The 55,733-nt window shown below is 65.6% G+C and carries 54 protein-coding genes (1 of these 54 running past the window's edge); 38 read left to right on the forward strand and 16 right to left on the reverse strand.

Going from position 1 to position 55,733, the window contains the following annotated elements; translation table 11 throughout:
- Positions 1 to 131: 131 nt before the first annotated feature.
- The 5 genes from gspK to gspG are packed head-to-tail and all read right to left on the reverse strand — an operon-like array spanning position 132 to position 3,430.
- On the reverse strand, positions 132 to 1,262 hold the full coding sequence (gene gspK, locus G3N61_RS14700; RefSeq protein ID WP_205822838.1) for a type II secretion system minor pseudopilin GspK: 1,131 nt from the start codon (positions 1,260 to 1,262) through the stop codon (positions 132 to 134).
- 2 nt (positions 1,263 to 1,264) lie between these two features.
- The gene (locus tag G3N61_RS14705; RefSeq protein ID WP_205822840.1) at positions 1,265 to 1,954 is read right to left on the reverse strand and encodes a prepilin-type N-terminal cleavage/methylation domain-containing protein; all 690 of its coding nucleotides are present in this window, start codon (positions 1,952 to 1,954) and stop codon (positions 1,265 to 1,267) included.
- A complete protein-coding gene (gene gspI / locus G3N61_RS14710) occupies positions 1,932 to 2,372 on the reverse strand; it encodes a type II secretion system minor pseudopilin GspI (RefSeq protein ID WP_205822842.1) in 441 nt (146 codons plus the stop codon). The genes G3N61_RS14705 and gspI overlap by 23 nt, the downstream gene beginning before the upstream one ends.
- The gene (locus G3N61_RS14715; protein ID WP_205822844.1) at positions 2,369 to 2,938 is read right to left on the reverse strand and encodes a GspH/FimT family pseudopilin; all 570 of its coding nucleotides are present in this window, start codon (positions 2,936 to 2,938) and stop codon (positions 2,369 to 2,371) included. Before G3N61_RS14715 ends, gspI begins: the two co-directional genes overlap by 4 nt.
- A gap of 39 nt (positions 2,939 to 2,977) precedes the next feature.
- The gene (gspG, locus tag G3N61_RS14720) at positions 2,978 to 3,430 is read right to left on the reverse strand and encodes a type II secretion system major pseudopilin GspG (RefSeq protein ID WP_043184832.1); all 453 of its coding nucleotides are present in this window, start codon (positions 3,428 to 3,430) and stop codon (positions 2,978 to 2,980) included.
- Between the two features lie 175 nt (positions 3,431 to 3,605).
- On the opposite strand from gspG, the gene G3N61_RS14725 reads away from it, so the two are divergent.
- A complete protein-coding gene (locus tag G3N61_RS14725; protein WP_043184833.1) occupies positions 3,606 to 4,016 on the forward strand; it encodes a hypothetical protein in 411 nt (136 codons plus the stop codon).
- Positions 4,017 to 4,051: 35 nt separating this feature from the next.
- Here the strand turns inward: G3N61_RS14725 and gspF are convergent, their stop codons facing one another.
- Genes gspF through gspD form a run of 3 tightly spaced genes read right to left on the reverse strand, consistent with a single transcriptional unit; the run spans position 4,052 to position 9,100 of the window.
- Entirely contained in the window at positions 4,052 to 5,269 is a 1,218-nt protein-coding gene (gspF, locus tag G3N61_RS14730) for a type II secretion system inner membrane protein GspF (protein WP_043184834.1), read from the reverse strand.
- A gap of 4 nt (positions 5,270 to 5,273) precedes the next feature.
- A complete protein-coding gene (gene gspE, locus G3N61_RS14735; RefSeq protein WP_089449629.1) occupies positions 5,274 to 6,773 on the reverse strand; it encodes a type II secretion system ATPase GspE in 1,500 nt (499 codons plus the stop codon).
- Complete coding sequence (gene gspD, locus G3N61_RS14740; RefSeq protein ID WP_205822845.1) at positions 6,770 to 9,100, reverse strand: type II secretion system secretin GspD; 2,331 nt, start codon at positions 9,098 to 9,100, stop codon at positions 6,770 to 6,772. Before gspD ends, gspE begins: the two co-directional genes overlap by 4 nt.
- A 367-nt stretch (positions 9,101 to 9,467) precedes the next feature.
- Between gspD and G3N61_RS14745 the strand changes: the two genes are divergently transcribed.
- Both G3N61_RS14745 and G3N61_RS14750 read left to right on the forward strand, forming a co-directional pair.
- Positions 9,468 to 9,917, forward strand: coding sequence for a lytic transglycosylase domain-containing protein (locus tag G3N61_RS14745; protein WP_205822846.1), 450 nt, complete (start codon positions 9,468 to 9,470; stop codon positions 9,915 to 9,917).
- A 158-nt stretch (positions 9,918 to 10,075) separates the two neighbouring features.
- Entirely contained in the window at positions 10,076 to 11,389 is a 1,314-nt protein-coding gene (locus tag G3N61_RS14750) for a GTP-binding protein (protein ID WP_089449631.1), read from the forward strand.
- 118 nt (positions 11,390 to 11,507) lie between these two features.
- Here the strand turns inward: G3N61_RS14750 and G3N61_RS14755 are convergent, their stop codons facing one another.
- On the reverse strand, positions 11,508 to 11,786 hold the full coding sequence (locus G3N61_RS14755; protein ID WP_006401505.1) for an HU family DNA-binding protein: 279 nt from the start codon (positions 11,784 to 11,786) through the stop codon (positions 11,508 to 11,510).
- Between the two features lie 388 nt (positions 11,787 to 12,174).
- Between G3N61_RS14755 and mnmC the strand changes: the two genes are divergently transcribed.
- The 7 genes from mnmC to G3N61_RS14790 all read left to right on the forward strand — a co-directional run bounded on the left by mnmC (position 12,175) and on the right by G3N61_RS14790 (position 21,061).
- Complete coding sequence (mnmC, locus tag G3N61_RS14760) at positions 12,175 to 14,121, forward strand: bifunctional tRNA (5-methylaminomethyl-2-thiouridine)(34)-methyltransferase MnmD/FAD-dependent 5-carboxymethylaminomethyl-2-thiouridine(34) oxidoreductase MnmC (protein ID WP_205822847.1); 1,947 nt, start codon at positions 12,175 to 12,177, stop codon at positions 14,119 to 14,121.
- Between the two features lie 671 nt (positions 14,122 to 14,792).
- Entirely contained in the window at positions 14,793 to 16,007 is a 1,215-nt protein-coding gene (locus G3N61_RS14765; protein WP_043184840.1) for a cation:proton antiporter, read from the forward strand.
- A gap of 14 nt (positions 16,008 to 16,021) precedes the next feature.
- The gene (locus G3N61_RS14770) at positions 16,022 to 17,137 is read left to right on the forward strand and encodes a YbdK family carboxylate-amine ligase (protein ID WP_043184841.1); all 1,116 of its coding nucleotides are present in this window, start codon (positions 16,022 to 16,024) and stop codon (positions 17,135 to 17,137) included.
- Positions 17,138 to 17,645: 508 nt separating this feature from the next.
- Entirely contained in the window at positions 17,646 to 18,284 is a 639-nt protein-coding gene (locus tag G3N61_RS14775) for a MarR family winged helix-turn-helix transcriptional regulator (protein WP_043184842.1), read from the forward strand.
- 28 nt (positions 18,285 to 18,312) lie between these two features.
- Positions 18,313 to 19,023, forward strand: a complete 711-nt coding sequence (locus G3N61_RS14780) for a glutamine amidotransferase (protein ID WP_043185216.1) — start codon at positions 18,313 to 18,315, stop codon at positions 19,021 to 19,023.
- A 215-nt stretch (positions 19,024 to 19,238) separates the two neighbouring features.
- Positions 19,239 to 20,351 carry an NADH:flavin oxidoreductase/NADH oxidase gene (locus G3N61_RS14785; RefSeq protein ID WP_043184843.1) on the forward strand — a complete coding sequence of 371 codons (1,113 nt, stop codon included), beginning with the start codon at positions 19,239 to 19,241 and terminating at the stop codon, positions 20,349 to 20,351.
- Positions 20,352 to 20,530: 179 nt separating this feature from the next.
- Entirely contained in the window at positions 20,531 to 21,061 is a 531-nt protein-coding gene (locus tag G3N61_RS14790) for an SET domain-containing protein-lysine N-methyltransferase (protein WP_089449634.1), read from the forward strand.
- Between the two features lie 128 nt (positions 21,062 to 21,189).
- On the opposite strand, the gene G3N61_RS14795 is transcribed toward G3N61_RS14790, so the two are convergent.
- Together G3N61_RS14795 and G3N61_RS14800 are read right to left on the reverse strand one after the other, a co-directional pair.
- A complete protein-coding gene (locus tag G3N61_RS14795; protein ID WP_205822848.1) occupies positions 21,190 to 22,674 on the reverse strand; it encodes a sensor histidine kinase in 1,485 nt (494 codons plus the stop codon).
- 119 nt (positions 22,675 to 22,793) lie between these two features.
- Positions 22,794 to 23,486 (reverse strand): response regulator transcription factor, encoded by a 693-nt coding sequence (locus G3N61_RS14800; protein WP_006401494.1) that lies wholly within the window; start codon positions 23,484 to 23,486, stop codon positions 22,794 to 22,796.
- 122 nt (positions 23,487 to 23,608) lie between these two features.
- Here G3N61_RS14800 and G3N61_RS14805 point away from each other — a divergent pair, with 122 nt between their 5' ends.
- A complete protein-coding gene (locus tag G3N61_RS14805; protein WP_034183818.1) occupies positions 23,609 to 23,839 on the forward strand; it encodes a DUF3717 domain-containing protein in 231 nt (76 codons plus the stop codon).
- Between the two features lie 92 nt (positions 23,840 to 23,931).
- Here G3N61_RS14805 and G3N61_RS14810 read toward each other — a convergent pair whose 3' ends face one another.
- Both G3N61_RS14810 and phhA read right to left on the reverse strand, forming a co-directional pair.
- Positions 23,932 to 24,240 carry a 4a-hydroxytetrahydrobiopterin dehydratase gene (locus tag G3N61_RS14810; RefSeq protein ID WP_039352208.1) on the reverse strand — a complete coding sequence of 103 codons (309 nt, stop codon included), beginning with the start codon at positions 24,238 to 24,240 and terminating at the stop codon, positions 23,932 to 23,934.
- Between the two features lie 133 nt (positions 24,241 to 24,373).
- Positions 24,374 to 25,267 carry a phenylalanine 4-monooxygenase gene (gene phhA, locus G3N61_RS14815; protein WP_089449744.1) on the reverse strand — a complete coding sequence of 298 codons (894 nt, stop codon included), beginning with the start codon at positions 25,265 to 25,267 and terminating at the stop codon, positions 24,374 to 24,376.
- A gap of 139 nt (positions 25,268 to 25,406) precedes the next feature.
- Here phhA and G3N61_RS14820 point away from each other — a divergent pair, with 139 nt between their 5' ends.
- Entirely contained in the window at positions 25,407 to 25,892 is a 486-nt protein-coding gene (locus G3N61_RS14820; protein ID WP_006408082.1) for an Lrp/AsnC family transcriptional regulator, read from the forward strand.
- A gap of 55 nt (positions 25,893 to 25,947) precedes the next feature.
- Here the strand turns inward: G3N61_RS14820 and G3N61_RS14825 are convergent, their stop codons facing one another.
- Both G3N61_RS14825 and G3N61_RS14830 read right to left on the reverse strand, forming a co-directional pair.
- Entirely contained in the window at positions 25,948 to 26,481 is a 534-nt protein-coding gene (locus G3N61_RS14825; RefSeq protein ID WP_043184855.1) for a class IV adenylate cyclase, read from the reverse strand.
- Positions 26,482 to 26,619: 138 nt separating this feature from the next.
- A complete protein-coding gene (locus G3N61_RS14830) occupies positions 26,620 to 27,519 on the reverse strand; it encodes a LysR family transcriptional regulator (protein ID WP_089449635.1) in 900 nt (299 codons plus the stop codon).
- Positions 27,520 to 27,688: 169 nt separating this feature from the next.
- On the opposite strand from G3N61_RS14830, the gene G3N61_RS14835 reads away from it, so the two are divergent.
- From G3N61_RS14835 to G3N61_RS14860, 6 genes are all read left to right on the forward strand, one after another.
- Positions 27,689 to 29,374, forward strand: coding sequence for a GMC family oxidoreductase N-terminal domain-containing protein (locus tag G3N61_RS14835; RefSeq protein ID WP_205822849.1), 1,686 nt, complete (start codon positions 27,689 to 27,691; stop codon positions 29,372 to 29,374).
- Between the two features lie 457 nt (positions 29,375 to 29,831).
- Positions 29,832 to 30,611 (forward strand): ABC transporter ATP-binding protein, encoded by a 780-nt coding sequence (locus G3N61_RS14840; RefSeq protein WP_021160426.1) that lies wholly within the window; start codon positions 29,832 to 29,834, stop codon positions 30,609 to 30,611.
- Positions 30,608 to 31,363, forward strand: a complete 756-nt coding sequence (locus tag G3N61_RS14845; RefSeq protein ID WP_043184860.1) for an ABC transporter ATP-binding protein — start codon at positions 30,608 to 30,610, stop codon at positions 31,361 to 31,363. Before G3N61_RS14840 ends, G3N61_RS14845 begins: the two co-directional genes overlap by 4 nt.
- A 76-nt stretch (positions 31,364 to 31,439) precedes the next feature.
- Positions 31,440 to 32,639 (forward strand): ABC transporter substrate-binding protein, encoded by a 1,200-nt coding sequence (locus tag G3N61_RS14850; protein WP_043184862.1) that lies wholly within the window; start codon positions 31,440 to 31,442, stop codon positions 32,637 to 32,639.
- A gap of 128 nt (positions 32,640 to 32,767) precedes the next feature.
- Entirely contained in the window at positions 32,768 to 33,652 is an 885-nt protein-coding gene (locus G3N61_RS14855) for a branched-chain amino acid ABC transporter permease (protein WP_043184865.1), read from the forward strand.
- Positions 33,652 to 34,626 carry a branched-chain amino acid ABC transporter permease gene (locus G3N61_RS14860; protein ID WP_043184866.1) on the forward strand — a complete coding sequence of 325 codons (975 nt, stop codon included), beginning with the start codon at positions 33,652 to 33,654 and terminating at the stop codon, positions 34,624 to 34,626. Before G3N61_RS14855 ends, G3N61_RS14860 begins: the two co-directional genes overlap by 1 nt.
- A gap of 807 nt (positions 34,627 to 35,433) precedes the next feature.
- Here G3N61_RS14860 and G3N61_RS14865 read toward each other — a convergent pair.
- On the reverse strand, positions 35,434 to 35,628 hold the full coding sequence (locus G3N61_RS14865) for a hypothetical protein (RefSeq protein ID WP_089449639.1): 195 nt from the start codon (positions 35,626 to 35,628) through the stop codon (positions 35,434 to 35,436).
- Positions 35,629 to 35,746: 118 nt separating this feature from the next.
- Here G3N61_RS14865 and G3N61_RS14870 point away from each other — a divergent pair, with 118 nt between their 5' ends.
- The 20 genes from G3N61_RS14870 to G3N61_RS14965 form a co-directional block, all read left to right on the forward strand.
- Positions 35,747 to 36,904 (forward strand): ABC transporter substrate-binding protein, encoded by a 1,158-nt coding sequence (locus tag G3N61_RS14870; RefSeq protein WP_175023468.1) that lies wholly within the window; start codon positions 35,747 to 35,749, stop codon positions 36,902 to 36,904.
- Positions 36,905 to 37,103: 199 nt separating this feature from the next.
- On the forward strand, positions 37,104 to 38,159 hold the full coding sequence (locus G3N61_RS14875) for a branched-chain amino acid ABC transporter permease (protein ID WP_043184875.1): 1,056 nt from the start codon (positions 37,104 to 37,106) through the stop codon (positions 38,157 to 38,159).
- 4 nt (positions 38,160 to 38,163) lie between these two features.
- The gene (locus G3N61_RS14880; RefSeq protein WP_205822850.1) at positions 38,164 to 39,948 is read left to right on the forward strand and encodes a branched-chain amino acid ABC transporter ATP-binding protein/permease; all 1,785 of its coding nucleotides are present in this window, start codon (positions 38,164 to 38,166) and stop codon (positions 39,946 to 39,948) included.
- On the forward strand, positions 39,948 to 40,703 hold the full coding sequence (locus G3N61_RS14885; RefSeq protein WP_043184876.1) for an ABC transporter ATP-binding protein: 756 nt from the start codon (positions 39,948 to 39,950) through the stop codon (positions 40,701 to 40,703). Before G3N61_RS14880 ends, G3N61_RS14885 begins: the two co-directional genes overlap by 1 nt.
- A gap of 600 nt (positions 40,704 to 41,303) precedes the next feature.
- Entirely contained in the window at positions 41,304 to 43,274 is a 1,971-nt protein-coding gene (gene mnmG, locus G3N61_RS14890) for a tRNA uridine-5-carboxymethylaminomethyl(34) synthesis enzyme MnmG (RefSeq protein ID WP_205822851.1), read from the forward strand.
- A complete protein-coding gene (rsmG, locus tag G3N61_RS14895; protein WP_205822852.1) occupies positions 43,271 to 43,957 on the forward strand; it encodes a 16S rRNA (guanine(527)-N(7))-methyltransferase RsmG in 687 nt (228 codons plus the stop codon). The genes mnmG and rsmG overlap by 4 nt, the downstream gene beginning before the upstream one ends.
- A gap of 56 nt (positions 43,958 to 44,013) precedes the next feature.
- The gene (locus tag G3N61_RS14900) at positions 44,014 to 44,793 is read left to right on the forward strand and encodes a ParA family protein (RefSeq protein ID WP_089449645.1); all 780 of its coding nucleotides are present in this window, start codon (positions 44,014 to 44,016) and stop codon (positions 44,791 to 44,793) included.
- 31 nt (positions 44,794 to 44,824) lie between these two features.
- Entirely contained in the window at positions 44,825 to 45,718 is an 894-nt protein-coding gene (locus tag G3N61_RS14905; protein WP_027788713.1) for a ParB/RepB/Spo0J family partition protein, read from the forward strand.
- Between the two features lie 10 nt (positions 45,719 to 45,728).
- Positions 45,729 to 46,859 carry an SLC13 family permease gene (locus tag G3N61_RS14910; protein WP_089449646.1) on the forward strand — a complete coding sequence of 377 codons (1,131 nt, stop codon included), beginning with the start codon at positions 45,729 to 45,731 and terminating at the stop codon, positions 46,857 to 46,859.
- A 121-nt stretch (positions 46,860 to 46,980) separates the two neighbouring features.
- Entirely contained in the window at positions 46,981 to 47,313 is a 333-nt protein-coding gene (locus tag G3N61_RS14915; RefSeq protein WP_205822858.1) for a hypothetical protein, read from the forward strand.
- Between the two features lie 114 nt (positions 47,314 to 47,427).
- Complete coding sequence (locus G3N61_RS14920; protein ID WP_205822853.1) at positions 47,428 to 47,952, forward strand: ATP synthase subunit I; 525 nt, start codon at positions 47,428 to 47,430, stop codon at positions 47,950 to 47,952.
- Between the two features lie 109 nt (positions 47,953 to 48,061).
- Positions 48,062 to 48,913 carry a F0F1 ATP synthase subunit A gene (atpB, locus tag G3N61_RS14925; RefSeq protein ID WP_043184890.1) on the forward strand — a complete coding sequence of 284 codons (852 nt, stop codon included), beginning with the start codon at positions 48,062 to 48,064 and terminating at the stop codon, positions 48,911 to 48,913.
- A gap of 75 nt (positions 48,914 to 48,988) precedes the next feature.
- Positions 48,989 to 49,261 carry a F0F1 ATP synthase subunit C gene (atpE, locus tag G3N61_RS14930; RefSeq protein WP_021160442.1) on the forward strand — a complete coding sequence of 91 codons (273 nt, stop codon included), beginning with the start codon at positions 48,989 to 48,991 and terminating at the stop codon, positions 49,259 to 49,261.
- Positions 49,262 to 49,390: 129 nt separating this feature from the next.
- The gene (locus G3N61_RS14935) at positions 49,391 to 49,861 is read left to right on the forward strand and encodes a F0F1 ATP synthase subunit B (protein ID WP_011350523.1); all 471 of its coding nucleotides are present in this window, start codon (positions 49,391 to 49,393) and stop codon (positions 49,859 to 49,861) included.
- A gap of 2 nt (positions 49,862 to 49,863) precedes the next feature.
- Positions 49,864 to 50,403, forward strand: coding sequence for a F0F1 ATP synthase subunit delta (locus tag G3N61_RS14940; RefSeq protein WP_043184892.1), 540 nt, complete (start codon positions 49,864 to 49,866; stop codon positions 50,401 to 50,403).
- Positions 50,404 to 50,447: 44 nt separating this feature from the next.
- Positions 50,448 to 51,989 (forward strand): F0F1 ATP synthase subunit alpha, encoded by a 1,542-nt coding sequence (gene atpA, locus G3N61_RS14945; protein ID WP_021160444.1) that lies wholly within the window; start codon positions 50,448 to 50,450, stop codon positions 51,987 to 51,989.
- Between the two features lie 69 nt (positions 51,990 to 52,058).
- Positions 52,059 to 52,934 carry a F0F1 ATP synthase subunit gamma gene (gene atpG, locus G3N61_RS14950; RefSeq protein ID WP_043184895.1) on the forward strand — a complete coding sequence of 292 codons (876 nt, stop codon included), beginning with the start codon at positions 52,059 to 52,061 and terminating at the stop codon, positions 52,932 to 52,934.
- A 66-nt stretch (positions 52,935 to 53,000) separates the two neighbouring features.
- Positions 53,001 to 54,395 carry a F0F1 ATP synthase subunit beta gene (atpD, locus tag G3N61_RS14955; protein WP_043184897.1) on the forward strand — a complete coding sequence of 465 codons (1,395 nt, stop codon included), beginning with the start codon at positions 53,001 to 53,003 and terminating at the stop codon, positions 54,393 to 54,395.
- Positions 54,396 to 54,551: 156 nt separating this feature from the next.
- Positions 54,552 to 54,977, forward strand: a complete 426-nt coding sequence (locus G3N61_RS14960) for a F0F1 ATP synthase subunit epsilon (protein ID WP_006477288.1) — start codon at positions 54,552 to 54,554, stop codon at positions 54,975 to 54,977.
- Between the two features lie 257 nt (positions 54,978 to 55,234).
- Positions 55,235 to 55,733 carry the 5' end (the start) of an AMP-binding protein gene (locus G3N61_RS14965; protein WP_205822855.1) on the forward strand. 1,229 nt of this gene lie beyond the right edge of the window, so only the first 499 of its 1,728 coding nucleotides appear in the window; its start codon is at positions 55,235 to 55,237; the stop codon falls past the right edge of the window.

The raw sequence follows: 55,733 nt of genomic DNA on the forward strand, positions 1-55,733 counted from the left end.
AAAATATGCGTGCGGTGATTCGGTGAGTGAGCGTGGCGGCTGGATCGCAGGCCGGCGTTCGCCCGGACTGAATAATCCGGCATTGTAAACAAGGCCGCGTGTCGCGCTGCGCGAATCTTGCCTTGGCGTCGTTATAGCTGGTCGCGGATGCGCACGACCCGTGTCGAATGCGTGGTCGGATCACGATACACGAGCGAGGTGCGATCGACCTCCGCGCGATCGTGCTGGATCCGGCCATGCACGATGAAATAGCTCGAATTGACGTCGATCTGGCTCTGGTCGAGCGTCACGTTCGGTGCACCGGCGCCGCGCAGCGCGAGCTGCACGTCGGCGACGTTGCGGAAAAACACGGTCTCGCGGCGCGACACGAGCGCCTGCGCGGACGACACGCTCATCCCCGGCATCAGCGCCGCGATCACCTCGGCCGGCGCGGTATTCATGTTCACGGGCGTCGTGGTCGGCAGCACGGTGACGAACGGGCGCAGCCGCGCGACCATCTCGGGCGTCACGCCGTCGACGTCGAGCAGGCTGTCGACACCCGTCATCATCAGCGGCGCGGGCCCGCGATCGCCGCCCGTCATGCCGGGATCGTCGGTGAAGCCGCCACCGCCTTGCTGATCGGTCGTCACCGGTGCGGTGACCGGCGGCGCCGTGCCGCCCCCCGGCAGCGTCGGCATCTGGAAACGCGTCGCCGAATTCAGCAGGCTCGCGCGCACCTGCAGCGCGATGCGCTTCGCGAACGCGCCGTCGTAGCCGAGCGTCGTCAGCAGGCGCTGGAACGCCTGGACTTGCGTGACGTTCAACTGCAGCACGCCGGGCGCCGGCGACGCGACCAAGTTGCGCAGGTTGAACTTCGCCTGCGCGTCCTCGATCGAGCCGGAGATATAGGTGTCTTCGCCACCGGTGTCGTTGGGCGCGCCGATCCGGCCGAGGAAATCCGACAGCTTGGTCTTCGCGATCGGTACGCCCCAGATGCCGCCGAGATATGTGATGCCGGGCGCCGTGTCGCCTTCGGAGCGCAGGATCATCCGCGTCCAGTCGAGCGCGCCGCGTGCGACCCACTGTGCCTGCGCGAGCATGCGCTGATTCTCGATGCGGCGGATCTGCACCTGCTGGCGCCACAGCATCCCCGAGACCAGGATCGCCGACAGCGCGACGACCAGCAGCGCGGTAATGATCGCCGCGCCGCGCTGGCGGCCGCGTGCCGGTGCGGGACCGGCCGCACGGGCGGCACGCAATGAGCGGTGAGGGCGCGCGCGCATCGTCATTCCCCGACGAGGAAGATGCGCGTGACCGGCACGCGCAGCGACGTCGCGCCGATGCTGACCTGCAGCCCCGTCACCGCGCGCGTCGGCGGCGCGTTGCCGATCTGCGGCACCTTGAGCGCATCGTTGTTCTGCGCGAGCGCGTCGTTGGCCGTCTGCAGGTTGGTGGTCCAGCCCACGCGCGGCACGTACAGCTTCGCGTCGATCGCGCCGACGCCGCCCATCAGCGCGACCCAGCTCCAACCTTCGACGCTGCTGTCCTTCAGCACGCTGCGCAGCCGGTTCGCGTCGTCGATCGGCGGCGACGCATAGCGCACGACGCGCCCGCCGGCGATCCGGTAGCGGATCACCTGCAGCCGCGGCGCGGCGCCCGGCACTTCGAGTTCGCGGACGATCTGCAGCGTATTGCCGGCGACGCCGATCGCCGGCTGGCCGGCCTCGTCGTCGGTCGCGGCGAGCCGCGCGTCGATGCGCATCTGGTCGAACATCTGCGCGAACACGCGCTCGTCTTCCATCGCGGCCGCGACCTTGTCGCGCCCGCGCATGATCTGGTCGAGCCCGCGCCACGCGAGGATCGCGACCACCGCAAGGATCGCGATCGCGATCATCAGCTCGATCAGCGTAAAGCCGCGGGCAGGGCGGGCGAGCGGGCGGCGCATCGGCGCGTCAGAGCGGACGGCTGGTTTCATTCGCGACCACCGTCACCATCTGCGCGAGCACGCCGGTGCGCCCCGGCATGCTCACCGAAATCCGGACGCGCCGGAACACCGGGTTGGGCGTGGTGCTCACGCGCTGCGTGCAGACGAGCTGCACGTTGCCTTGCGAGCAGTCGAAACTCTGCTCGCCGATCTCCGGCCACGCATGCGTGAGGCGCATCTGCGCGAGCGCGTTGTCGGCGCTCCAGCCGGCCAGCAGCCGGCGATGCAGATCGGAGGCATTGGTCGCCATCGTGCCGACCGCGCGGATCGACGCGGCGAGCGCGACGGCGATGATCGCGAGCGCGACCAGCACCTCGATCATCGTGAAACCGCGGCTCGAAGGAAGCCCCTTCGAGGCATGGCGGCGAGACGAAGCAACGGGGAAGGGCAGGCGACGACGCATCGTCATTGCACCTCGTAGCGGCCGTTGCCGGTGCCGACGATCGTCGCGCTGCCGGCGGCCGAATGCAGCGTCACGCGCACCGGCGTGTCGATGCTCTCGGTGCCGAACACGACACGATTCGCATGCGTGTCGGACCCCGGATAGTCGATGTCGGCGCCCGTGACGCCACCGTCCCAGTCACGCGGGCGCAGCAGGTCGTCACGCAGCGTGCGCCAGCCGTCGGGCGAGCTGACGTCGAACCGGAAGCCGTGCGCGGTCGGCTGCCACGCGATCGGCCGGGCACGCACCTGCGCTTCGTCGCCGGCGGTCTCGAACAGCAGCGCGATGCGCTGCGCTTCCTCGCGCAGATCGGTGCGCGGATTGCGCGTGAGCGACAGCGACGCGAGCGACACGAGCAGCCCCGCGATCACGAGCACGACCAGCATTTCGAGCAGCGTGAAGCCGCGTGCGTGATGACGCCGCGCACCGTGCCACGCCTGCCCGCCGTCGGCATGCGCCGGCACGGACGCAGCCGCGCCGCGACGCGCACGGCAATCGCGGCCGCAGCGGGAGGTCGTGCGAATGGCGAGCATGAAGAACGGGAACGAAGCGTCGGGCCGGTCAGTGAAGCCTTATTGCCACGAACCGATGTCGGAATCGTTGCCTTCGCCGCCTTCCTTGCCGTCGGCGCCGTAGCTGAACACGTCGATCTCGCCGTGCACGCCCGGGTTCAGGTACTTGTAGCCGTTGCCCCACGGATCGTTCGGCAGGCGCTCGAGATAGCCGCCGTCCTTCCAGTTGTTCGGGATCGGATCGGTGGTCGGCTTCTGGATCAGCGCGTTCAGGCCCTGCTCCTGGGTCGGGTAGCGGCCGTTGTCGAGACGGTACAGCTTGAGCCCCTGCATGATCGTGCCGATGTCCTGCTTGGCGGCGATGCGGCGCGCTTCGTCCGGGCGGCTCATGATCTTCGGCACGATCAGTGCCGCCAGGATCCCGAGGATCGCGACCACCACCATGATCTCGATCAGCGTGAAACCGCGCTGACGACGCACGGCCGCGTTGCGGCGAGTGATCCACGTTTGCATGACTGACTACCTCTTTCCAAAAAATGTCGTTGGTTGAGTGACGCACCCGGCGCACCGGACGATTGCCTGACGGCAAGCTTCCGAACCCGCGGGCGCGGAGCACGCATTGTAAGGCGCGCATTGCCGAGGGCTTTCACCCAACGCAAATTTCATATACATCCGTACAATAGCGCGCATGAACGCGCTCTCGATCCGGATCCTTTCCCTCGCCCTCTTCGCGGGTTTGTGCGCGACGGCCACCTACTGGGTCGTCACGCTGTCGGCTCGCGAAGCGCCGCTGCCCGCCGCCGCCGCGCGGCTGCCGATCCGCACCGAGGACGCCGCGGCGCTCTTCGGCGGTCAGCTCGACAAGAATCCCGTGCAGGACATCCACCTGTTCGGCATCCTCGCGCTCGACCACGGTGGCGCCGCGATCGTCGGCGTCGGCGGCGAACCGCCGCGTGCCGTGTCGCTCGGCGCGGACGTCACGTCCGGCGCGAAGCTCGCCGAAGTCCGCCCCCGCTCGATCATCGTCGAGCGCAACGGCGCCCGCACCGAAGTCCAGCTTCCCGCCAACACGCCGTCCCCGGCGATCTACATGCGCTGAAGCCGAAGGTGACGGCCTGACCCACGGTCAGCCCGTCACTGCACCATGTTGTTCAGCTCGATGATCGGCAGCATCACGGCCAGCACGATCACGAGCACGATGCCGCCCATCGCCAGGATCAGCAGCGGCTCCAGCAGGCTCGTCAGGAACATCGTGCGACGCTCGAGCTCGCGCGCTTCGCCTTCGGCCGCGCGATCCAGCATCGTCGTCACGTCGCCCGTCGCTTCACCGGAACGAATCAGGTGCACGAGCACCGGCGGAAACGTCTTCACGTTGTTCAGTGCGCGCGACAGCGCGGAGCCTTCGCGCACGCGCACGATCGCGTCGTCGATGTTCGCGCGCATCGCGCGGTTCGACAGTGTCTCGCCGGCCGCCTGCAGCGCGCGCAGGATCGGCACGCCCGCCGCGGTGAGAATGCCGAGCGTGCTCGCGAAGCGCACGGTGTTGTAGCCGCGCACGAGCTTGCCCGCGAGCGGCGCGGTCAGCACCCAGCGGTCGAAGCGCAACCGGGGCCCGTCGCGCGACAGCGTCGCCTTCACGAACCACGCGACGAGCGCGACCGCGATCAGGATCGCCCACCACCAGTGCCGCACGAAATCCGACAGTGCCATCATCACGATCGTCAGCATGGGCAGCTGCTGTTTCGTGCTCGCGAACACGTTGACGACCTGCGGCACGACGTAGCTCAGCAGGAACGTGACGATGCCGAATGCGATCAGCGTGACGATGCCCGGATACGTGAACGCCAGCAGGATCTTCTGCTTCAGCGCGTTGCTCTGCTCGATGTAGTCGGCGAGGCGCGACAGCACGATGCCGAGCTTGCCGGTGTGCTCGCCCGCCGCGACGAGCGCGCGGTAGATTTCCGGGAAATCACGCGGATGCTGGCCCAGCGCATTCGCGAGCGAATGACCGCCGAGCACCTCGGCGCGGATCGCGGCCATCAGTTCGCGGATGTAGTCGCGCTCGGCCTGCTCGGTCAGCACGCCGAGCGCCTCGTCGAGCGGCAGCCCCGCGATCAGCAGGCTCGCGAGCTGGCGCGTGAGGATCGCCTGTTCGCGCTGCGACAGCTTGCGGCCGAACGCGAGCCGCTGCGACCGCGCCCCGCGCGTCGCGCTGGCGGCCGGTTCGACGACGAGCGGCGTCAGCCCCTGCGTGCGCAGCTGGCCGCGCGCGGCACGCGCGCTGTCGGCATCGATGACGCCTTTCTGCGCGCGTCCCGCCGAATCGATTGCTTCGAAACGGAATGCCGGCATCGCGCTATGCGCCTCCCGTCACGCGCAGCACTTCCTCGAGCGACGTCGCGCCCGACGCGAGCCAACGCTCGGCGTCGTCGCGCAGCGTACGCATCCCTTCCGCACGGCCGGCGGCGAGAATCTCGGCATCGGCCGCATTGCGGTGGATCAGCGAGCGGATCGACTCGTCGACCAGCAGCAGTTCGTATACGCCACGCCGGCCCGAATAACCCGAATGCCCGCACTTGTCACAACCGACCGGATGCCACACGGTGCGGCCTTCTTCCTGGCGTTCTTCCTTGCAGACGGGGCAGAGCTGCCGCACGAGCCGCTGCGCGAGCACGCCGAGCAGCGACGAGGCGAGCAGGTAGGGCTCGACGCCCATGTCGGTCAGACGCGTGACGGCCGATGCCGCATCGTTGGTGTGCAGCGTCGCGAGCACGAGGTGGCCCGTCAGCGACGCCTGCACCGCGATCTGCGCGGTTTCGAGGTCGCGGATTTCGCCGATCATGATCACGTCCGGATCCTGGCGCAGGATCGAGCGCAGCGCGCGGGCAAAAGTCATCCCGATCCGCTCGTTCACCTGCGTCTGGCCGATGCCGCCGAGATCGTATTCGATCGGATCCTCGACGGTCATGATGTTGGTCGTCGCGGTTTCGAGCCGCGACATCGACGCATACAGCGTGGTCGTCTTGCCCGAACCCGTCGGGCCCGTGACGAGCACGATGCCGTGCGGGCGCGCGATCAGCTTGTCGAACTGGCCGAGCGTGTCGCGACCCATCCCGAGCGCTTCGAGGTTCAGCCGCGCCGCATCCTTTTCGAGCAGACGCAGCACCGCGCGCTCGCCGTGTCCGGTCGGCAGCGTCGATACGCGCACGTCGACCGGCCGGCCGCCGACGCGCAGCGTGATGCGGCCGTCCTGCGGCAAACGCTTCTCCGCGATGTCGAGCTGCGCCATGATCTTGATCCGCGAGATCAGCGCACCGTGCAGCGCCTTCTTCGGCCGCACGACGTCGCGCAGCGTGCCGTCGACGCGAAAGCGCACGACCGATGCGTTCTCGAACGGCTCGATGTGGATGTCCGATGCCTGTTCGCGCGCCGCTTGCGTGAGCAGCGCGTTGATCATCCGGATGATCGGCGCGTCGTCTTCCGATTCGAGCAGATCCTCGACTTCGGGGATGTCCTGCATCAGTCGCGACAGGTCGACTTCGCCTTCGACCTCGCCGACCACCTGCGCGGCACTGCCGTCCTGGCGCGCATACGCGTGGTTGATCGCCTGCGCGAGCTCGTCGGCCGGCACGCGATGCACGGAAATCGAGCCGAAGTTGCGCGCGATCTCCGCGAGCGCGGCGTCGCTCGTGCGCTCGCTGATCCACACCTCGAGCGTGTCGTCGAGCTGGTGCGCGATCAGCACCTGGCCGCTCTTCGCGAAGCCGTACGGCAACAGTCGCGCGGCGAGCGGCGACGGCGGCTGCCGTTCGCCCGGCGCGCCGTCGTGGGAAGGGGACGCGAGCACGTCGCTCACTGCGACGCTCCCGGCGTGGCCGTCAGCGGCTGTTGCGGCACCGCCTGCTGCGGCACGCTCTGCGGCTGCGCGGGCGTCGCTTCCGGCAACGGCTGGGCCGGCACCGGCGCCACCTGGCGCTGCATCTGCTGGCGGCGCATCTTGTCGAGATCGAACAGGTTGCCCGCCGGCGTGCCACCCTGGCTCGGACCCAGCGGCATCGGCGGGACGACCGGATCGTCCTTGTCGCGCATCACGTTGTTGTCCGACTTGTACGCGCCCGTCACGCCCTGAATGTAGTCGTAGCGGTTAGCCGTGACTTGCTGCGCGACATTGCGATCGTTGATGATCACCGGGCGCAGGAACACCATCAGGTTGGTCTTCTGGCGGTTCTTGTTCTCCGAGCGGAACAGCTGGCCGATCCACGGGATGTCGCCCAGCAGCGGCACCTTGCTGTTCGACACGGCGTAGTTGTCCTGCATCAGGCCGCCGAGCACGATGATTTCGCCGTTGTCCGCGAGGATCGTCGACTGGATCGAGCGCTTGGTGAAGGTCGGGCCGTTGACTGCGGTCGCAGTGGAGGTCACGACCGCCGAATCCTCGGTGTAGAGCTGCAGCTTCAGAATGCCGCCGTCGGTGATCTGCGGCTTCACGTGCAGCGTGAGACCGACGTCGCGGCGATCGTAGGTATTGAATGCGTTGTTCGTATTGCCGCTCGTCAGGTTCGAATACGAACCCGTCGGAATCGGCACGTTCTGGCCGACGACGATTTTCGCCTCTTCGTTGTCGAGCGTGATGAGGTTCGGCGTCGACAGCACGTTCGCGTCACTCACGCCCGCGAAGTAATTGAGCAGCGCGCCGAGGCCCTGCACGCCGAACATGTTGTGCAGCCAACCGACGTTGAGGCCCGGCAGGAGCGTCTGCCCCAACGCGCCGAGACCCGTCGCACCGCCGGCTGCAACCGCGCCCGACACCCCGAGGATGTTGCCGGTGGGCGTACCGGGGGAATTGAAGTTCGTGCCGCCGAGAAACTGGCCCTGCGCGATCTGCCACTGAATGCCGAGGTTGCCGGACGTGTTCGAGTTCAGTTCGACGATCAGCGCTTCGATATAGACCTGCGCACGCCGTGCGTCGAGCTGGTCGATCACCGAGCGCAGGTTCCGGTAGACCGGATCCGACGCGGTGATGATCAGCGAGTTGGTCGCCGCATCCGCCTGGATCATCCCGCCGGGCTGGTTGTCGTCGCCCTTGTCCTTGTCGCCACCGAGCAGGCCGCCGCTGCCGAGCCCGCCACCGCTGGACGAGCCGCCGTACGACGACGATGAGGACGACGAGCCGCCGAGGCCGCCCGACGGCAGCGGCGGGGTGCCGGACGTGCCGGTCGAGAAGTTGCCGCTCGACGACGAGCCGCCGTTCTGGTTGAAGCTGTTCGCATCGTTGGACGACGCCGACGAGCCGCTGTCGTTGCCGCTGCCCTTGCCGAGCATGCCGCGCAGCGTCTTCGCGAGCTTCACCGCATCGGCGTTGCGCAGCGGCACCACGTGCATGTTGCCCGGCACGCCGCTCGGCGCGTCGAGCTGCTGCACGAGCCGCTTGGCGGCCGCGAGGCGCGATGCGCTCGAGGCGCGCAGCATCAGCGAGTTGGTGCGCGGGTCGGCCGTGACCGACACCTTCAGCGTGGCATCGCTGTTGCCGATCGCGCCCGGGTCGAGCATTTTCTGCAGTTGCGCGGCGAGGTCGATCGCATTCGCGTTGCGCAGCGGAATGACCTGCACCTGCGCGCCCGCGGCGCTATCCACGCCCGCGATGATCTGCGCGATGCGCCGCACGTTGTCCGCGTAGTCGGTCACGACGATCGTGTTGTTCGCCGGGTAGGCCGTCACCGTGTTGTTCGGCGAGATCAGCGGCCGCAGCACGGGCAACAGGTTGTTCGCCGATTCGTTGTGCAGCTCGAACACCTGCGTGATCACCTGGTCGCCGCGCGCCTGCGGCGCATTGCCGACGTAAGTCGGCACGCCCTGCAGCTTCGCGTCGGCCTCGGGCACGACCTTCAGCACGCCGTGATCCTGCACGAGCGCGAAGCCCTGCATGCGCAGCGCCGACTGCAGCGTCTTCAGTGCCTGGTCTTCCGGCACCGGACGTTCGGCCACGAGGTTGAGCTGCCCCTTCACACGAGGGTCGACGATGATGGTCTTGCCGGTTGCGGCGCCGATCGCCTTGGCGACCTGGTCGATGTCCGCGTTCACGAAGTTGAGCGTGACCTGAGCGTAGGCGGCCTGCGAGACGATGAGGCCGGCGACGATCAAGGTCGTGGCGACACGCCGCATAACGAAGCGATTTCTTGTCATGGATGAATGGGTCGATGCCGGCTCAGGCCACTTCCGGCGGTAGTGCTGGGATCCAAGTCCGAAAGAGGCGACATTAGCAGTTTTTCATGTCCGAAATATCACATTGATCCGAGGACTGTCTCACATACGACATGTATCCGGCGATCCGTATGCAATATGTAAGATTCGACACTGTTCTCGGCATGCCGGCCATCGTCCCCGTTGCACGATGAACCGACACGCAAATGCGGTATAACCGGGCTGCCGTATTCCTGTATGTCGCAAGCTGACGGACTGTCGGTATGATACGGGCGGCACGTTTCTCGTCGCACGAATAACAGGCACGGGTTTTCCCGACCCGCACGCAATTTCTTGTCGATTCCGCACCATGAACAGACGGTTCGTTTCGATCGCGTTGATCGCCGCCGGCGCGTGTTTCGCCAGCGCGAACGCTCGCGCGGACTGTTTCGACGAAGCGGCCAGATATCAGCAGGTCAATCCGCTGATCCTGCGCGCGATCGCGTGGCAGGAATCGCGCAACCGGCCCAACGCGCTGAACAAGAACACGAACGGCTCGGTCGACTACGGCCTGATGCAGATCAATTCGATCCACCTGTCGACGCTGTCGCGCTACGGAATCGGCCGCGACACGCTGATGGAACCGTGCAAGAACGTCTACATCGCCGCGTGGCATCTCAAGCAGAAGATGAACCGCTACGGCAACACGTGGCAGGCCGTCGGCGCCTATCATTCCGAAACACCGTCGCTGCGCGACAAATATGCGCGGCAGATCGCCGGCATCCTCGCGCAATGGAAGCTGCTGCCGCCCGTGCAGTGACATCGCGCCGCGCCGTGGCCCGACGCCGTACCGGCCGGCCGGCGCGCGTTTGATGCACAATGCGGGCTCACGCCGCCATTTCGCCCGTTCGCGGGCCGATCGTGCCCCGGAAGGGCGCCGCGGCCGCTTTTTCAATTTTTCCGTTGGTGCATATCGCTATGAATCCGGCAATGAACCAGCCGTTGCCCGTCACCGTGCTGTCCGGCTTCCTCGGCGCCGGCAAGACCACGCTGCTCAACCACGTCCTGTCGAACCGCGCGGGCCTGAAAGTCGCCGTGATCGTCAACGATCTCGCGGCGGTCAACATCGACGCCTCGCTCGTGCGCGACGCGCAGGCGCTGTCGCACGTCGAGGAACGCCTCGTCGAGATGTCGAACGGCTGCATCTGCTGCACGCTGCGCGACGACCTGCTCGTCGAGATCCGCACGCTCGCGTCCGAAGGCCGCTTCGACGCGATCATGATCGAATCGACCGGTATCGCGGAGCCGATGCCGATCGCCGAAACCTTCACGTTCGTCGACGACGACGGCACGTCGCTGTCGGCCGTCGCACGGCTCGACACGCTCGTCACCGTGGTCGACGCGTACAACTTCCTGCGCGACTACGGCTCGGATGACGCGCTCGCGACGCGCGGCATCGCCGCGTCGGAAGAGGACGACCGCACGCTCGTCGAGCTGCTGATCGAACAGATCGAGTTCTGCGACGTGCTGGTGATCAACAAGGCCGACCTCGTCGACGCCGACGCACTCGCACACCTGCAGCACATCTTCGCGCGACTCAATCCGCGCGCGCACCAGGTCGTGTCGACGTTCGGCAACGTGCCGCTCGACGAAGTGCTGAACACGGGCCGCTTCGATTTCGACGAGGCCGCGAATGCGCCGGGCTGGCTTGCGTCGCTCGACGACGATCGCACGCATTGCGACGACCCGGACTGCCATGACGAACATCATGCGCACGTGCACGGCGAAGCCGACGAATTCGGGATCGGCAATTTTGTTTACCGTGCGCGCCGGCCGTTTCATCCGGCACGACTCTGGGCGCTGCTGCACCAGGAGTGGCCGGGCGTGCTGCGCAGCAAGGGCTTCTTCTGGCTCGCGACGCGCAACGACATCGCGGGTTCGCTGTCGCAGGCGGGCGGCGTATGCCGGCATGGCCCGGCGGGTCTCTGGTGGGCTGCGCAGGATCGCGCGGAATGGCCGGACGACGACGAGCTGCTCGCTGAAATCCGCGCCGAATGGCACGGCGATCTCGACGATCGCACGGTGGGCGATCGCCGGCAGGAACTCGTGATGATCGGCATCGCGCTCGACGCGGATGCATGGCGCGCGAAGCTCGATGCGTGCCTGCTCACCGACGCGGAATTCGCGCTCGGCGCGGCGGGATGGCACGCGTTCGACGATCCGTTCCCGGTGTGGGATATCGATTCGCACGACGACGACGATCACGGCAACACGCAGATCGTGCACGCGTAACGCGTCGTAAAAACAACCGTTAAATCTTGCAAGAGGGTCGCGGACTGTGGCAAAAATGCCGCGCGCACCCAACAAAAAACCCGCCGAAAGGCGGGTTTTTCTTGGAACAGGCGCTGGATTAACGCTTGTTGACGGCGTCCTTGAACGCCTTGCCAGCCGTGAACTTGACCGTCTTGGCTGCCGGGATCTTGATGGTTTCGCCGGTCTTCGGGTTGCGGCCCGTACGTGCTGCGCGCTTGCCCGAACCGAAGCTGCCGAAGCCGATCAGCTGAACCGCATCACCCTTCGACACGGCCTTCTTGATAACTTCGAGCAGCGTGTCCAGCGTTTCGCCGGTTTGAGCCTTGCTGGCGCCCGTTTGGGCGGCGACGGCGTCGATCAGTTCCTGTTTGTTCATTAAGGTTCCTTTATCAGGTTAGGTTGACACGAACAGCGCGAACGCGCCGATTATACGTGCGCGAACCGTGCCGTCGAGAGTCAGACTCCGACGACACAGCGCCGAATCCTGGCCCGCGCGACGCGCCCTCCGGTTAGCCGGTGGCCACCCCGCGGTACGGCGTTGCTATGATAGCGCAGCGCAAACCCAATAACGACAAGGGTTTCAAAGATTTTCATCGGTATTTCGCCGAATGAATCATCGACTGCCCGTTTTTTGACCAGCGCCAACCGGACAGGATACGCAGCGCGGTCCGCCCGTGCGCCGCCCCGTTGGCATTTTCCAACGACCGGTCGGACGGCTCCGCGCAATCCCTTGCCAGGCTTGGCTGCCACGTTTTTTGTTTCGCATGACCGACCGACTTGTTCCCGCCACGCTCGCGCTTCGCGACGACGGCACGCTCGTCTCGCCCGAGTTCGGCGATCTCCATCGCGGTGCGTCAGCCGCGCTTGCGCATCGCGTGTTCGTCGCGGGCAACGCGCTGCCGGCGCGCTGGCAGGGCCGCCGCACGTTCACGATCGTCGCGACGGGATTCGGCGCGGGTGGCAGCTTCCTCGCGGCCTGGGCCGCGTGGCGCGACGATCCCGCGCGCTGCGAGCGGCTGCATTTTGTCGCAGTCGAACCGCATCCGTTCTCGCGCGACGACCTGCGCCGCGCCGCTTCGCATATCGTTGCGAACACAACCATATCCGCAGATGTCGATGCGCTCGCCGACGCGTGGCCGATGCTCGTGCCGGGCCTGCATCGGCTCGAATTCGACGAAGGGCGCGTGGTGCTCACGCTCGCGTTCGGCGACGCGATCGACATGCTGGGGAAGATCGTCGCGCGCGCCGACGCGTTCTGTCTCGACGGCTTCGCGTCGTCGAGCGACGCGGATCTCCGTTCGACCGACGTGGTTCGCGCGCTTTCGAAAATCGCCGGCGAACACGCCACGTTTGCAGCGCATGCGAATTCCGACGCGTTGAAACACGCACTCGGCAAAGCGGGTTTCACGTATCGCGAGGTCGACGATGTGCTCGTCGGCGCATATGCGCCGCGCTGGCGCGCGCGCCGGCACGAACCGCCGCTCGCACTGCCCGTTGCGACGCGCCGCGCGATCGTGATCGGTGCGGGCCTGGCCGGCTGCGCGGTCGTCGAACGCCTGGCTGCGCGCGGCTGGGAAGTCACGTTGATCGAGCGGCACGACCGGATCGCGAGCGAAGCATCGGGCAATCCGGCCGGCGTTTTCCATCCGCTGATGACACGCGACGACAACGTCGCGAGCCGCCTCACGCGCGGCGGCTTCCTGCACGCGATCGCACGCTGGCGCGCACTCGAACGTGCGGGCCACACATTCGCGCGCAGCACGCACGGGATGATCCATCTCGCCGAATCGGCCGACGACTTCGCACGGATGCGCGATGCATTCGATGCGTTCGGCGCACCCTCCGACTATGTCTCGCTGCTCGACGTCGATGCCGCGCGCGCGCATCTGAACCTGCCGGTCGCGCAGGGCGGCCTGCTGTTTCCGCACGGCGGCGCCGTCTGGCCGGCCGGCCTTTGCGCGGCCCAATACGCGGCAGCCGGCGAGCGCGTGCGCTTGCTCGCCTCCAACAGCGTTGCAAAACTCGAACGGCGGGGCGACGCATGGCATGCACTGGACGAGGCGGGCGGCACGCTGGCCGAAGCGCCCGTCGTCGTGCTCGCGAACGCCGGCGACGCCGCGCGTCTCGCCGGGCTGCAGCATGTCGCGCTGCAACCGGTGCGCGGCCAGCTCACGTTGCTGCCCCCCGGCAGCACGGCACCGCTGCCGTGCCCGACGATCGGCGACGGTTACGCGGTGCCGCTCGACGACGGCACGCTGCTGATCGGCGCGACGTTCGAACCCGACGACGTCCATCCTGCGATGCGCGCGGCCGGCCACCTCGAAAACCTCGAGCGCGTCCGGCATCTGCTGCCGGGCCTGATCGGCGACCTGCCGGATCCCGACACACTGCGCGGCCGCGTGGCGTTCCGCTGGGTCGTCGGCGACCGCCTGCCGCTGCTCGGCCCGCTCGCCGACGAAGCGGGCGCCATCGCCAACGCGCGCGCACTGAGCGGTGCGCAGGCACGCGACCTGCCGCGCCTGCCCGGACTCTATGGCGCATTCGGCTTCGGCTCACGCGGGCTCGTCTGGGCCGCACTCGGCGCCGAGCTGATCGCCTCGCAACTCGAAGGCGAACCGTGGCCGCTCGAACGCGAACTCGCCGATGCCGTCGATCCCGCACGCTTCCTGATCCGCGCGTTGCGCGCGCGCCGCGTCGGCCAGGCCGGCTGACCGCTCACCCGAGCCGCTCACAGTTTCCCGACTTTTTCGCGCAAGGTTATCCACTCGACACTGTGGATAACCGCGCGGAATCCGCGCGCACTTCGTGTGCAATCACAGTGGACGTAAACTGGGCAACTCGGCACAGCTGTGAAACGGCCCGAAAGTTGCTCAACTCAAACCTCTGTGCACAAACAGTCTGTGCAACGGGTTATGGGCTCCCCAACGCATTGATCTGTCGACGTAAACCGAAGTTATCCACAGAACTGTGCGTCCTTTGTTAACTTCTACTACGTATATATACAAGTAAACCTTTGAAACCAAAGACCTGCGGTGCCGCACAGCGCCGCGAGTCGAATCAATGGGTTCCAGACCGAAAAAGCTGTGGCACAATCGGTTTCCTTCGCGTTCATCCGGCCAGGCGCCGGACATGCTTCAATGGAACGGTCGGCACGATTTCGAATCTGAATCTTCGAGACTGCGCAGTCCGTTCACACACCAGGCCGACAATCCAGATCGGCAACCTGAACGACTTTCCGCCCTGTGGCGGAAAAGGCGGATCCCATGTCCCGCCGTCGTCGACACAACAATCACATTCGGGGCGATACCCAGCCGGCGCGCATCCATTTCTGACGCTTGACCCCGCGTCGCTGGCGGTTGCTTCCAAAGGAGAAGTCACCACGATGAAGTCGGCGTTCTCATTCCTGCCCAACTGGCCGCTCACGCCGGATGCCGTGTTCTGGGCCGGGCTCGCGCTGTTCGCGGCCGGCCTGTGTGGCGAGCTTTGCTATCGCGCATGGCGTCTGCCTCGCATCACCGGTTACGCGGTGATCGGTCTCATCGCCGGTTCGTTCGGATTCGGCGTGATCGATGCAAGCACCGACGAAACCTCGCGGCTCTTGATCGACGTCGCGCTCGGCCTGCTGCTGTTCGAGCTCGGCAGCCGCCTCGACCTGCGCTGGATCCGGCGCAATCCGTGGCTCGTCGCGTCGAGCCTCGCCGAAGCCACGCTGACGTTCGTGCTGGTGCTGTTCGCGATGCTCGCGCTCGGGGTGTCGGGAATGGTCGCGCTCGTGCTGTCGGCGATCGCGATCGCGACCTCGCCGTCGATGGTGATCCAGCTGAAGACCGAACTGCGCGCGGAAGGGCAGGTGTCGCAACGCCTCATCACGCTCACCGCGCTCAACAGCGTCTATGCGATCGTGCTGACCAAGCTCGTGACGAGCTGGCTCCATCAGGAAGCGTACGGCAACGTTTTCGCGACGATCCTGCAGCCGCTCTACCTGATCGCCGGTTCGTTCATCGTCGCGTATCTCGTCGCGCGTTCGTGCAACTACCTGTTCCGCCACATGAACGCGACGATGCGCGACGAGCATTCGTTCGTCGCCCTGTTCGGGCTCGTGATGCTCGCGATCGCCGTCGCCCAGGCGCTGAAGCTGTCGACGCTGCTCACGCTGCTGCTCGCCGGCATCATCGTGAAGAACCTCGAGGCGCGCCCGCAACTGTGGCCCGAGCATTTCGGCACGGCCGGCTGGCTGCTGACGGTGATCCTGTTCGTGCTCACGCTCACGTCGTTCACGTGGGGCGACATCGCGCTCGGCGGGTTGCTCGCGATCGTGCTGATCGTCACGCGGCTCGTCGCGAAGCTGGCCGGCGTCGTCGCGTTCGCGAAGCCGAGCGGCATCGGGATGAAGCAGGGCATCGCGCTCGGCATCGCGCTCACGCCGATGTCCGCGCTGTCGTACCTGCTCGTCGACGACACCTACCAGCTCTATCCGAATTTCGACCCGCACCTGCGCGCGATCGTGATGTGCACGATCGTGATCCTGCAGCTCGTCAGCCCGTTCATCGTCTACCGCTGCCTGTCGGCGGTCGGTGAGCGCAGCGACAGCAACTGATTCCGGAACCTGCCATGGCACTCGAAACCTTCGTCAATTCCGAGCCGTTCACGTTCGGCGTCGAACTGGAGATCCAGGTCGTCAACACGCACAACTACGACCTGACCAAAGCGGCCTCCGACCTGATGCGCCTGATCCAGGGCGAGACCTTTCCGGGCAACATCACGCCGGAAATCACCGAGAGCATGATCGAGCTGTCGACCGGCATCTGCCATTCGCACGAGCAGGCCGTCACCGAGCTGCACGCGATCCGCGACGTGCTCGTGAAGGCGGCCGACCAGCTCAACGTCGGGCTGGCGGGCGGCGGCACGCATGCGTTCCAGCAATGGAGCGACCGGCAGATCTACGATGCGCCGCGCTTCCAGTACATCTCCGAGCTGTACGGCTATCTCGCCAAGCAGTTCACCGTGTTCGGCCAGCACGTGCACATCGGTTGCCCCGATCCCGACAGCGCACTGTTCCTGCTGCACTCGATGTCGCGCTTCATTCCGCACTTCATTGCGCTGTCCGCGTCGTCGCCGTTCGTGCAGAACGTCGACACCGGCTTCCATTCGGCACGCCTGAATTCGGTGTTCGCGTTCCCGCTGTCGGGCCGCGCGCCGTTCGTGCTGACCTGGGACAGCTTCGAGGAGTACTTCACGAAGATGGTGAACACCGGCGTCGTCAACTCGATGAAGGACTTCTACTGGGACATCCGCCCGAAGCCCGGCTACGGGACGATCGAGGTGCGCGTGATGGACACGCCGCTGTCGGTCGACCGCGCGGCGGCGATCGCCTGCTACATCCAGACGCTCGCGCGCTACCTGCTGACCGACCGGCCGCTGAAGCTGTCGGAGGACGACTACCTCGTCTACACGTTCAACCGTTTCGAGGCGTGCCGCTTCGGGCTCGAGGGCACCTGCGTGAATCCTCAGACGGGTGAGCGCCGCACGATCGCGGAAGACATCCTCGACACGCTCGACCGGATCGCGCCGCATGCGGCCGCGCTCGGTTCGCGCGCGGCGCTCGACGAGATCGGCGCGCAGGCCAAGGCGCGCGTGAACGACGCATCGTGGTTGAGAACCGTTTTCAAACAGGAAAAATCGCTCAATGAGACGGTCCGCCAGCAGTGCTTACGTTGGCGCGAGTGAAAAAATGTTTTGCAGATTACGGGCTCGACCGAGTGGCGATTCACTGAACGACGGGCGGCCTCGATTGAGGCCGAAATCGTTGCCGGTTGTCCTGAAAATCTGTGGATAACTTGATATTCCGCTGCAAAGTCAACGATCTGTGCGCGGGATAACCCGGTGGATCATTGCGGTCGGCCCGATGGCCGATCCGAACAGGAAAATGTCCGTTCGCACCGTTCCGCGGGCGTTCGGCATTGCAGGCACAACGAAAAATTTCGGTTATCCAGCGATTTTCCACAGAATGAAGGGGATAACTTAGCTGTGCGATTTTCCGCTCTCGCTTAGAATGTCGGCTTTGCGGACACCGGAACGACGCGTGTCTTACCGGTCGCCGCGAACGCGACCGCCGCGTGTGCCCTCGCGACGGCCGTGCTGACGCACTCGCAAGAGCGTGTCTGTTTTGAGATAGACATTCGATCTCCACACTACGGCCGCTCGGCAAACCGGGCGGCGGCAAAGCGAAAAGACTATGAGCGAAGGCGTTTACGGGAATCAGGCTTCGGGACGTGTGACCCACAGCCTGCTGCGGTTGAGTACGGCCATGCGGAGCCAGGCATGGGATTGGGCGGAAGGCGCTGGCCTGACGCCGACGCAGGGCGAGATTCTCGTGCTGCTGCTGCAGCGCAAGGGCCCGATGCGGCTCGGCGAGATCGCGCGCGAGACGCAGCTGACCGCTGCGACCACGAGCGATGCCGTCAGCACGCTCGAGACCAAGGGTCTCGTCGAGAAGCGCCGTGCGCTGGACGACGGCCGCGCGCTGGCCGTGCGCCTGTCGGCCCGTGGCCGCACGGCCGCGAAGAAGGCGCTGCAATGGCCTGAATTCCTGACGAAAGCCGTCGGCAAGCTCGGTGCGGACGAGCAGGGCGCACTGTACCGCGCGCTGCTGAAGACGCTGCGCGAACTGCAGGTGGCCGGTGCGACGCCGCCGCAGCGCATGTGCGTGACGTGCGCCCACTTCCAGCCGGGCAAGCTGTCGAAGAAGACCGTGCATCACTGCGCGGCGCTCGACATCTCGATGTCCGACAGCGATCTGCGTCTCGACTGCTCGGTGCAGGAAGAAGCCGACGCGGCGACGCAGAAGAAGACCTGGAAGATTTTCGCAGGCTGACGTCCGTCGATCGACCGGGAGGCCGATGATGAACGCTGAAGTCGTGGCGATCCGCCACGTGCATTTCGAGGATCTCGGGAGCTTCGAGCAGGTGCTCGGCGAACGGGGCCGGCGGGTGCGCTACGTTGACGTCGGGTCGTCGCGAGTCGAGGTGCTCGACGTGCTCGAGCCATCGCTCCTCGTCGTGCTCGGCGGGCCGCTCAGCGTGTACGACGATGCGCAGTATCCGACGATCGCGCCGCTCGCGGCGCTCGTGCGCAAGCGCATCGACGCGGGCCTGCCGATCCTCGGCATCTGCCTCGGCGCGCAGTTCATCGCCCGGGCGCTCGGTGCGCGCGTCTATCCGGCCGCGCAGCACGAACTCGGCTGGGCGCCGCTGACGCTCACCGACGCCGGCCGCGCATCGCCGCTGCGCCATCTCGACGCTGCGGCGACGTCGATGCTGCACTGGCATGGCGACACGTTCGACCTGCCGGGCGGTGCGATGCATCTCGCGTCGACACCGGCCTGCCGTCACCAGGCATTCGCATGGGGCCAGCATGTGCTGGCGCTGCAATGCCATCCGGAAATCCGCACCGACCGCTTCGAACCGTGGTTGATCGCGAACGCCGGCGAAATCGCGGCGACGCCCGGCATCGACGCGCGCCAGTTGCGCGCCGATACCGCGCAGCACGGCCCCGCGCTCGAGGCGGCCGCGCGACGCATGTTCGCGGAGTGGCTCGACAGCGTCGGACTCTGACGCTGCCGGTCGCGGCGCCGTTCGCCGCGAAGGGGTTGCCCGGCCCGCATCCGTTGCAGGCCGGCGCATCGTCGTTTGCGCCGCGTTTGCCGCGTCGCCGGCCACCCGCCGCGGCCCGTTCCTGACCGTCCGCTTACTGCCGGGTGCGCCGTCAGCACGCTTCCGGCCTGCGTGCTACGCTCGTTCGCTCTTTCCTTTCCTGGCGAGCGGCCTCCATGACTGCGCTGTTTTCCCCGTTCACGCTGCGCGGCGTGACCCTTCCGAACCGGATCGTGATCTCCCCGATGTGCCAGTATTCGGCCGAGCGCGGAGAAGCGACCGACTGGCACATGATTCACCTCGGCCATCTCGCGCTGTCGGGCGCGGGGCTGCTCTGCATCGAGGCGACCGCGGTGGAACCCGACGGGCGCATCACGCATGGTGACCTCGGCCTCTGGGACGACGTGACCGAAGCCGCGCTGAAGCCCGTGCTGGCCGCGATCCGCAAGCATTCGCCGGTCCGCGTCGCGATGCAGTTGTCGCATGCGGGGCGCAAGGCGTCGAGCAACGTGCCGTGGCAGGGCGGTCAGCTCGTGTCCGTCGCCGACGGCGGCTGGTTGCCGCATGCGCCGTCGGCCGTGCCGCACAAGGATGGCGAGACGCCGCCGCTCGCACTCGATGCCGCCGGCCTGAACCGGATCCGCGAAGCGTTCGCGGCGTCGGCGAAGCGGGCTGCGCGGCTCGGCATCGACGCAATCGAGGTGCACGCGGCACATGGCTACCTGCTGCACCAGTTCCTGTCGCCGCTCGCGAACCAGCGCACCGACGAATACGGCGGCTCGCTCGAAAACCGGATGCGCTTTCCGCTCGAGATCTTCGAGATCGTGCGCGCGGCGTTTCCGGAGGACCGGCCGGTCGGCGTGCGCGTGTCCGCGACCGACTGGGTCGAAGGCGGCTGGGAGCTCGACGATACGATTGCATTCGCGCACGAACTGAAGCGTCGCGGCTGCGACTGGATCGACGTGTCGTCCGGCGGCGTGTCGCCGCTGCAGAAGATTCCGCTGTCGCCCGGCTACCAGGTGCCGTTCGCGCAGGCGGTGAAGCGCGCGGTCGGCATGCCGACGTTTGCCGTCGGCCTGATCAACGAGCCCGCGCATGCGAACCGGCTCATCGAGGCCGGCGATGCCGATTTCATCGCGATGGCGCGCGCGATGCTGTACGACCCGCGCTGGCCGTGGCACGCGGCGGCCGAGCTCGGCGCGCAGGTGACGGCGCCGCCGCAATACTGGCGCTCGCAGCCGCGCGAGCACAAGGCGTTGTTCGGCGACATCGCATTCGGCCAGCGTTGAGCGCCGGGCGCGCAATATTGCGCGTGATGTTGAACGAAGCAATCGCGAACGTGTAGGATGCGGGTGATTCGCCGCATGCCCGACGCGGCACCGACCGGTGCCGCGTTTTCGTTTTGCGCGGCGCCAGGCTGCGACCGCGGCCGCCTTCCATTCAAGTCGTCTTCACAAGGATTCGTTCGATGAGTTCACGCAGGATCGCGGTGCGCCGCTCGGGAGTACACGGCAAGGGCGTGTTCGCCGTGGCGCCGATCAAGGCCGGCGAGCGCGTAGTGGAATACAAGGGCGAGCGAATTTCGTGGAAGGAAGCGCTGCGCCGTCACCCGCACGACCCGAGCGAACCGAACCATACGTTCTACTTCGCACTCGATGAGGGCGGGGTGATCGACGGCAAGATCGACGGCAACAGCGCGCGCTGGATCAACCACTCGTGCGCGCCGAACTGCGAAGCCGAGGAAGTCAAAGGCCGCGTGTACATCCACGCGCTGCGCGACATCGGGGCGGAAGAGGAGCTGTTCTACGACTACGGCCTCGTGATCGATGCGAAGCTGACGAAGACGCTCAAGCGCGAATACGCGTGCCATTGCGGCGCGGCGTCGTGCCGCGGCACGCTGCTCGCGACGTCCGACGATGGCGGGAAGAAGAAAAAGAAGAAGGACAAGAAGGACGGCAAGTCCGAGTCCCGATCGAAGGACAAGAAAAGCAGGAAGTGATGCAGGCGGCGGCGCATCGTGCGCTGCCGCTGCCGTTTCAGCGGCCGGCTGCCGCGTCGCGCAGCCGTGCTCGCCGCGTTCCTCATCCGGCGCGCGGCCCGACCAGCGGCCGGCGCGCCGCGAATCGCTCAGTGCGTCGGCGCGGTGGCCGGCGTTTCGCTGGCCGGCTTCTCGGTGCGCGCGGTCAGCGGCACCCGCACCACGAAGCGTGAGCCGCCTTCCGATGCATCCTCGTACGATACGGTGCCGCCGTGCATCGCGATGATGTCGTGGACGATCGCGAGGCCGAGCCCGGCGCCCGTCTCGACACCGTTGCCGTTTTGCGCGTCGCCGCGGAAGAAACGCTTGAACAGGTCGGCCTGCTGGTTGGCGGGCACGCCGGGGCCGTTGTCCTCGACGACGATCTCGGCGGCCGACTGGCCGTCCTCGAGCGCGCCACGCGCGACGTTCACCGTGATCCGCGCGCCATCCGGCCGCGCGAGCGGCACGTACTTCAGCGCATTGTCGAGCAGGTTCGCGATGACCTCGCGCAACAGCACGGGATTGCCGCGCACGACCAGTTTTTCGTCGTCACCCGGATCGTCGGTGCGCTGGAAGCCGAGGTCGACGTGCGACGCGAGTGCGCGCGGTACCCATTCGGCACCCGTCTCGAACGCCATCGCCGCGAGGTCGACGTCGACGAACCGCGCGGCCTGTTCGCCCGGTTCCGCTCGGGCGAGCGACAGCAACTGGTTGGACAGCCGTACCGCGCGGTCGGCGGCGGCGCGGAGTTCGCGCACCGCGGCGAGGGTCTGGTGCGGGTCGCGTGCCACGGCCGCCTGCTCGGCATGCAGCTTCACGGCCGTCAGCGGCGTGCGCAACTGGTGCGCGGCATCGGCGATGAACTTGCGCTGCGCGTCGAGCGCGGTCTTCAGGCGGCCGAGCAGCGCGTTCATCGCGCTCGTCAGCGGCCGGATCTCCAGCGGCACCTCGGTTTCGTCGACCGGTTCCAGCGACGTGTGGGTCTGCCGGTTCAGCGAATCGGCCAGGTGCGTGAGCGGGCCGAGCTGCTGGTTCACGACGCGCCACACGATGCCCCAGCCCGCGAGCAGCAGCAGCAGCAGCGGCATCATGATCGCGACGAGGAATTCGGCCGCGATCCGGTAGCGGTGCCGCACCGGTTGCGCGACCTCGACGACCATCGGCTTGCCGCCGTCGACGTCGTCGACGCGCACCTGCGCAACCCGCACCGCGCGGTTGTCGTATTCGGCCTCGAATACGTATGCGTGATGCATGCGGCGCACGTTGATGCCCTGCAGCGGCAGCTTCGGATCGCCGGCGAGTTCCTGTTCGCCGTCGCTGATCCGGTAGATCAGCGCTTCGGCGGGATCGGAGAACATCGCCTGCGCGAGCGGCGGCACCGTGAACGGCGCATCGGGGCCGGCGATCTGGATCTGTTTGGAGATGGCGGTGGCGAGATCGGCGAGCGAGCGGTCGATCACGTGCTGCGTGTATTGCCACGCGAGCCAGTAGGCAATCAGGCCGCTCATCAGCGCGAGCATCGACAGCGGGGCGGCGAGGCGCCGAAGCAGCGAGCGGCGCAGGCTGGTGGTCACAGCCGGATCAGGAGACATTTCGACGGGCAAATGGATAAGCGCCGCTCACGGGGAGCGGCGCGGTCGTGCGCCGGACGGCGACGCGGGCAGGGCGGCACGCCGGCGCACGAGGCCGGCCGGCGCGCGGGCACTGCCGCTCAGACGCTCGCGGTCTGGCGGATTTCCTGCAGCAGGTAGCCGAAGCCGCGCACCGTGACGATCTCGACACGGCACTGCTCCAGTTTCTTGCGGACGCGGTGCACGTAGACTTCGATCGCGGTGTCGCCGAGATCGCCGCCGAAGTGCGTGAGGTGATCCTGCAGCTGGGCCTTGCTGACGACGCGGCCGTGACGCAGCAGCAGCATCTCGAGCACCGCGAATTCGCGCGGCGACAGTTCGAGCGGCTTGTCGTCGTTGAAGATGCGGCGGTCGACGCCCGACAGGCGGACGCCGCCGAGCGACACTTCCGGACGCGGCATGTCGCTGTGCGGGCCGCTGCGGCGCATCACCGCGCGGATGCGCGCTTCGAGCTCGGCCGGTTCGAACGGCTTGAGCATGTAGTCGTCGGCGCCCGAGTTCAGGCCCTGGATCCGGTCGTTCAGCTCGTCGCGTGCGGTCAGCACGATGACGGGCGTGTGGCGGTTGGTCTGGCGGAAACGCGTGAGCAGCGTCATCCCGTCGATGCCCGGCAGGCCGAGGTCGAGGATCACGAGTTCGTGGCGGTTCTGAGCCAGCGCCTGTTCGGCAAAGATGCCGTCATGCACCATGTCGACGGTGAAGCCAGCCTGCTCGAGGCTGCTCTGGATACCGCGTGCGATGGGGCGGTCGTCTTCAATCAGAAGGAGTCGCATGAAGTTCGCTCAAGTACAATGGGTTGGCGGTTCAGGCACGCGGACAGCACGACGCCGTTTCCACAGGGGCGCCGCAACACCTGACATCAAGCATGGCGGCCAGCGAACGATTAAATCCAAACATGTCCGATATTTCGATCAACGACCTAGAAGCCGCGATCAATTTCTGGCGCGCCCGCTCGCCGTCGAGCGGCGACGAACTCAAACTCTGCGAAGAGGCCAGCGCGCTTTCCAAGCCGTATGCGCTGCTGATTGTACAGCGCGAAAGCGCGCTGCAACTGGAAGGTTTGGACCCCAAGGCACGGAAAGCCTACGAGACTTACGTGCGCCTTAAGGATGGCTTGGAAAGCTGAAGGCTTTCGCTGAGTACATCCTAGGAAACGTTCATCGAAATGAAAAGTTGACGCGCCGCGCATCGAAAGACGCGCGGCGGTAGAGGAAGGCCTCAGGCGGCCGGTTGCGCGTGCGCGCCGGCACGGTCGATGAACAGCGCCAGTTCGATGTCGCGTTCGGTCAGGCCGTCGGCATCGTGCGTCGACAGCGTGACGTCGACACGGTTGTACACGTTGAACCATTCCGGATGGTGGTTCATTTCCTGCGCCTTGATCGCGACGCGCGTCATGAAGCCGAATGCTTCGTTGAAATCGGCGAAGCGCAGGCTGCGCTGGATTGCGTCGCGGCCCGGTACGGCCGTCCAGAGCGGCAGGCCTTCGAGCCGGGTCTTGCGTTCTTCTGATGTGAGCTTGTGGATCATCTTGCACCTCTCGGTCGGTAACGGCGCCCGCGCGCGGCTGCGCCGCGCGGCGAAGCCGGCACCGGTCATTGTTTCATAGTTGTGGGAAGGCGATCGGGAGGCCGGCAGCGGTGCGCTGCGGCGCCCGCGCGCGTCACGCGTCGGCGTCGTCGGGCCAGCCTTCGCCCGTGCCGCGATGCAGCACGCGATCGCTATCGAGCACCGCGCCGGCCGCGAACTCGGGCAGCGCCGCCAGCCGGTCGGCCAGTACACGGCCGTCGACGTCGGCCAGCGCGAACAGCTGCGCGAAATCGTCGATCACGAAGTAGGTCTTCTGGAACGTGTCGATCCGGTACTGCGTGCGCATCACGCGCTCGAGGTCGAAGCCGAGCCGGTTCGGCGCCGCGCTTTCGAGGCTGTACAGGCTTTCGCCCTTGCTCGAGACGATCCCCGCGCCGTAGATCGACAGCCCGTTCGTGCCGCGCGGGTCGCGGATCAGCCCGAATTCCACCGTATACCAGTAGAGCCGCGCGAGGCGCGCCAGCGCCGCTTCGTCGTCGGCGACCGCGAGTGCGGTGCGGCCGTACGCCTGCATGTAGTCGGCGAACACCGGATCGATCAGCAGCGGCACGTGGCCGAACAGGTCGTGGAAGCAGTCGGGTTCCTGCAGGTAGTCGAGCTGGTCGGGGCGGCGCATCCACCAGGTGACCGGGAAGCGCCGGTTCGCCAGGTGCTCGAAGAACACGCGGTCGGGCACGAGGCCCGGCACCGCGACGATCTCCCAGCCGGTGGCCGGCTTCAACTGACGGTTCACGTCGGCGAACGACGGCACGCGATCGGCCGGCAGGTCGATCTTCCCGAGCCCCGCGACGAACGCGTCGCACGCGCGACCGCGCAGCAGCGCCGACTGGCGTGCATAGAGCTGTTTCCACACCGCGTGGTCGACCTGGCCGTAGCGCGCGAGCGGCTGGTCGATGGTGAAATCGGCGCGGGTTTCGAGGCCCGCATCGAACTGCTCCTGCAGTTTCGCGGTGACGACGGTGGACATGATCTGGCTCTGCACGTGGCGGTTGGGAACCATGCAAGTGTAGAGCGGGCTGCGCGCGGAATGGGCGCAATGTTGGCGCTGATTCGCTCGATGATGCGATAATCGCGCATCAAATCACGAATCAATGCGGAGAATACTCATGCTGGAACTCGATCACTTCGATCTCGCGCTGCTGGACGTGCTGCAGCGCTTCGGCCGCGCGACGCATCAACAGCTCGGCGAGGAGGTGCCGCTGTCGCCGTCGCAAATCGGCCGTCGGCTGCAGCGGCTCGAGGCGGCCGGCGTGATCGAAGGCTACCGCGTGATGCTGCGCCCCGAGAAACTCGGGCTCGGCGTCACCGCGTTCACGAGCCTCAAGCTCAAGCACCATGGCGATTCGATCATCGAGCAGTTCCAGCAGCAGATCGACGTGCTGCCCGAAGTGCTCGAATGCCATGCGGTGGTGGGCGATGCCGACTACCTGCTGCGGATCGTCGCGCCGGACCTGAACGCGCTGTCGCAGTTCGTGATGAAGAAGCTGATGCGCGTGCCGGGCGTCGACAGCGTGCGCTCGAACATCGTGCTGACGACGTTCAAGCGCAACGGCGCGTTGCCGCTCGCGCACCTGGCGCCCGGCGCCGCCTGACGCGGCGGCAGGGTTGGAGGCGGCGCGGGTTGCGCCGCCGTAGGGCAGGGCCGGATCAGGCCGTTTCGTGCGGCGTGTCGGCGTTCAGCAGGTCGACGTACGCGACCGCGACGAGATCGTCCTGCGACACGCCGAGCTTCGCGAACACGTCGTGCGCTTCGGCTTCGCCGCCGGCCTCGTCGTCATCGGGGCCGAGCACGACTTCCAGTTCGATGAAATCGCCGAGGCCATCGACGCGGTCGAGGTGGATGCGCGTGCGGCCCGCGAGATACACGTGCCGTTCCTTCGTCACGATCCCGCGCGTGGTCAGCGCGGTGGCGAGCAGCGCGTGCATCGCGTCGGGGTTCGTCACCGGGCTGCGCGTGTAGTACGACGCCTTCGGGCCGTCGCGGTCGTCGCGCTGGTAGAAGATCAGTTCGGCCGGCGTGCCGTCCTCGAAGCGGCGCAGCTTCAGCCGGCCGCGCGGCACGTCATAGAAGAAATCCTGCTGGCGATAGAACAGCGGCGCTTCGGTCGCGAGCTTGGCCGCCTGCTCGCGCAGGTGGTCGAATTCGCGGGCGCGGGCTTTGATCTCGATGTTGCGGGCCATGCGGGTCTCCTTCAATCGGGGTCTCGCGGTGTGCGAACGCACAATCTAGCAAAAACGCGGAGACGGTGGCGTGACGACGCGCGGGGGGGCGTGGCGAGATGACGCGTGCAGGCCGCGCCGCGCCGTCTTCAGCACCGCTCATATCGCCCACTGGGCTTCGATGAGCCGCAGCGCCGCCGCGATCGCCGGCTCGTCGCGCCGCTCGGCGAGCGCCACGAACGTCAGTTCGGTCGGCACCGTCACGCGTTCGACGATCGTCAGCGCATGCGCGTGCGCTTCGGCCAGCGCGGTCGAGTCGCGCGCGAGCGTCAAGCCGATACCCGATTTGACGAGATCGAGCATCGACTGCTCCTGGTCGACCTCGGCAACCTTGACCGGCTGCGCGCCGGCATCCGCGAAGCGCCGCGACAGCAGCCGGTGGTGCGCGGACGCCGGCGGCGTCCAGATCCACGGCAGCGCGGCGAGCGCGCGCCAATCGTGCGCGCGCTGCACGCGTTCCCTCCAGCCGGCCGGCGCGAGCACGCGGTACTGGAAATGCGTGAGCGTGACGGTGTGGAACAGCGCACCGTCGAGTGGATCGTCCTCGCCCGGCTGGCCGATGTAGTAGCCGACGTCGAGCGCCTGCGTGCGCACCTGTTCGATCACCCAGCCCGACATCCCGTGCCGCAGGGCGGTTTCGATCTGCGGATGGGTTTCGACGAGCGCGCGCAGGAAGCCGCCGAGCCGCAGGAAGCCCGGATCGAGGATCGTGCCGATCCGCAGCCGGCCGCGCACCTCGTGCCGCAGCGCAGCAGCGGCGCGCTGCACGTCGGCGGCCGCGGCGAGCGCGCGTTCCGCATGCGGCAGCAGCGTCTGGCCGTCGCGCGTGAGCGCGAGCCCGCGCGACGTGCGGGTAAACAGCGTGACGCCGAGCGTTTCCTGCAGATGCTTGATCTGCAGGCTGACGGCTGGCTGCGTCAGGTGCAGGTGGACGGCGGCGCGCGTCAGGTTGCCTTCGCGCGCGACCGTCGCGAACGCGCGGAGCAGGGTGAGATCCATCGTCGTGATATGAGCGCAGCTTATAACGCAGTTCAGCATAACTCATTGGATCGGCGGACGGCTGCCGGAGTACGCTTCATCGGTCGTGGCGCGGGGCCGCAAGGGCGGCCGGCGACGCACTATGCTGGAAATGACGCGCGCGGGATTGCGCCGCGTGACAGGAGACAACATGACTACCCAACGCACGCTAGAAGGCGAATTCGATTACGTGATCGTCGGTGCGGGCACCGCGGGCTGCGTGCTCGCAAACCGCCTGACCGAAGATCCCGACATCCACGTGCTGCTGCTCGAAGCGGGCGGCAAGGACGACTATCACTGGATCCACATCCCGGTCGGCTATCTGTATTGCATCGGCAACCCGCGCACCGACTGGCTGTACAAGACGCAACCGGAAGCGGCGCTCAACGGCCGTGCGCTGTCGTATCCGCGCGGCCGCGTGCTCGGCGGCTGCTCGTCGATCAACGGGATGATCTACATGCGCGGCCAGCGCGAGGATTACGACAGCTGGGCGCAGGAAACCGGCGACGCCGGCTGGTCGTGGGACAGCGTGCTGCCGATCTTCAAGCGCAGCGAGGATCACCATGCGGGCGCGAGCGACGCGCACGGCGCGGGCGGTTACTGGCGCGTCGAGAAGCAGCGGCTGCGCTGGGAGATCCTCGAATCGTTCGCGCAGGCCGCGCAGCAGACGGGCATCCCGGCAACCGACGATTTCAACCGCGGCGACAATACCGGGGTCGGCTATTTCGAGGTGAACCAGAAGCGCGGCGTGCGCTGGAATACGTCGAAGGCGTTCCTGCGGCCCGCGATGGCGCGCCCGAACCTGACCGTGATCACCGGCGCGCAGGCGCAGCGCGTGATTTTCGACGGGCGGCGCGCGGTGGGCGTCGAGTATCGCGGCGGCGGCACCGATTACGTCGCGCGAGCGCGCTCGGAGGTGCTGCTGACGTCCGGCGCGGTGAATTCGCCGCAGCTGCTCGAACTGTCGGGCATCGGCGATGGCCGGCGGCTCCAGGCGCTCGGCATCGACGTCGTGCAGGATCTGCCGGGCGTCGGCGAAAACCTGCAGGATCACCTGCAATTGCGGATGGCGTTTCGCGTCGAAGGCGTGCGCACGCTCAACACACTGTCGGCGCACTGGTGGGGCAAGCTGATGATCGGCGCCGAGTATGCGTTGCTGCAGCGCGGGCCGATGTCGATGGCGCCGTCGCAGCTCGGCGCGTTCGCGAAATCCGATCCCGACGATTCCGCCCTCACGCGCCCCGATCTCGAATACCACGTGCAGCCGCTGTCGCTCGAACGCTTCGGCGAGCCGCTGCACAGCTTCAACGCGTTTACGGCGTCCGTGTGCCATCTGCGGCCGACGTCGCGCGGCAGCGTGCATATCGCGAGCGCCGATCCGGGCGCCGCACCCGCGATCGCGCCGAACTATCTGTCGACCGAGCACGATCGCCACGTCGCCGCGAATGCGCTGCGCCTCACGCGCCGGATCGCGTCCGCGCCGGCGCTCGCGCGCTATCGTCCCGAGGAAATCCTGCCGGGCCTGCAGTACCGGAGCGAAGCCGAGCTGATCGAGGCGGCCGGCGCCGTCGGCACGACGATCTTCCATCCGGTCGGCACCTGCCGGATGGGGCGTGCCGACGATGAGCGCGCGGTGGTCGACAGCCGGTTGCGCGTGCGCGGCATCGCCGGGCTGCGGATCGTCGATGCGTCGGTGATGCCGTTCATTACGTCGGGCAATACCAATTCGCCGACGCTGATGATCGCCGAACGCGCGAGTGACATGATCCGTGCCGATCGACGCGCGGCGCATGAAGCGACGCCGGTGCGCACGGAGGCCGCGGTGACAGCCACGTGACGGAACGCTGACACGCACGACAGCGGGCCGTCACGATGCCGCCCGCTGATTCGCTATGCGAAACAAGCTGCCGTTGCAGCGCCGGTGCCGATGGCGCCGATTGTGCCGGTTCACCGGCAAGATCCATGCAAGCCGTGCAGTCGCACGGCTTTTTTGTTGCGTGCGCGCCGGGCCGTGCGGAGGGCAACGGACGATGATGCACGTGTCAAAAAAACGGGGTGAAAAACCGTGCACAGCCGCGCGCGACATGGCGGCCAGCCCTATAAGTGCAAATCCCGATGATTGCACTGCACCAACGGCGAGACAATGTGGCGCAGTGTGCATACGCGTCGGCGCGGGAGACCACCCTCGAGGCGTAACACGGCGCCCGGGGCAGCCCGCTCATCCGCTGACCTGTTTCGCGGACGCTTCTCGCGAATCTTCCCGGTGCTTCGCCTGACTTCGTACGGAAGGGAACATGATTCTCGGCGACACGATTCTGGAAACACGCGGACTGACCAAGGAATTCAGGGGTTTCACGGCCGTCAACGGCGTGAACCTGCGTGTGCGTCGCGGTGCGATCCATGCGTTGATCGGACCGAACGGCGCGGGCAAGACCACCTGCTTCAACCTCCTCACCAAATTCCTGACGCCGACGGCCGGCCAGATCGTCTTCAACGGCATCGACATCACCGACGAGCGGCCCGCGCAGGTGGCGCGGCGCGGCATCATCCGCTCGTTCCAGATCTCGGCCGTGTTCCCGCACCTGACCGCACTGCAGAACGTGCGCATCGGCCTGCAGCGCGCGCTCGGCACCGAATTCCATTTCTGGCGCAGCGAACGCACGCTGAAGCGCCTCGACGACCGCGCGATGGACCTGCTCACGCAGGTCGGCCTCACCGATTTCGCGCAGGTGCCGACCGTCGAGCTCGCGTACGGCCGCAAGCGCGCGCTGGAGATCGCGACCACGCTTGCGATGGAGCCCGAACTGATGCTGCTCGACGAGCCCACGCAGGGGATGGGCCACGAGGACGTCGACCGCGTGACCGCGCTGATCAAGAAGGTGGCGAGCGGCCGCACGATCCTGATGGTCGAGCACAACATGAACGTGATCGCGGGCATCTCCGACACGATCACCGTCCTGCAACGCGGCGAGGTGCTCGCCGAAGGCTCGTATGCGGAAGTGTCGAAGAATCCGCTCGTGATCGAGGCCTACATGGGCAGCGCCGACGCGGCGCTCGCGGGGGCGCACGCATGAAGCACAGCGCACGGGAGGAACGCGAATTGAGCGGCGTCGAAAGCGGCACGCCCGCGCTGGAGATCACGGGCCTGGAGGCCTGGTACGGGGAATCCCACATATTGCACGGTGTCGACCTGACGGTGCATCGCGGCGAGGTCGTCACGCTGCTCGGCCGCAACGGCGCGGGCCGCACGACGACGCTGCGCGCGATCATGGGGCTCACGGGCCGCCGCAGCGGGTCGATCAAGGTCGCGGGCAACGAGACGATCGGCCTTGCGACGCACCGCATCGCGCATTTCGGCGTCGGCTACTGCCCGGAGGAGCGCGGGATCTTCTCGAGCCTGTCGTGCGAGGAGAACCTGATGCTGCCGCCGCCGATCGGGCCGCGCGATCACGCGATGTCGATCGAAGAGATCTACACGATGTTCCCGAACCTCGCGTCGCGCCGGCAGAGCCAGGGCACGCGCCTGTCCGGCGGCGAGCAGCAGATGCTCGCGGTCGCGCGGATCCTGCGCACCGGCGCGAACCTGCTGCTGCTCGACGAGATCTCCGAAGGCCTCGCACCGGTGATCGTGCAGGCGCTCGCGCGGATGATCGTCGCGCTGAAGGCACGCGGCTACACGATCGTGATGGTCGAACAGAATTTCCGCTTCGCCGCGCCGCTCGCCGACCGGTTCTACGTGATGGAGCACGGCAGCATCGTCGAACATTTCCAGGCGGCCGAACTGGAAAGCAAGATGCCGACCCTGCACGACCTGCTCGGGGTGTGACGCCGCCCCGTCTCTCTCGCCGCTAGCCGTGGCGGCTTCGAACAACCACAACGCATCAGAACAACAGGAGACGTCAATGAAAATGAAGACCCTCGCACACGCCTGTCTCGCGCTCGCGACCGCCGCGTTCACCGCCGGCGCCGCGCAGGCCGCGGATACCGTGAAGATCGGCTTCATCACCGACATGTCGGGGCTTTACGCGGATATCGACGGGCAGGGCGGTCTCGAAGCGATCCGCATGGCAGTGGCCGATTTCGGCGGCAAGGTGCTCGGCAAGCCGATCGAGGTCGTCTATGCCGATCACCAGAACAAGGCCGACATCGCCGCGTCGAAGGCGCGCGAATGGATGGACCGCGGCGGGCTCGACCTGCTGGTCGGCGGCACGAACTCCGCCACCGCGCTGTCGATGAACCAGGTCGCCGCCGAGAAGAAGAAGGTCTACATCAACATCGGCGCGGGCGCCGACACGCTGACCAACGAGCAGTGCACGCCGTACACGGTCCACTACGCGTACGACACGATGGCGCTTGCGAAGGGCACCGGCTCGGCGGTGGTGAAGCAGGGCGGCAAGACGTGGTTCTTCCTGACCGCCGACTACGCGTTCGGCAAGGCGCTCGAGAAGAACACGTCGGATGTCGTGAAGGCGAACGGCGGCCAGGTGCTCGGCGCGGTGCGTCACCCGCTGTCCGCGTCGGATTTCTCGTCGTTCCTGCTGCAGGCGCAAGCGTCGAAGGCGCAGATCCTCGGCCTCGCGAACGCCGGCGGCGACACGATCAACGCGATCAAGGCCGCGAAGGAGTTCGGCATCACGAAGACGATGAAGCTCGCCGCGCTGCTGATGTTCATCGACGACGTGCACAGCCTCGGCCTCGAGACGACGCAGGGCCTCGTGCTGACCGACAGCTGGTACTGGAACCGCGATGCGGCGTCGCGCCAGTGGGCGCAGCGCTACTTCGGCAAGATGAAGAAGATGCCGTCGAGCCTGCAGGCGGCCGACTATTCATCGGTGACGACCTACCTGAAGGCCGTCCAGGCTGCCGGCACGACCGACTCCGACAAGGTGATGGCCGAGCTGAAGAAGATCAAGATCAACGACTTCTACGCGAAGGGCTACATCCGTACGGATGGCAGCATGATCCACGACATGTACCTGATGGAAGTGAAGAAGCCGTCGGAATCGAAGGAGCCGTGGGATTACTACAAGGTGCTCGCGACGATCCCGGGCGAACAGGCGTTCGCGACCAAGCAGGAATCGCGCTGCGCGTTGTGGAAGTAAGCAGGGCGTAGCGGCGCGCGCGGGCGTGCCGCTCGGTGGCGGCTGCAGCGATGTGCCCGCTGCGCCGCCCGCGTGCGCAACGCATAAAGGTTGCGCACGCAACGAAACTCATTCTGACGGCTAAGTCGATGGAAATCTTTGGCATTCCGTTGCCGGCGATGCTGAGCCAGTTGCTGCTCGGGCTCGTCAACGGCTCGTTCTACGCGATCCTGAGCCTCGGGCTCGCGGTGATCTTCGGGCTGCTCAACGTGATCAACTTCGCGCACGGCGCGCTGTTCATGCTGGGTGCGATGCTCGCGTGGATGGGCCTGTCGTATTTCGGGCTGCCGTACTGGGCGATGCTCGTGATCGCGCCGCTGGTCGTCGGCGCGTTCGGGATCGTGATCGAGCGCTCGATGCTGCGCTGGCTGTACAAGCTCGATCACCTGTACGGGCTGCTGCTCACGTTCGGGCTCACGCTGGTCGTCGAAGGCGTGTTCCGGTCGATCTACGGCTCGTCCGGCCAGCCGTACGACGTGCCGTCGCAGCTGTCCGGCGCCACCAACCTCGGCTTCATGTTCCTGCCGAACTACCGCGCGTGGGTGGTGGTTGCGTCGCTCGCGGTATGTCTCGTGACGTGGTTCGTGATCGAGAAGACGCGCCTCGGCGCGTACCTGCGTGCGGGCACCGAGAACCCGAAGCTCGTCGAGGCGTTCGGCGTGAACGTGCCGATGATGATCACGCTCACCTACGGCTTCGGTGTCGCGCTCGCCGCGTTCGCGGGCGTGCTGGCCGCGCCGGTGATCCAGGTGTCGCCGCTGATGGGCCAGCCGATGATCATCACCGTGTTCGCGGTGGTCGTGATCGGCGGGATGGGCTCGATCCTCGGCTCGATCGTCACGGGCCTGCTGCTCGGCGTGATCGAGGGTTTCACGCGGGTGTTCTACCCCGAAGCGTCGGCCACCGTCGTGTTCGTGATCATGGCGATCGTGCTGCTGTTCCGCCCGGCGGGCCTCTTCGGCAAGGAAAAATGATGCAGAGAAAAGTGCTCTACGGCGTGCTGCTCGCCGCACTGCTCGCCGCGCCGTTCATCGGCGCGTACCCGGTGTTCGTGATGAAGGTGCTCACGTTCGCGCTGTTCGCGGCCGCGTTCAACCTGCTGATCGGCTATACGGGGCTGCTGTCGTTCGGCCATGCGATGTTTCTCGCGACCGCCGGCTATGCGACCGGTTATTCGATGCAGACGCTCGGTTTCACGCCGGAGCTCGGCGTGCTCGTCGGTACGGTTGCCGCAACGCTGCTCGGGCTCGTCGTCGGGCTGTTCGCGATTCGGCGGCAGGGCATCTACTTCGCGATGATCACGCTCGCGTTCGCGCAGATGGTCTACTTCATCTATCTGCAGGCACCGTTCACGCACGGCGAGGACGGCCTGCAGGGCGTGCCGCGCGGGCACCTGTTCGGGCTGCTCGACCTGTCGAACGACGTCGCGCTGTACTACGTCGTGCTGGCCGTGGTGGTGGCCGCGTGCGCATTCATCGTGCGGGTCGTGCATTCGCCGTTCGGCCAGGTGCTCGTCGCGATCAAGGAGAACGAAGCGCGTGCGATCTCGCTCGGCTACGACACCGACCGCTTCAAGCTGCTCGCGTTCATCCTGTCGGCGGGCCTCGCGGGGCTGGCCGGCTCGCTGAAGGTGCTCGTGCTCGGCTTCGAGACGCTGTCGGACGCGTACTGGACGATGTCTGGCCTGGTCGTACTGATGACGCTCGTCGGCGGGATGGGCACGCTGTTCGGGCCGCTGCTGGGCGCGGCGCTGATCGTTGCGCTGGAGGACCGGCTCGGCGACATCGGCGAATGGCTCGCATCGGCGACCGGCATCGGCTGGTTCCATTCGCTCGGCGAATCGGCGACGATCGTCACGGGGCTGATCTTCATCGCATGCGTGCTCGCGTTCAGGCGCGGGATCGTCGGCGAGATGGTCGCGCGGATCAAGCCGCTCAGGGCGTCCTGAATGCGTGCGGCGCGCGTCATCGGGCGTTGATGCGAAGCACCATCCGGCATGCTCCGGAAGGGCGTCGCAGCGGGCTCGGGCCGGCGCCACGCGGCAGGCTGGTGCCCCATTTTCGTGCGGCGATGCACCATAGGGGTAAATGCTAAGTTGTCGCAGTGTGAAAGGTCCTTTAATCTTCGTCCTAGTTCTGATGCACCGCGAAACGAATTTGCAGGTGGAGAACGAGGAGACAATCGAGGCACAAAGTGCCCGGACCCCAAAGCGCTGTTGGACGGAATCCAACAGCGCTTTTTCATTTGCGTGCACGGATTTCCGCCGATGGTGCATCGGCCAGCGCAGTGGCCGTCTTCCGCGCTTGCGTTCGCACCGCGCTTCTTCCGCGCTTCGCCGCGTCCCCCCGTTTTCCCATTTCCCGCTATCCGCTCGCAGACGATGCGCAACCGCGCACCAGCCGTTCGGGCTAACCCGGTTGGCGTGCGCAAAACGCGTCCGTTACACTCAGCTTTCGCCGACCGCTCGGTCGGGAAAATCGGTCGGCAGTTCTCCTACAAGCAGAATGCAGAAGAGGGAGTACGGTTGGATGAGCAGCGCAGGACGATGGATCGGGGCAGGAAGGGCGGCTGGTGCCGTTCGTTCGTCGTGGGGTGGGCCAGTCGTTGCCGTGGCCTTCTCGAGCCGTTCTGCGGGCTGTAGGCGCGTTCCGGCGCCATCGCCGGTCGTTGCGCGCGCATCCGTATCGGACTTCACATCTGCACGCGCATGAGCGGCCGGCTTTCCGATCGTGCGCCGCTCGTGGGCCCGGCCGCATCAGGCCGGATCGACGCGCGTTGCCTTGATCGTTGCGCATGCATCGAGCGCCCGCACGATTCCGCATTTCTCCACTTCCTTCATCCAGACGACACCGCTGCTGCGCATCGTGACGGTCGAACGACCGTGTCGACCGGCAGCCGGCGCATGCTTGCGCGGTGCCGTCCGGGCGCCGTCGCGGATGCGGCGTTTCACGGGAAAACGAGCGTAGGCGTGGCAAGACGAGATAGTTAAATTATTAACTTGTTTTTGGGGGCCGGGAGCCGCCCGAGCGACCCGTGGCTTTTTCGAGCAGCGTTTGGAGACAACGTAAATGAAGATGAATCGATGGATGGAGGCCGTGCTCGCCGCGGGCCTCGTGTGCGCGGCGGCAACGGCGTCGGCACAGGTGAAGATCGGCGTGACGCTGTCGGCCACCGGGCCGGCCGCGTCGCTCGGGATTCCGGAAAAGAACACGATCGCGCTGCTGCCGAAGGAGATCGCGGGCAAGAGCGTGCAATACATCGTGCTCGACGACGCTTCCGACACGAGCCGCGCGGTGCAGAACGTGCGCAAGCTGATCGATGAAGACCACGTCGACGCGATCATCGGCTCGTCCGTCACGCCGAATTCGCTCGCGATGCTCGACCCTGTATCGCAGGGCAAGACGCCGACGATCTCGCTCGCGGCGAGCGCCCAGATCATCGCGCCGATGGACGCGAAACGCGCATGGATGTTCAAGGTGCCGCAGAACGACCAGTTGATGGCCGACGCGATCGCCGGCTACATGGCGAAGCACGGCGTGAAGACGGTCGGCTTCATCGGCTTCGCGGACGCGTACGGCGACAGCTGGTACAAAACGTTCGACGCGGCGGCTGCGAAGAACGGCCTGAAGGTGGTGTCGAACGAGCGCTACAACCGCACCGACGCGTCGGTGATGGGGCAGGTGCTGAAGCTGATGGGCTCGAATCCCGATGCGGTGCTGATCGCCGGTTCGGGTACGCCGGCGGCGCTGCCGGCGAAGACGCTGAAGGAGCGCGGCTACAAGGGCAAGGTGTACCAGACGCACGGCGTCGCGAACAACGACTTCCTGCGCGTGTGCGGCAAGGACTGCGAAGGCGAGATCCTGCCGGCCGGCCCCGTGCTCGTGACCGACCAGCTGCCCGATTCGAATCCGGTGAAGAAGCCGGCGCTCGGCTACAAGGCTGCGTACGAGAAGGCGTACGGCGCGGGCTCGCTGGCGACGTTCGGTGGCCATGCGTGGGATGCCGGGCTGCTGCTGCAGCGTGCGATTCCGGAAGCGCTGAAGAAGGGCCAGCCGGGCACCGAGGCGTTCCGCGAGGCGCTGCGCGCGTCGATCGAGAGCGTGAAGGACCTGCCCGTGTCGCACGGCGTGATCAACATGACGCCGACCGACCACAACGGCTTCGACACGCGTGCGCGCGTGATGGTGCAGATCGTCGACGGCAAGTGGAAGCTGCAGGCCGAGTAAGCATCACGTGAAACCGGCGTGCGCGGCGCAAATGGCGTCGTGCATGCCGTCGGCAGGGTGCCGGGCCTGACGGGCCGCGCCCATGCCGCCTGGAACCACCGGGGCCGCCAGCAGGGCGCCCGACGCGTCGACCTTGCCGCCCGCGCCCCGGCCGTTCCCGTCTTCCGTTTCTCCGCAGCATTCTCGATACACGAAACGTATGGATCTCTCGATTGCAGCGATCCTCGCGCAAGACGGCATCACGACCGGCGCCATTTACGCATTGCTGTCGCTGGCGCTCGTGCTGGTGTTTTCCGTCACGCGGGTGATCTTCATTCCCCAGGGCGAATTCGTCGCCTACGGTGCGCTGACGCTTGCCGCGTTGCAGGCGCAGAAATTTCCCGCCACCTGCTGGCTGCTGTTCGTGATGGGCATCGCGTGCTTCCTGCTCGAAGTCGGCGGCCTGATCCGGCATCGCGAGCGGCGTCATCAGCTCGGCCGCACGCTTGCGACACTCGGCAGCCGCTACGTCCTGCTGCCGCTCGCGGTGTTCGCGATCACGCGCAGCTTTGCCGCGCAGCCGCTGCCGATGCTCGCGCAGATCGCACTGACGCTCGCGATCGTCGTGCCGATGGGACCGTTCGTCTACCGGCTCGTGTACCAGCCGATCGCCGAAGGCACGACGCTGCTGCTGCTGATCGTGTCGGTCGCCGTCCACTTCGCGATGGTCGGCCTCGGGCTCGTGATGTTCGGCGCGGAGGGCTCGCGCACCAACGGCTTCTCGGATGCGTCGCTGTCGATCGGCAGCATGACCGTGTCGGTGCAGAGCATCCTGGTGGTCGTGACGGCGCTCGTGCTGATCGGCGCGCTCTACGTGTACTTCGGCCGCACGATCGCCGGCAAGGCGCTGCGCGCGACGTCGGTGAACCGGCTCGGCGCGCGGCTCGTCGGCATCGGCACGACCGAGGCAGGGCGGCTCGCGTTCACGTTCGCGGCGGGGCTCGGCGTGCTGTCCGGGATCCTCGTCGGCCCGCTGACGACGATCTACTACGACTCGGGCTTCCTGATCGGCCTGAAGGGTTTCGTCGGCGCGATCATCGGCGGGCTCGTCAGCTATCCGCTCGCGGCCGCCGGCTCGCTGCTTGTCGGCGTGCTCGAATCGTATTCGTCGTTCTGGGCGAGCGCCTACAAGGAGGTGATCGTGTTCACGCTGATCATTCCGGTGCTGCTGTGGCGGAGCTTCGCGACGCCGCACGCGGAAGAGGAAGAGGAGTGACACGATGAAGACGATGGTACGCAACAAGACCTTCTGGGTGTTTCTCGTGGTGCTGTTCGCGCTGCCGGTGCTGCCCGGCGCGCTGCAGGTGCCCGAATACTGGATCACGCTGCTGAACTACATCGGCCTCTACGCGATCGTCGCGATCGGGCTCGTGCTGCTCACGGGTGTCGGCGGGATGACGAGCTTCGGGCAGGCCGCGTTCGTCGGCATCGGCGCGTATGCAACCGCGCTCCTGACGACGCGCTACGGCGTGTCGCCGTGGCTCGCGCTGATCGTCGGTGTCGTGCTGACGGCGCTCGTCGCGCTCGTGCTCGGCGCGGTCACGATGCGGCTGTCCGGCCACTTCCTGCCGCTCGGCACGATCGCGTGGGGCCTCGCGCTGTTCTACCTGTTCGGCAACCTCGAACTGCTCGGCAAGTACGATGGGATCAACGGGATTCCGGCGCTGAACCTGTTCGGCATCGCGCTCGAAAGTGGCCGCAGCCTGTATTTCCTGATCTGGGCGGTCGTGCTGGCCGCGATCGTGTCGGTGCAGAACCTGCTGAACAGCCGTCCGGGCCGGGCGATCCGCGCGCTGCGCGGCGGCGGCGTGATGGCCGAGGCGATGGGCGTGAACACCGCGTGGATGCGCGTCGTGATCTTCGTCTACGCGGCGGTGCTCGCGGCCGTCTCGGGCTTCCTGTACGCGCACCTGCAGCGTGCGGTGAACCCGACCCCGTTCGGGCTGAACCACGGGATCGAGTTCCTGTTCATGGCCGTGGTCGGCGGCGTGTCGCACGTGTGGGGCGCGGTGCTCGGCGCGGCGATCCTGACCGTGCTGCAGGACTACCTGCAGACGCTGCTGCCGAAGCTGCTTGGGTCGGAAGGCAACTTCGAGATCATCGTGTTCGGCGTGTTGATGGTGTTGCTGCTGCAGTACGCGCGCCAGGGCGTGTGGCCGTTCGTCGCCAGGCTGTTCCCGCGCGGGCCGCGTGCGCATGTGCCCGAGCACGCCGATCCGCTGCCGCAACGCGCGAAGCCGGCGGCCGGCGAGCCGCTGCTCGTCGTCGACAACGCGCGCAAGCAGTTCGGCGGGCTCGTGGCCGTCAACGACGTCAGCTTCGACGTGAAAGCGGGGCAGATCATTGGGCTGATCGGCCCGAACGGCGCCGGCAAGTCGACCACGTTCAATCTCGTGACGGGTGTGCTGAAGCCGACGGGCGGCACGATCACGTTCCGTGGCGAGCGCATCGACGGGCTGACATCGCGCCAGATCGTCCGCCGCGGCATCGGCCGGACGTTCCAGCACGTGAAGCTGTTGCCGGCGATGACGGTGCTCGAGAACGTCGCGATCGGTGCGCACCTGCGTGGCCATACCGGCGTGTGGCGCAGCGTTGCGCGGCTCAATGGCCATGAGGAAGCGCAGTTGCTGGCCGAGGCCGCACGTCAGATCCGCCGTGTCGGGCTCGAAAAGCACATGTACGACGAAGCGGGCAGCCTCGCGCTGGGCCAGCAGCGGATTCTCGAAATCGCGCGCGCGCTGTGCTGCGACCCGACGCTGCTGCTGCTCGACGAGCCGGCCGCCGGGCTGCGCTACCAGGAGAAACAGCAACTCGCCGACCTGCTGCGCCGGCTGAAGACGGAAGGCATGAGCGTGTTGCTCGTGGAACACGACATGGATTTCGTGATGAATCTCACCGACCGGCTGGTGGTGATGGAGTTCGGCACGCGGATCGCGGAAGGGCTGCCGCAGGACGTGCAGCAGGATCCGGCGGTGCTCGAAGCGTATCTGGGCGGGGTGGAGTGATGACGGACACGACGATGCCGATTCTCGAAGTGCGCGGGCTGGCGGTGCGGTACGGGAAGGTGGAGGCGCTGCATGGAGCGGCAATCAAGGTCGGCGCGGGGCAGATCGTCAGCGTGATCGGCCCGAATGGCGCCGGCAAATCGACGCTGCTGAACGCGATCATGGGCGCGCTGCCGGTGAACGGGCACGCGTCGGGCGCGGTCGTGTATCGCGGTCACGACGTCGGCGCATTGCCGGTCGAGCAGCGTGTCGCACGCGGGATGTGCCTTGTACCGGAAAAGCGTGAGCTGTTCAGCACGATGACGGTCGAAGACAACCTCGTGCTGGGCGCGTATCGGCGCAAGCAGGCCGGCGAAGCGAATTTCCTCGACCAGCTCGATCACGTGTTCGCGCTGTTTCCGCGGCTGAAGGAGCGGCGCAAGCAGGCGGCCGGCACGCTGTCTGGCGGCGAGCGGCAGATGCTCGCAGTTGGCCGCGCGCTGATGGGCAAGCCCGACCTGCTGATGCTCGACGAGCCGAGCCTCGGGCTGGCGCCGCTGATCGTGAAGGAGATCTTTCATATCATCAGCGCGTTGCGCGGCACGGGCGTGGCGACGCTGCTGATCGAGCAGAATGCGCGGGCTGCGCTGCAGATCTCCGACTACGGCTATGTGCTGGAGACGGGCGAGTTTGCGCTGGAAGGGCCGGCGGCCGAGCTCGCACAGAATCCGCGCGTCATCGAAACGTACCTTGGGTTGGCGAAGAAAACGGCTTGATCGGTGGAGCGGTTGGCTGGAATCGGGCGGCGTGTTTCACGTGAAACACGCCGCTTTTGTTTTAGGGTTGAGATCTGACTCCGATACATCGACGGTTAACAACCAGGGGATAAGTACCGGAGGAACAGTCAAAAGCTCTGTGCAGTGGCGATGAGTGAAGGTATCCACAGTGCAGATGGCGATCCGGTTTGTCGTTCGGAGTTGGCCACTCGTTCCACCGGCCGACGATGTGTCGCGCCACAGGGGATAACTGTCTAGCGAACCGACGGAAATTCTGTGAGGAAGAGGGTGGGTGTGGTTGCACAGAGTATTTCGTCCGGGGTGTCGGGTGGGGCACAGGCCTCGAACGGGTTGTATGTTTCACGTGAAATCTCCGGACAACTGGATCTCTGCACAGGCGCAACGATGTGCGGCGGGCGGGCTCGAAGCATTGCCTGAGTGGGCTCTGAGCCACAGATTCATCGGTCCAATGCCGAAAAATCGTCGAAATGCACAGACCCTACCAATCGGACGGCATTCGGGTGAAAAGCGAACCCGCTATAATTCGGCCCATACATTTCTCAGATAGGTTCGTGCGCAGTCCTGCGGACGGAATCCACCATGCTTTTTCCCACAGAATTTGACGTCATCGTTGTCGGTGGCGGTCATGCCGGCACGGAAGCCGCGCTGGCGTCCGCCCGTATGGGCGCAAAGACACTGCTGCTGACCCATAACATCGAAACGCTTGGGCAGATGAGCTGCAATCCGTCGATCGGCGGCATTGGCAAGGGCCATCTGGTCAAGGAAGTCGATGCGCTGGGCGGCGCAATGGCAGCCGCGACCGACGAGAGCGGTATTCAGTTTCGGATCCTCAATTCGTCGAAGGGTCCGGCTGTGCGTGCGACGCGCGCACAGGCCGATCGCATCCTGTACAAGGCCGCGATCCGCCACCGGCTCGAGAACCAGCCGAACCTCTGGCTGTTCCAGCAGGCCGTCGACGACCTGATGGTCGAAGGCGACCGCGTGGTGGGCGCCGTCACGCAGATCGGCATCCGCTTCCGCGCCCGCGCGGTCGTGCTGACCGCCGGTACATTCCTCGACGGCAAGATCCACGTTGGCCTGAACAACTACACGGGCGGCCGTGCAGGCGATCCGGCGGCCGTGTCGCTGTCGTCGCGCCTGAAGGAGCTGAAGCTGCCGCAGGGCCGCCTGAAGACCGGTACGCCGCCGCGTATCGATGGCCGTTCGATCGATTTCTCGAAGCTGGACGAACAGCCGGGCGATCTCGATCCGATCCCCGTCTTCTCGTTCCTGGGCCGCGCGGAGCAGCATCCGCAGCAGCTGCCGTGCTGGGTCACGCACACGAACGAGCGCACGCACGACATCATTCGCGGCGGCCTCGACCGTTCGCCTATGTATACAGGCGTGATCGAAGGCGTCGGGCCGCGCTATTGCCCGTCGATCGAGGACAAGATTCACCGGTTCGCATCGAAGGAATCGCACCAGATCTTCCTGGAACCGGAAGGGCTGACGACCAACGAGTTCTATCCGAACGGGATCTCGACGAGCCTGCCGTTCGACGTCCAGCTCGAGCTCGTGCACTCGATGCGCGGCCTCGAGAACGCGCATATCCTGCGCCCTGGCTACGCGATCGAGTACGACTACTTCGACCCGCGCGCGCTGAAGGCATCGCTCGAGACGAAGGCGATCAACGGGCTGTTCTTTGCGGGCCAGATCAACGGCACGACCGGCTATGAAGAAGCGGCCGCGCAGGGTCTGCTGGCCGGCCTCAATGCGGGTCGCTACGTGCAGGAGAAGGACGCATGGTGCCCGCGCCGTGACCAGGCCTACCTTGGCGTGCTGGTCGACGATCTCGTGACGCGCGGTGTGGCCGAGCCGTACCGGATGTTCACGAGCCGCGCTGAATATCGCCTGAGCCTGCGCGAAGACAATGCGGACATGCGTCTGACCGAGATCGGCCGCGAACTGGGGCTCGTCGACGACGCGCGCTGGGACGCATTCAGCCGGAAGCGCGACGCTGTTTCACGTGAAACCGAACGCCTGAAGTCGACGTGGGTTACGCCGAAGACGTTGCCGGCGGAAGAGGCGACCGCGCTGCTCGGCAAGGCAATCGATCACGAATACAGCCTCGCCGAGCTGCTGCGCCGTCCGGGCATCAGCTACGACGGCGTGTGCGGCCTGAGGGGTGGCGAATGCGGCCCCGCGGAGCCGCTGGCTGACGATCCGGTGCTGCTCGAGCAGATCAAGGAGCAGGTCGAGATCGGCATCAAGTATCAGGGCTATATCGAGCGTCAGGCATCGGAGATCGAGCGCAACGATGCGAACGAGAACACGCGCCTGCCGGACGGTATCGACTACCGCGAAGTCCGCGGCCTGTCGTTCGAGGTGAGCCAGAAGCTCAACGAATTCCGGCCGGAAACGATCGGGCAGGCGTCGCGTATCTCGGGTGTCACGCCGGCGGCGATTTCGCTGCTGATGGTGCACTTGAAGCGCCGCGGCCTGGGCCGTCGTAATGGCACTGCCGAAGCGGCAACGGAGCAGGGGGACGGCACCGTCCCGACGCAACAATGACGGCGCGTCGCGCGCCGGCGGTTAATCGGGACGTACTGGAAGAGATGCTCGTCGAAGGCGCGACGGCGCTCGACCTTGCTCTGACGGATGCACAACGCAATCAGCTGCTCGACTACGTCGCGCTGCTCGGCAAGTGGAACGCGGTCTACAACCTGACCGCGATCCGCGACCCGAAGCAGATGCTGATCCAGCACATCCTCGATTCGCTCTCCATCGTTTCGCATCTGCGTGGCCGTGCATCGGCCCGCGTGCTCGACGTTGGCTCGGGCGGCGGGTTGCCCGGTATCGTGCTGGCGATCGTCGAGCCGGACTGGCAGATCACGCTGAACGATATCGTGCAGAAGAAGTCTGCATTCCAGACTCAGATGCGCGCGGAGCTGAAGCTCGCGAACCTGTCGGTGGTCACGGGGCGGGTCGAATCGCTGCAGCCGGGTGTCGAAGTGCCAGAAAAATTCGACATGATCGTATCCCGCGCTTTCGCGGATCTGTCCGACTTCGTTAAACTTGCTCGACATCTGGTCGCGCCGGGCGGATCGATCTGGGCAATGAAGGGTGTCCATCCGGACGACGAGATTGCGCGGTTGCCGGAAGGCAGTCGCGTCAAGCAGACGATACGGTTGGCGGTACCGATGCTCGATGCCGAACGGCATCTGATCGAAGTAGCCGTCGACGAGGCGAATTGAAGGGAAGGCGCGCAGTAGCGCGCCGTTTGTTTGAAGGTAAAGGGAATACACCAACGATGGCAAAGATCTTCTGCGTTGCGAACCAGAAGGGGGGCGTCGGCAAGACGACGACATCGGTCAATCTCGCCGCAAGCCTTGCAGCGCAGGAGCAACGAGTCCTGCTGATCGACCTCGACCCGCAGGGTAACGCGACGATGGGCAGCGGGATCGACAAGGCTGCCTGCGAAGCGACCGTGTACGAAGTGCTGGTCGACGGCGTATCGGTGACCGACGCGCGCATCCGCCCGGAAGGCGTCACCTACGACGTGCTGCCCGCGAACCGCGAGCTGTCCGGTGCCGAGATCGAACTGATCAACATCGACAACCGCGAGCGCAGGCTGAAAGCCGCCCTCGAGCGCGTGGCCGAGGATTACGACTTCGTGCTGATCGACTGCCCGCCGACGCTGTCGCTGCTGACGCTGAACGGGCTGTGTGCGGCGCATGGCGTCGTGATCCCGATGCAGTGCGAGTACTTCGCACTGGAGGGGTTGTCGGATCTCGTCAACACGATCAAGCAGGTTCACGCGAACATGAATCGCGACCTGAAGATCATCGGCTTGCTGCGCGTGATGTTCGATCCGCGCATCACGCTGCAGCAGCAAGTCTCCGATCAACTGAAAGCGCACTTCGGCGACAAGGTGTTCGACGCGGTGATTCCGCGCAACGTACGCCTGGCGGAAGCGCCGAGTTACGGGCTGCCGGGCGTCGTGTTCGACCGCAGCTCGCGCGGTGCGCAAGCGTATCTCCAGTTCGGTGCCGAGATGATCGAGCGCGTTCGCGCGTTCGAGGTGTCGTGATCCGGACATGAGCGAAGCGAGGAAGAAAGACATGAACGCGGTACCAAAGAAGAAGGGCTTGGGACGTGGCCTCGAAGCGCTGCTCGGCGGCAGTGCCGATATCACCGAAGCGGTGAAGATCGAAGGGGCACCGAACACGCTCGCGCTCGGCAAGCTGCAGGCCGGCAAGTACCAGCCGCGGACGCGGATGGACGAAGGCAGCCTGCAGGAGCTTGCGGCGAGCATTCGCGCGCAGGGCGTGATGCAGCCGATCCTGGTACGACCCATTTCGTCAGATAAATACGAGATCATTGCGGGTGAGCGCCGTTTCCGCGCGGCGCGCCTGGCGGGCCTCGATGAAGTGCCGGTGCTCGTGAAGGACGTGTCGGATCAGGCCGCCGCGGCGATGGCGCTGATCGAGAACATCCAGCGCGAGGACCTGAACCCGCTTGAAGAAGCGCACGGTATCCAGCGCTTGCTCGACGAGTTCGGTTTCACGCACGAACAGGCAGCCGAATCGGTCGGCCGTTCGCGCAGCGCGGTGTCGAACCTGCTGCGCCTGCTGAACCTGGCTTCGCCGGTGCAGACGATGCTGCTGGCCGGCGATCTCGACATGGGGCATGCACGCGCGCTGCTCGCCGTCGATGCGGCCACGCAGATCACGCTTGCCCATCAGGTCGTCAACAAACGCATGTCGGTGCGCGAGACCGAGAAGCTCGTTACGCACACGACGAAGGAAGCGCCGGCGGTGAAGGCGCGCGCGAAGGACGATGGCGGCCGCGATACGCGCCGTCTCGAAGAGGAGTTGTCCGACCTGCTCGCGTCGACGGTGAAGATCAAGCTCGGCCGCCGCGGGCGAGGGCAGGTGACGATCGACTTCGGCAACCTCGACGCGCTCGAGGGCATTCTCGTGCGGCTGCGCGGCAACGTCGCAACCGAAGAATAAAGGGCGGCGCATGGAGGAGACGGGCACACCGGCGCCACGCCGGTGGTTGGGGTGGCTTGCGCAGGAACCCGTGCTATCGGTGCTCGCGCTTGGCCTGATTGTGCTGCAATGGGTGCGTCCGCAACCATTTTCCGTATTGGCCGATCGGGTCGACTGGCAGACGGTCGCGACGCTCGCGGGCCTGCTGATGCTGACCAAGGCGCTCGAGTTGTCCGGCTGCCTGATGTGGCTCGCGCACCGGATCGTGCATCACGTGCATTCCGAACGCGGGCTCGCGATGCTGCTGGTCGGGTTCGCCGCGTTGCTGTCGATGTGGCTCACCAACGACGTCGCGTTGTTCGTCGTCGTGCCGTTGATGGTGTCGCTGCGCGCGCTGACACCGCTGCCGTTCCGGCGGCTCGTGATCGTCGTCGCGCTGGCCGTCAATGCGGGGTCCGTCGCGACGCCGCTTGGCAATCCCCAGAATCTTTTCCTGTGGCAATTGAGCGGCATGTCGTTCGGCCGCTTCGTGGTGACGCTCGGGCCGCTCGCGATCGCACTGATGGCGCTGCTGCTCGTGCTGACCGCGTGCGCGTTTCGCGCGAAGCCGCTCGATCTGTCCGGCGACGTCGTCGCCATTCCCGTCCAGCGCATGCACGCGCTGATCGCGGCGGTGCTGTTCGCGGCGTTCGTGCTGCTCGCCGATGCGCATCATCCGCTGCCGGGCCTGCTTGCCGTCGCGATCGTGTTGCTTGCCATCAAACGTGACGCAGTCCTTAAGATCGACTGGCTGCTGCTGCTGATCTTCGTACTGATGTTCGTCGTGCTGCGCAGCGCGGCGGCGCTGCCCGTCATCCATGACGCGATTGCGCATGCACGTCTCGACTCACCGCTGCGCGTCTTCGCGGCGGGTGCCGTGCTGTCGCAGGGCATCAGCAACGTGCCGGCCGCGATCCTGCTGTCGGAGTTCACGCATGACTGGCGAGCGCTTGCATTCGGCGTATCGGTCGGCGGTTTCGGTTTCGCGATCGGCTCGCTTGCGAACCTGATCGCGGTGCGTCTCGCGAAGGAGCCGCGCATGTGGTTGCCGTTCCACCTGGTCTCGATTCCGTTCGCGCTCGCCAGCGCGGCACTCGGCGCGTGGCTGCTCGTTCACGGTTGAGCGAGGCGGGTTCGTGCGGCACAGGCGTGCCATTCGGGTGGCGGGGGGGGGGCACAGCATTCGCGCTGGTTGCGGGGCTGTGGATAAGTGCGGCAAACCACAGTCGATCGACTGTGGTGGCATGACAACTGATTGGATAAATCCGCGCGCCAGCGTCGGTCGGGATTTCGCGTATCCGATGCGGCTGGCGGCCACAGTGTTTTGTCTGTTCGGCGTTTCGCGCGAAGCGCGAGCCCGGAGCCGCGTCACAGCATGGTTTTTGGCTGGCGATCGTGCCGCCCCGCCAGCGCCCGCAGCGGGCATCGCTTCCTCGCCATTTCATCGACGCCGGATTTTTTCGAGCAAGAAATACCGGTGCAAAAAAGCGACCTTACAACTGTCATCGTACGTCGTCGAATCGCAGGTTTTTTCACATCATGAGGTGACGTTTTACGCTGGTTTTTGTCGCGTCTAAAGCCTTGAATCACTTGCAACTATCGCTTACAATCGCCCGGATTTGTTAGCTAGGCACCCCTGAAAGCTTTCAGAAAGCTTGGGGCCGGGTTCAAGGATTTTGCGGAAGATTGCGATGGCGGGTCAGGCGCCGGACGACAGGCACGATGATCAGCGCACGCAACGCACCGCTTCAGCGGCCGGCGAGCGGCGCGAATTCGATGATGACTGGGATGCCGAGCAACAAGATAACAACATCGTTCCGCTTACACGGGCAGAAGCCGAAAAGCTGTTCGGCCCGAACGTGAGCAAGCCCTCGCGCGTAACCCCCTATAAGGTGGTAATCGCGCAAGTGGTTCTGTCCCTGGTTGCAACGCTGGCGTGGTGGCTGTTTTCGAAGTCGCCGGGCGCCGCTGCGCAATCCGCGTTTCTGGGCGGAGCGATCGGCTGGGTGCCCAGTGCGGTTTTCGTGGCACGACTGAAGGCAGGTGGCTCGGCCACCGTGATGAGCTGGGTGATGGGCGAAGCCCTGAAACTCGCTCTGACGATCGGGATGTTCACTGCAGTGGCGTTCGGCTGGTCCGGCGTGCACTGGGTGCCGTTCCTCGTCACGTACCTCGTCGTGCTGAAGACGTACTGGATCGCGCTGGCCTGGCGGTAAGGAACAAGCAGCGTGTGGTTTCGACAACGAACCGCACCGGCCCGTTCCCGCAATAGCGTGTTGCGGAACTGGCAAAACGATTTTCGACAATTTGGGTGGCATTAACGATATGGCAGCTAGCGAAGGCACGCGCGGTCCGGATCCGTCCGAGTACATTGCGCACCACTTGCAGAATTTCTCCACCTCGCATCAGACGTCGATTTTCGACATTCACGTCTGGAATATCGACACGCTGTTCTGGTCGATCGTTTGCGGCATCGTGACGATCCTCGTGCTGCGTCTGGCCGCCCGCAAGGCGACGTCGGGCGTGCCGGGCCGTTTCCAGTGCGCGATCGAGATGCTCGTCGAGATGGTCGAAGACCAATCGAAGGCCATCGTTCACGGCAATCGTACCTTCATCGCTCCGCTCGCGCTCACGGTGTTCGTGTGGGTCGCGCTGATGAACTCCCTCGACTTCCTCCCGGTCGACCTGCCGGGCCGCGTGATCGGCCTGCTCGGTCTGTCGGACGTGATTTCCCACCATCGCATCGTCCCGACGGCCGACCTGAACGGCACGCTCGGCATCGCGCTCGGCGTGTTCGTCCTGATGATCTACTACAGCATCAAGATCAAGGGCGCGGGCGGCTTTGTGCATGAGCTGCTGTCGGCACCGTTTGGCGCCCACCCGCTGCTGTGGATCCCGAACCTCGCGCTCAACATCGTCGAATATCTCGCGAAGACCGTCTCCCTCGGTATGCGACTGTTCGGCAACATGTACGCGGGTGAGCTGTTGTTCCTGTTGATCGCCCTGCTCGGCAGCATGTGGAGCTTCGGTGGCGACGCAACGTTCCTCGGCTTCGTTGGCCACGTGATCGCGGGCAGCGTCTGGGCAATCTTCCACATTCTGATTGTTCTGTTGCAGGCATTCATTTTCATGATGCTGACGCTGGTGTATCTCGGCCAGGCGCACGACAAGCACTAAGCGCGGCGTGCAAGAAAGAGTTTCCGTTTTAGTTTTTTAAATCTCAGTTCCAAGTCTTTTCACAAAGGAGTGATCATGCAAGCTTACATCGCCAACATCCAGGGTCTGACCGCCATCGGTATCGGCATCATCATCGGCCTGGGTGCAATCGGCGCCTGTATCGGTATCGCGCTGATGGGTGGTAAGTACATCGAAGCCTGCGCACGTCAGCCGGAACTCATCAACCCGCTGCAAACGAAGATGTTCCTGCTGGCTGGTCTGATCGACGCGGCATTCCTGATCGGCGTGGGTGTTGCAATGCTGTTCGCGTTCGCGAACCCGCTCCTGTCGAAGCTCGTCGCAGGCTAAGGTTCCTCGGAAATATGCGTCCGGCGCAAGCCGGCGCAGGGCGGAACGGAGACTTGGGGCGCTGATCGAATGCAACTCGATGAGCGCCTTACCGTTTCATTTTTCCGGAATAGCAGATAAGGAAACACCGTGAATCTCAACGCAACTCTGTTTGCGCAAATGGTCGTGTTCCTGGTCCTCGCGTGGTTCACGATGAAATTCGTGTGGCCGCCGTTGATCAACGCCCTCGACGAACGTTCGAAGAAGATCGCCGACGGCCTCGCCGCCGCCGAGAAGGGCAAGGCAGAACTCGACGCCGCGCACAAGCGCGTGGACCAGGAACTCGCGCAGGCCCGCAATGACGGCCAGCAGCGCATCGCCGACGCTGAAAAGCGTGCCCAGGCGGTCGCCGAGGAAATCAAGTCCAACGCCCAGGCTGAAGCCGCCCGCATCATCGCCCAGGCGAAGGCGGAAGCAGAACAGCAAATCGTGAAGGCGCGCGAAGCGCTGCGTGGCGAAGTCGCTACGCTGGCCGTGAAGGGCGCCGAGCAGATCCTGAAGCGCGAAGTCGATCAAACGGCCCACGCCCAACTGCTGAATCAACTGAAAGCCGAGCTCTGATCATGGCCGAACTTGCAACCATCGCCCGCCCTTACGCAGAAGCGCTGTTCCGCGTGGCCGAGGGCGGTGACATCGCCGCCTGGTCCACGCTCGTGCAAGAGCTGGCCCAGGTTGCGCGTCTGCCGGAAGTGCTGTCGGTCGCGTCGAGCCCGAAGGTGACGCGCACGCAAGTAGCCGAGTTGCTGCTTGCTGCGGTGAAGTCGCCGCTCGCGGCTGGCGCCGAAGCGAAGAACTTCGTGCAGATGCTGGTCGACAATCATCGCATCGCGCTGCTGCCGGAAATCGCCGAGCAGTTCGAGGCGCTCAAGAACGAACGTGAAGGTGCAGCCGACGCCGAGATCGTGAGCGCGTTCCCGCTGAACGGCGCGGATCTCGAGAGTCTCGTCTCGGGCCTCGAACGCAAGTTCAAGCGCAAGCTGAAACCGACGATCGCAGTCGATTCGTCGCTGATCGGCGGCGTGCGCGTGACGGTCGGCGACGAAGTGCTCGACACCTCGGTTCGCGCGCGTCTCGCATCGATGCAGGCTGCGTTGACCGCCTGAGCGCCACGCCGGCACGCAACAGAATTGACTATCAGGAGCGAATAATGCAACTCAATCCCTCTGAGATCAGCGAGCTGATCAAGAGCCGGATCCAGGGCCTTGAAGCGAGCGCAGACGTTCGCAACCAGGGCACCGTGATCTCCGTGACCGACGGTATCGTGCGTATCCACGGCCTGTCGGACGTGATGCAGGGCGAAATGCTCGAGTTTCCGGGCAACACGTTCGGCCTCGCGCTGAACCTCGAGCGCGACTCGGTCGGCGCGGTGATTCTCGGCGAATACGAACACATCTCGGAAGGCGACATCGTCAAGACGACGGGCCGCATTCTGGAAGTCCCGGTTGGTCCGGAACTCGTCGGCCGCGTGGTCGATGCGCTCGGCAACCCGATCGACGGCAAGGGCCCGGTCAACGCAAAGCTGACCGACGCGATCGAAAAGATCGCCCCGGGCGTGATCTGGCGTAAGTCGGTGTCGCAGCCGGTGCAGACGGGCATCAAGTCGATCGACGCAATGGTGCCGATCGGCCGTGGCCAGCGTGAGCTGATCATCGGCGACCGTCAGTGCGGCAAGACCGCAGTGGCGCTCGACGCGATCATCAACCAGAAGGGCAAGGACCTGATCTGTATCTACGTCGCGATCGGCCAGAAGGCTTCGTCGATCATGAACGTGGTTCGCAAGCTCGAAGAAACGGGCGCGATGGAATACACGATCGTCGTCGCCGCTTCGGCTTCGGATTCGGCAGCGATGCAGTACCTCGCACCGTACGCCGGCTGCACGATGGGCGAATACTTCCGCGACCGCGGCCAAGACGCGCTGATCATTTACGACGACTTGACCAAGCAAGCCTGGGCATACCGTCAGATCTCGCTGCTGCTGCGCCGCCCGCCGGGCCGTGAAGCTTACCCGGGCGACGTGTTCTATCTCCACTCGCGTCTGCTCGAGCGTGCTGCTCGCGTGTCGGAAGAGTACGTCGAGAAGTTCACGAACGGCGAAGTGAAGGGCAAGAGCGGCTCGCTGACGGCACTGCCGGTCATCGAAACGCAGGCTGGCGACGTGACCGCGTTCGTTCCGACGAACGTGATCTCGATTACCGACGGCCAGATCTTCCTGGAAACCGACCTGTTCAACGCAGGCATCCGCCCGGCAATCAACGCCGGCGTGTCGGTGTCGCGAGTCGGTGGCGCTGCGCAGACGAAGGTCGTGAAGAAGCTGTCGGGCGGTATCCGTACCGACCTCGCGCAGTATCGTGAACTGGCAGCATTCGCCCAGTTCGCATCGGACCTCGACGAAGCGACCCGCAAGCAGCTCGAGCGCGGCCGCCGCGTGACGGAACTGCTGAAGCAGCCGCAGTACCAGCCGCTGCAGGTGTGGGAACTGGCCGTGTCGCTGTACGCCGCAAACAACGGCTACCTCGACGACCTCGACGTCAAGCAAGTGCTGTCGTTCGAGAAGGGCCTGCGCGAAAACCTGAAGACCAGCCACGCTGACCTCATCAAGCGCATCGAAGACACCAAGGATCTCTCGAAGGACGACGAAGGCGCACTGCGCTCGGCGATCGAATCCTTCAAGAAGTCCGGTGCCTATTGATCCGCGAGTGACACACTGAGGCCGCGCGGGTGCTGATGCACCCGCGCCGCTTCGGTCAAGGAGCAAGCTATGGCTGGAATGAAGGAAATTCGCGGCAAGATCAAGAGCGTGCAGAACACGCGCAAGATCACGAAGGCGATGGAGATGGTGGCCGCATCGAAGATGCGTCGCGCGCAGGAACGCATGCGCGCCGCTCGTCCGTATGCGGACAAGGTCCGTGCCATCGCTGCGCACATGAGCCGCGCGAACCCGGAGTACCGCCACCCGTTCATGGTGGCGAACGAAGGCGCGAAGACGGCCGGCATCATCCTCGTCACGACGGACAAGGGTCTGTGCGGTGGTCTGAACACCAACGTGCTGCGTGCGACGGTGCAGAAGTTCAAGGAGCTGGAAGAGAAGGGCCAGAAGGTCGAAGCCACCGCGATCGGTAGCAAGGGCCTCGGGTTCCTGAACCGCTTCGGCGCGAAGGTGATGTCGCAGGTCGTGCACCTCGGCGACACCCCGCATCTGGACAAGCTGATCGGCGCCGTGAAGACGCAGCTCGATCTGTACTCGGAAGGCAAGCTGTCGGCGGTTTATATCGCTTACACGCGCTTCGTCAACACGATGAAGCAGGAAGCCGTGATCGAGCAGTTGCTGCCGCTGTCGTCGGAACACTTCGAAGCCGATGACGGTACGCCGGCCACGTCGTGGGACTACATCTACGAGCCGGACGCGCAGGCAGTCGTCGACGAACTGCTCGTGCGTTACGTCGAGGCGCTGGTGTACCAGGCCGTCGCGGAAAACATGGCGTCCGAGCAATCGGCGCGCATGGTCGCGATGAAGGCCGCGTCCGACAACGCGAAGACGGTGATCAGCGAACTGCAGCTCGTGTACAACAAGAGCCGTCAGGCCGCGATCACGAAAGAACTGTCGGAGATCGTCGGCGGCGCAGCCGCTGTTTAAGCGCGCGCCCGGGACGACAACTGCGCCTTTGCGCGAGTAAAGAATCAGGTATTTAAAGGAAAAGCGATGAGTACTGCTGCTTTGGTAGAAGGCAAGATCGTACAGTGCATCGGCGCCGTTATCGACGTGGAATTCCCGCGCGACAGCATGCCGAAGATCTACGACGCGCTCATTCTCGATGGCTCGGAACTGACGCTCGAAGTCCAGCAACAGCTGGGCGACGGCGTGGTCCGTACCATTTGTCTGGGTGCATCCGACGGCCTGCGCCGCGGCCTGACCGTGAAGAACACGGCAAAGCCGATCTCGGTGCCGGTCGGCAAGCCGACCCTCGGCCGAATCATGGACGTGCTCGGCCGTCCGATCGACGAAGCTGGCCCGATCGAAAGCGAAGTGACGCGTTCGATCCACCAGAAGGCTCCGGCGTTCGACGAACTGTCGCCGTCGACCGAACTGCTCGAAACGGGTATCAAGGTTATCGACCTGATCTGCCCGTTCGCAAAGGGCGGCAAGGTTGGCCTGTTCGGCGGTGCTGGCGTGGGCAAGACCGTCAACATGATGGAGCTCATCAACAACATCGCGAAGGAACACGGCGGTTACTCCGTGTTCGCGGGCGTGGGCGAGCGTACCCGTGAAGGGAACGACTTCTACCACGAAATGAAGGACTCGAACGTTCTCGACAAGGTCGCGCTGGTGTACGGCCAGATGAACGAGCCGCCGGGCAACCGTCTGCGCGTCGCGCTGACCGGCCTGACGATGGCTGAGCACTTCCGTGACGAAGGCCTCGACGTGCTGTTCTTCGTCGACAACATCTACCGTTTCACGCTGGCCGGTACCGAAGTGTCGGCACTGCTCGGCCGTATGCCGTCGGCAGTGGGCTATCAGCCGACGCTGGCTGAAGAAATGGGCAAGCTGCAAGAGCGCATCACGTCGACCAAGAAGGGCTCGATTACGTCGGTTCAGGCCGTGTACGTCCCTGCGGATGACTTGACCGACCCGTCGCCGGCTACGACCTTCGGCCACCTGGACGCAACCGTCGTTCTGTCGCGTGACATCGCTTCGCTGGGTATCTACCCGGCGGTCGACCCGCTCGACTCGACGTCGCGCCAGATCGACCCGAACGTGATCGGTGAAGAGCACTACTCGATCACCCGTCGCGTTCAGCAGACGCTGCAGCGCTACAAGGAACTGCGCGACATCATCGCGATTCTGGGTATGGACGAACTGTCGCCGGAAGACAAGCTGTCGGTCGCGCGCGCTCGTAAGATCCAGCGTTTCCTGTCGCAGCCGTTCCACGTCGCTGAAGTGTTCACGGGCTCGCCGGGCAAGTACGTGCCGCTGAAGGAAACGATCCGCGGCTTCAAGATGATCGTCGACGGCGAGTGCGACCACCTGCCGGAACAGGCGTTCTACATGGTCGGCACGATCGACGAAGCCTTCGAAAAGGCCAAGAAGATCTCGTAAGGATTCGAGTGAGTCGCACGGCGCGTGCGGGTCGGGTTGTCGGTCTTCATTGACCGATAGCCAGGCTGGCCGCGCCGACCGCAACACGCTCAATCCGCCGTGCATGGGACGAGGGCAGGCGCCGCAAGGCGTTCGCTCTCGCCGACAGGAGTCCATATGGCAACCATCAAAGTAGACGTCGTCAGCGCGGAAGAGCAGATCTTCTCGGGCGAGGCGAAATTCGTCGCGCTGCCGGGCGAAACGGGTGAGCTGGGCATTCTGCCGGGTCACACGCCGCTGATCACGCGGATTCGTCCGGGTGCGGTGCGCATCGAAGTCGAGGGCGGCAACGACGAATTCGTGTTCGTCGCGGGCGGCATTCTCGAAGTGCAGCCGGGTGCCGTGACGGTGCTCGCCGATACCGCGATCCGCGGCAAGGACCTCGACGCGGCGAAAGCCGAGGAAGCACGCAAGCGTGCCGAGGAAACGCTGCAGAACGCGAAGTCGGATCTCGACCTCGCGAAGGCGCAGTCCGAGCTCGCGACCGCGATGGCGCAGCTCGAGGCGATCCAGCGTCTGGCGAAGATTCGCAGCCGGCACTGAGCCGCGCCGCGTATCCCGCGAAAGAAAGCAGCCTTCGGGCTGCTTTTTTTTCGTCCGTCGTTTTCGTCTGTTTTTTTACGGGTCGGATCATTCCGTCCGGTCGTGCTATTTCATCCGCGCGCCGGGGTTTGATGTCAGAGTATCGTCAGCGAAGCTGGGCATCATCCGCGATATGGCCTGGGCGCGCGGTGCCGGTGGCAGGGGCAGCGGCGGCACAGGTGCCGGGCCTCGATCAGACAAAAAGGACGGAGACATTCATGGCAGCAGACCTTGGCGTGGGCGCGCTGATCGCGCCCGAAAACGGCTTGTCGTACGTGCGCGGCACGACTGACGTGCCGCTCTCGGAAGCGACGATCGGCCGGTTCCTGCTCGACACGGCTGGCCGCTTTCCCGATCGACCGGCCGTCGTGTTCCGCGAGCAGCAGGTGCGCTGGACCTGGCGCGAGTTCGCGAACGAGGTCGACGTGCTGGCGGCCGGCCTCGCTTCGCTCGGCATCGTGAAGGGCGACCGCGTCGGCATCTGGTCGCCGAACCGCAGCGAATGGCTGCTCACGCAGTTCGCGACCGCGCGGATCGGCGCGGTGCTCGTCAACATCAATCCGGCCTACCGGCTGTCGGAGCTCGAATACGCGCTGAACAAGGTCGATTGCAAGGCCGTGATCGCCGCCGAGCGCTTCAAGACATCCGCGTACGTCGAGATGCTGCAGACCATTGCGCCGGAGCTCGCGACCGCGACGCCGGGCGACCTGCATGCGG

This window comes from Burkholderia sp. Ac-20349, from assembly GCF_017104865.1.
GTDB lineage: Bacteria > Pseudomonadota > Gammaproteobacteria > Burkholderiales > Burkholderiaceae > Burkholderia > Burkholderia aenigmatica.

Excerpts from the sequence above, each read along its gene's own strand:
- gspK (WP_205822838.1), bottom strand. The coding sequence starts at position 1,262 with ATGCGCGCGCGCCCTCACCGCTCATTGCGTGCCGCCCGTGCGGCCGGT.
- G3N61_RS14705 (WP_205822840.1), bottom strand. The coding sequence starts at position 1,954 with ATGAAACCAGCCGTCCGCTCTGACGCGCCGATGCGCCGCCCGCTCGCC.
- gspI (WP_205822842.1), bottom strand. The coding sequence starts at position 2,372 with ATGACGATGCGTCGTCGCCTGCCCTTCCCCGTTGCTTCGTCTCGCCGC.
- G3N61_RS14715 (WP_205822844.1), bottom strand. The coding sequence starts at position 2,938 with ATGCTCGCCATTCGCACGACCTCCCGCTGCGGCCGCGATTGCCGTGCG.
- gspG (WP_043184832.1), bottom strand. The coding sequence starts at position 3,430 with ATGCAAACGTGGATCACTCGCCGCAACGCGGCCGTGCGTCGTCAGCGC.
- G3N61_RS14725 (WP_043184833.1), top strand. The coding sequence starts at position 3,606 with ATGAACGCGCTCTCGATCCGGATCCTTTCCCTCGCCCTCTTCGCGGGT.
- gspF (WP_043184834.1), bottom strand. The coding sequence starts at position 5,269 with ATGCCGGCATTCCGTTTCGAAGCAATCGATTCGGCGGGACGCGCGCAG.
- gspD (WP_205822845.1), bottom strand. The coding sequence starts at position 9,100 with ATGACAAGAAATCGCTTCGTTATGCGGCGTGTCGCCACGACCTTGATC.
- G3N61_RS14745 (WP_205822846.1), top strand. The coding sequence starts at position 9,468 with ATGAACAGACGGTTCGTTTCGATCGCGTTGATCGCCGCCGGCGCGTGT.
- G3N61_RS14750 (WP_089449631.1), top strand. The coding sequence starts at position 10,076 with ATGAATCCGGCAATGAACCAGCCGTTGCCCGTCACCGTGCTGTCCGGC.
- G3N61_RS14755 (WP_006401505.1), bottom strand. The coding sequence starts at position 11,786 with ATGAACAAACAGGAACTGATCGACGCCGTCGCCGCCCAAACGGGCGCC.
- mnmC (WP_205822847.1), top strand. The coding sequence starts at position 12,175 with ATGACCGACCGACTTGTTCCCGCCACGCTCGCGCTTCGCGACGACGGC.
- G3N61_RS14765 (WP_043184840.1), top strand. The coding sequence starts at position 14,793 with ATGAAGTCGGCGTTCTCATTCCTGCCCAACTGGCCGCTCACGCCGGAT.
- G3N61_RS14770 (WP_043184841.1), top strand. The coding sequence starts at position 16,022 with ATGGCACTCGAAACCTTCGTCAATTCCGAGCCGTTCACGTTCGGCGTC.
- G3N61_RS14775 (WP_043184842.1), top strand. The coding sequence starts at position 17,646 with ATGAGCGAAGGCGTTTACGGGAATCAGGCTTCGGGACGTGTGACCCAC.
- G3N61_RS14780 (WP_043185216.1), top strand. The coding sequence starts at position 18,313 with ATGAACGCTGAAGTCGTGGCGATCCGCCACGTGCATTTCGAGGATCTC.
- G3N61_RS14785 (WP_043184843.1), top strand. The coding sequence starts at position 19,239 with ATGACTGCGCTGTTTTCCCCGTTCACGCTGCGCGGCGTGACCCTTCCG.
- G3N61_RS14790 (WP_089449634.1), top strand. The coding sequence starts at position 20,531 with ATGAGTTCACGCAGGATCGCGGTGCGCCGCTCGGGAGTACACGGCAAG.
- G3N61_RS14795 (WP_205822848.1), bottom strand. The coding sequence starts at position 22,674 with ATGTCTCCTGATCCGGCTGTGACCACCAGCCTGCGCCGCTCGCTGCTT.
- G3N61_RS14800 (WP_006401494.1), bottom strand. The coding sequence starts at position 23,486 with ATGCGACTCCTTCTGATTGAAGACGACCGCCCCATCGCACGCGGTATC.
- G3N61_RS14805 (WP_034183818.1), top strand. The coding sequence starts at position 23,609 with ATGTCCGATATTTCGATCAACGACCTAGAAGCCGCGATCAATTTCTGG.
- G3N61_RS14810 (WP_039352208.1), bottom strand. The coding sequence starts at position 24,240 with ATGATCCACAAGCTCACATCAGAAGAACGCAAGACCCGGCTCGAAGGC.
- phhA (WP_089449744.1), bottom strand. The coding sequence starts at position 25,267 with ATGTCCACCGTCGTCACCGCGAAACTGCAGGAGCAGTTCGATGCGGGC.
- G3N61_RS14820 (WP_006408082.1), top strand. The coding sequence starts at position 25,407 with ATGCTGGAACTCGATCACTTCGATCTCGCGCTGCTGGACGTGCTGCAG.
- G3N61_RS14825 (WP_043184855.1), bottom strand. The coding sequence starts at position 26,481 with ATGGCCCGCAACATCGAGATCAAAGCCCGCGCCCGCGAATTCGACCAC.
- G3N61_RS14830 (WP_089449635.1), bottom strand. The coding sequence starts at position 27,519 with ATGGATCTCACCCTGCTCCGCGCGTTCGCGACGGTCGCGCGCGAAGGC.
- G3N61_RS14835 (WP_205822849.1), top strand. The coding sequence starts at position 27,689 with ATGACTACCCAACGCACGCTAGAAGGCGAATTCGATTACGTGATCGTC.
- G3N61_RS14840 (WP_021160426.1), top strand. The coding sequence starts at position 29,832 with ATGATTCTCGGCGACACGATTCTGGAAACACGCGGACTGACCAAGGAA.
- G3N61_RS14845 (WP_043184860.1), top strand. The coding sequence starts at position 30,608 with ATGAAGCACAGCGCACGGGAGGAACGCGAATTGAGCGGCGTCGAAAGC.
- G3N61_RS14850 (WP_043184862.1), top strand. The coding sequence starts at position 31,440 with ATGAAAATGAAGACCCTCGCACACGCCTGTCTCGCGCTCGCGACCGCC.
- G3N61_RS14855 (WP_043184865.1), top strand. The coding sequence starts at position 32,768 with ATGGAAATCTTTGGCATTCCGTTGCCGGCGATGCTGAGCCAGTTGCTG.
- G3N61_RS14860 (WP_043184866.1), top strand. The coding sequence starts at position 33,652 with ATGCAGAGAAAAGTGCTCTACGGCGTGCTGCTCGCCGCACTGCTCGCC.
- G3N61_RS14870 (WP_175023468.1), top strand. The coding sequence starts at position 35,747 with ATGAAGATGAATCGATGGATGGAGGCCGTGCTCGCCGCGGGCCTCGTG.
- G3N61_RS14875 (WP_043184875.1), top strand. The coding sequence starts at position 37,104 with ATGGATCTCTCGATTGCAGCGATCCTCGCGCAAGACGGCATCACGACC.
- G3N61_RS14880 (WP_205822850.1), top strand. The coding sequence starts at position 38,164 with ATGAAGACGATGGTACGCAACAAGACCTTCTGGGTGTTTCTCGTGGTG.
- G3N61_RS14885 (WP_043184876.1), top strand. The coding sequence starts at position 39,948 with ATGACGGACACGACGATGCCGATTCTCGAAGTGCGCGGGCTGGCGGTG.
- mnmG (WP_205822851.1), top strand. The coding sequence starts at position 41,304 with ATGCTTTTTCCCACAGAATTTGACGTCATCGTTGTCGGTGGCGGTCAT.
- rsmG (WP_205822852.1), top strand. The coding sequence starts at position 43,271 with ATGACGGCGCGTCGCGCGCCGGCGGTTAATCGGGACGTACTGGAAGAG.
- G3N61_RS14900 (WP_089449645.1), top strand. The coding sequence starts at position 44,014 with ATGGCAAAGATCTTCTGCGTTGCGAACCAGAAGGGGGGCGTCGGCAAG.
- G3N61_RS14905 (WP_027788713.1), top strand. The coding sequence starts at position 44,825 with ATGAACGCGGTACCAAAGAAGAAGGGCTTGGGACGTGGCCTCGAAGCG.
- G3N61_RS14910 (WP_089449646.1), top strand. The coding sequence starts at position 45,729 with ATGGAGGAGACGGGCACACCGGCGCCACGCCGGTGGTTGGGGTGGCTT.
- G3N61_RS14915 (WP_205822858.1), top strand. The coding sequence starts at position 46,981 with ATGACAACTGATTGGATAAATCCGCGCGCCAGCGTCGGTCGGGATTTC.
- G3N61_RS14920 (WP_205822853.1), top strand. The coding sequence starts at position 47,428 with ATGGCGGGTCAGGCGCCGGACGACAGGCACGATGATCAGCGCACGCAA.
- atpB (WP_043184890.1), top strand. The coding sequence starts at position 48,062 with ATGGCAGCTAGCGAAGGCACGCGCGGTCCGGATCCGTCCGAGTACATT.
- atpE (WP_021160442.1), top strand. The coding sequence starts at position 48,989 with ATGCAAGCTTACATCGCCAACATCCAGGGTCTGACCGCCATCGGTATC.
- G3N61_RS14940 (WP_043184892.1), top strand. The coding sequence starts at position 49,864 with ATGGCCGAACTTGCAACCATCGCCCGCCCTTACGCAGAAGCGCTGTTC.
- atpA (WP_021160444.1), top strand. The coding sequence starts at position 50,448 with ATGCAACTCAATCCCTCTGAGATCAGCGAGCTGATCAAGAGCCGGATC.
- atpG (WP_043184895.1), top strand. The coding sequence starts at position 52,059 with ATGGCTGGAATGAAGGAAATTCGCGGCAAGATCAAGAGCGTGCAGAAC.
- atpD (WP_043184897.1), top strand. The coding sequence starts at position 53,001 with ATGAGTACTGCTGCTTTGGTAGAAGGCAAGATCGTACAGTGCATCGGC.
- G3N61_RS14960 (WP_006477288.1), top strand. The coding sequence starts at position 54,552 with ATGGCAACCATCAAAGTAGACGTCGTCAGCGCGGAAGAGCAGATCTTC.